The organism is Myxococcus sp. CA056 (genome assembly GCF_013336715.1).
Classification (GTDB): Bacteria; Myxococcota; Myxococcia; order Myxococcales; family Myxococcaceae; genus Myxococcus; species Myxococcus llanfairpwllgwyngyllgogerychwyrndrobwllllantysiliogogogochensis.
In genome coordinates, this window is the sequence record NZ_JABUMT010000014.1 from 171,422 (window position 1) to 229,092 (window position 57,671).

37 protein-coding genes (2 of these 37 running past the window's edge) are annotated in these 57,671 nt (G+C 67.1%); 20 read left to right on the forward strand and 17 right to left on the reverse strand.

Annotated features, from left to right (window positions below; translation table 11 throughout):
- The 4 genes from HUA76_RS36670 to HUA76_RS36685 form a co-directional block, all read right to left on the reverse strand.
- Positions 1 to 884, reverse strand: the 5' portion of a protein-coding gene (locus HUA76_RS36670) for a hypothetical protein (RefSeq protein ID WP_174463485.1). It extends 121 nt beyond the left edge of the window; only the first 884 of its 1,005 coding nucleotides appear in the window; the start codon lies at positions 882 to 884; its stop codon lies off the left edge, out of view.
- A gap of 46 nt (positions 885 to 930) precedes the next feature.
- Positions 931 to 3,363, reverse strand: coding sequence for an aminotransferase class V-fold PLP-dependent enzyme (locus HUA76_RS36675; protein WP_174455788.1), 2,433 nt, complete (start codon positions 3,361 to 3,363; stop codon positions 931 to 933).
- Between the two features lie 364 nt (positions 3,364 to 3,727).
- On the reverse strand, positions 3,728 to 6,160 hold the full coding sequence (locus HUA76_RS36680) for an aminotransferase class V-fold PLP-dependent enzyme (RefSeq protein ID WP_174455787.1): 2,433 nt from the start codon (positions 6,158 to 6,160) through the stop codon (positions 3,728 to 3,730).
- A gap of 491 nt (positions 6,161 to 6,651) precedes the next feature.
- Positions 6,652 to 7,617: a hypothetical protein gene (locus HUA76_RS36685; RefSeq protein WP_174455785.1), complete on the reverse strand. Its 966-nt coding sequence runs from the start codon at positions 7,615 to 7,617 to the stop codon at positions 6,652 to 6,654.
- Positions 7,618 to 8,026: 409 nt separating this feature from the next.
- Here HUA76_RS36685 and HUA76_RS36690 point away from each other — a divergent pair, with 409 nt between their 5' ends.
- From HUA76_RS36690 to HUA76_RS36720, 7 genes are all read left to right on the forward strand, one after another.
- Positions 8,027 to 8,674 (forward strand): hypothetical protein, encoded by a 648-nt coding sequence (locus HUA76_RS36690; RefSeq protein ID WP_174463486.1) that lies wholly within the window; start codon positions 8,027 to 8,029, stop codon positions 8,672 to 8,674.
- Between the two features lie 20 nt (positions 8,675 to 8,694).
- The gene (locus HUA76_RS36695) at positions 8,695 to 11,097 is read left to right on the forward strand and encodes a hypothetical protein (protein ID WP_174463487.1); all 2,403 of its coding nucleotides are present in this window, start codon (positions 8,695 to 8,697) and stop codon (positions 11,095 to 11,097) included.
- 88 nt (positions 11,098 to 11,185) lie between these two features.
- Positions 11,186 to 13,165 (forward strand): hypothetical protein, encoded by a 1,980-nt coding sequence (locus tag HUA76_RS36700; protein WP_174463488.1) that lies wholly within the window; start codon positions 11,186 to 11,188, stop codon positions 13,163 to 13,165.
- Between the two features lie 143 nt (positions 13,166 to 13,308).
- Positions 13,309 to 13,923 carry a hypothetical protein gene (locus tag HUA76_RS36705; protein ID WP_174455782.1) on the forward strand — a complete coding sequence of 205 codons (615 nt, stop codon included), beginning with the start codon at positions 13,309 to 13,311 and terminating at the stop codon, positions 13,921 to 13,923.
- A gap of 252 nt (positions 13,924 to 14,175) precedes the next feature.
- The gene (locus HUA76_RS36710) at positions 14,176 to 16,434 is read left to right on the forward strand and encodes a hypothetical protein (protein WP_174463489.1); all 2,259 of its coding nucleotides are present in this window, start codon (positions 14,176 to 14,178) and stop codon (positions 16,432 to 16,434) included.
- Between the two features lie 389 nt (positions 16,435 to 16,823).
- Positions 16,824 to 17,714, forward strand: coding sequence for an EamA family transporter (locus HUA76_RS36715; RefSeq protein ID WP_174455780.1), 891 nt, complete (start codon positions 16,824 to 16,826; stop codon positions 17,712 to 17,714).
- 95 nt (positions 17,715 to 17,809) lie between these two features.
- Positions 17,810 to 20,089, forward strand: a complete 2,280-nt coding sequence (locus tag HUA76_RS36720) for a carboxypeptidase-like regulatory domain-containing protein (protein WP_174463490.1) — start codon at positions 17,810 to 17,812, stop codon at positions 20,087 to 20,089.
- A gap of 61 nt (positions 20,090 to 20,150) precedes the next feature.
- On the opposite strand, the gene HUA76_RS36725 is transcribed toward HUA76_RS36720, so the two are convergent.
- The 3 genes from HUA76_RS36725 to HUA76_RS36735 form a co-directional block, all read right to left on the reverse strand.
- A complete protein-coding gene (locus HUA76_RS36725) occupies positions 20,151 to 21,044 on the reverse strand; it encodes a hypothetical protein (RefSeq protein ID WP_174463491.1) in 894 nt (297 codons plus the stop codon).
- Positions 21,045 to 21,096: 52 nt separating this feature from the next.
- The gene (locus HUA76_RS36730; RefSeq protein WP_174455777.1) at positions 21,097 to 22,590 is read right to left on the reverse strand and encodes a matrixin family metalloprotease; all 1,494 of its coding nucleotides are present in this window, start codon (positions 22,588 to 22,590) and stop codon (positions 21,097 to 21,099) included.
- A 281-nt stretch (positions 22,591 to 22,871) separates the two neighbouring features.
- The gene (locus HUA76_RS36735) at positions 22,872 to 23,348 is read right to left on the reverse strand and encodes a hypothetical protein (protein WP_174455776.1); all 477 of its coding nucleotides are present in this window, start codon (positions 23,346 to 23,348) and stop codon (positions 22,872 to 22,874) included.
- Positions 23,349 to 23,657: 309 nt separating this feature from the next.
- On the opposite strand from HUA76_RS36735, the gene HUA76_RS36740 reads away from it, so the two are divergent.
- Complete coding sequence (locus tag HUA76_RS36740; protein ID WP_254614717.1) at positions 23,658 to 24,770, forward strand: sensor histidine kinase; 1,113 nt, start codon at positions 23,658 to 23,660, stop codon at positions 24,768 to 24,770.
- Positions 24,767 to 25,576 (forward strand): LytTR family DNA-binding domain-containing protein, encoded by an 810-nt coding sequence (locus HUA76_RS36745; RefSeq protein WP_254614718.1) that lies wholly within the window; start codon positions 24,767 to 24,769, stop codon positions 25,574 to 25,576. Before HUA76_RS36740 ends, HUA76_RS36745 begins: the two co-directional genes overlap by 4 nt.
- 50 nt (positions 25,577 to 25,626) lie before the next feature.
- Here HUA76_RS36745 and HUA76_RS36750 read toward each other — a convergent pair whose 3' ends face one another.
- Complete coding sequence (locus HUA76_RS36750; RefSeq protein ID WP_141649114.1) at positions 25,627 to 26,013, reverse strand: hypothetical protein; 387 nt, start codon at positions 26,011 to 26,013, stop codon at positions 25,627 to 25,629.
- A gap of 457 nt (positions 26,014 to 26,470) precedes the next feature.
- On the opposite strand from HUA76_RS36750, the gene HUA76_RS36755 reads away from it, so the two are divergent.
- A complete protein-coding gene (locus HUA76_RS36755) occupies positions 26,471 to 27,316 on the forward strand; it encodes an MbnP family copper-binding protein (RefSeq protein WP_174463492.1) in 846 nt (281 codons plus the stop codon).
- A gap of 97 nt (positions 27,317 to 27,413) precedes the next feature.
- Positions 27,414 to 29,366: an alginate lyase family protein gene (locus HUA76_RS36760; protein ID WP_174463493.1), complete on the forward strand. Its 1,953-nt coding sequence runs from the start codon at positions 27,414 to 27,416 to the stop codon at positions 29,364 to 29,366.
- Positions 29,367 to 29,453: 87 nt separating this feature from the next.
- On the opposite strand, the gene HUA76_RS36765 is transcribed toward HUA76_RS36760, so the two are convergent.
- From HUA76_RS36765 to HUA76_RS36785, 5 genes are all read right to left on the reverse strand, one after another.
- Positions 29,454 to 31,202 carry a chondroitinase-B domain-containing protein gene (locus HUA76_RS36765; protein WP_256434504.1) on the reverse strand — a complete coding sequence of 583 codons (1,749 nt, stop codon included), beginning with the start codon at positions 31,200 to 31,202 and terminating at the stop codon, positions 29,454 to 29,456.
- A gap of 267 nt (positions 31,203 to 31,469) precedes the next feature.
- Complete coding sequence (locus HUA76_RS36770; protein ID WP_174463494.1) at positions 31,470 to 31,937, reverse strand: type VI immunity family protein; 468 nt, start codon at positions 31,935 to 31,937, stop codon at positions 31,470 to 31,472.
- Entirely contained in the window at positions 31,885 to 32,190 is a 306-nt protein-coding gene (locus HUA76_RS36775) for a hypothetical protein (protein ID WP_174463495.1), read from the reverse strand. Before HUA76_RS36775 ends, HUA76_RS36770 begins: the two co-directional genes overlap by 53 nt.
- A gap of 158 nt (positions 32,191 to 32,348) precedes the next feature.
- Complete coding sequence (locus HUA76_RS36780) at positions 32,349 to 33,707, reverse strand: right-handed parallel beta-helix repeat-containing protein (protein ID WP_174479049.1); 1,359 nt, start codon at positions 33,705 to 33,707, stop codon at positions 32,349 to 32,351.
- Between the two features lie 266 nt (positions 33,708 to 33,973).
- Entirely contained in the window at positions 33,974 to 37,153 is a 3,180-nt protein-coding gene (locus tag HUA76_RS36785; RefSeq protein ID WP_174463496.1) for a S8 family peptidase, read from the reverse strand.
- Positions 37,154 to 37,442: 289 nt separating this feature from the next.
- On the opposite strand from HUA76_RS36785, the gene HUA76_RS36790 reads away from it, so the two are divergent.
- Both HUA76_RS36790 and HUA76_RS36795 read left to right on the forward strand, forming a co-directional pair.
- Positions 37,443 to 38,465 carry a hypothetical protein gene (locus HUA76_RS36790; protein WP_174455766.1) on the forward strand — a complete coding sequence of 341 codons (1,023 nt, stop codon included), beginning with the start codon at positions 37,443 to 37,445 and terminating at the stop codon, positions 38,463 to 38,465.
- 108 nt (positions 38,466 to 38,573) lie between these two features.
- On the forward strand, positions 38,574 to 39,455 hold the full coding sequence (locus tag HUA76_RS36795) for an SMI1/KNR4 family protein (protein ID WP_174463497.1): 882 nt from the start codon (positions 38,574 to 38,576) through the stop codon (positions 39,453 to 39,455).
- Between the two features lie 176 nt (positions 39,456 to 39,631).
- On the opposite strand, the gene HUA76_RS36800 is transcribed toward HUA76_RS36795, so the two are convergent.
- Entirely contained in the window at positions 39,632 to 41,647 is a 2,016-nt protein-coding gene (locus HUA76_RS36800) for a PQQ-dependent sugar dehydrogenase (RefSeq protein WP_371823568.1), read from the reverse strand.
- Positions 41,648 to 42,109: 462 nt separating this feature from the next.
- Between HUA76_RS36800 and HUA76_RS36805 the strand changes: the two genes are divergently transcribed.
- Positions 42,110 to 43,753, forward strand: a complete 1,644-nt coding sequence (locus HUA76_RS36805) for a hypothetical protein (RefSeq protein WP_254614720.1) — start codon at positions 42,110 to 42,112, stop codon at positions 43,751 to 43,753.
- Positions 43,754 to 44,025: 272 nt separating this feature from the next.
- The gene (locus HUA76_RS36810) at positions 44,026 to 45,501 is read left to right on the forward strand and encodes a hypothetical protein (protein ID WP_174463499.1); all 1,476 of its coding nucleotides are present in this window, start codon (positions 44,026 to 44,028) and stop codon (positions 45,499 to 45,501) included.
- Positions 45,502 to 46,216: 715 nt separating this feature from the next.
- Here the strand turns inward: HUA76_RS36810 and HUA76_RS36815 are convergent.
- Positions 46,217 to 48,082 (reverse strand): Hint domain-containing protein, encoded by a 1,866-nt coding sequence (locus tag HUA76_RS36815; RefSeq protein WP_246137791.1) that lies wholly within the window; start codon positions 48,080 to 48,082, stop codon positions 46,217 to 46,219.
- 916 nt (positions 48,083 to 48,998) lie between these two features.
- Between HUA76_RS36815 and HUA76_RS36820 the strand changes: the two genes are divergently transcribed.
- Positions 48,999 to 50,315 (forward strand): hypothetical protein, encoded by a 1,317-nt coding sequence (locus tag HUA76_RS36820; protein ID WP_174463500.1) that lies wholly within the window; start codon positions 48,999 to 49,001, stop codon positions 50,313 to 50,315.
- Positions 50,316 to 50,419: 104 nt separating this feature from the next.
- Here HUA76_RS36820 and HUA76_RS36825 read toward each other — a convergent pair whose 3' ends face one another.
- On the reverse strand, positions 50,420 to 50,896 hold the full coding sequence (locus tag HUA76_RS36825) for a GNAT family N-acetyltransferase (protein WP_141641246.1): 477 nt from the start codon (positions 50,894 to 50,896) through the stop codon (positions 50,420 to 50,422).
- 178 nt (positions 50,897 to 51,074) lie between these two features.
- Positions 51,075 to 54,863, reverse strand: coding sequence for an Ig-like domain-containing protein (locus tag HUA76_RS36830; RefSeq protein WP_174463501.1), 3,789 nt, complete (start codon positions 54,861 to 54,863; stop codon positions 51,075 to 51,077).
- Positions 54,864 to 55,395: 532 nt separating this feature from the next.
- On the opposite strand from HUA76_RS36830, the gene HUA76_RS36835 reads away from it, so the two are divergent.
- The 4 genes in view from HUA76_RS36835 to HUA76_RS36850 are tightly spaced (at most 33 nt apart) and all read left to right on the forward strand, a layout consistent with a single transcriptional unit that may run on beyond the window.
- Positions 55,396 to 56,634 carry an MxcI gene (locus tag HUA76_RS36835; protein ID WP_174463502.1) on the forward strand — a complete coding sequence of 413 codons (1,239 nt, stop codon included), beginning with the start codon at positions 55,396 to 55,398 and terminating at the stop codon, positions 56,632 to 56,634.
- Between the two features lie 33 nt (positions 56,635 to 56,667).
- Positions 56,668 to 56,997 carry a hypothetical protein gene (locus HUA76_RS36840; RefSeq protein ID WP_174463503.1) on the forward strand — a complete coding sequence of 110 codons (330 nt, stop codon included), beginning with the start codon at positions 56,668 to 56,670 and terminating at the stop codon, positions 56,995 to 56,997.
- A complete protein-coding gene (locus HUA76_RS36845; RefSeq protein WP_371823569.1) occupies positions 56,994 to 57,269 on the forward strand; it encodes a hypothetical protein in 276 nt (91 codons plus the stop codon). The genes HUA76_RS36840 and HUA76_RS36845 overlap by 4 nt, the downstream gene beginning before the upstream one ends.
- Positions 57,266 to 57,671, forward strand: partial view of a PepSY domain-containing protein gene (locus HUA76_RS36850; RefSeq protein ID WP_174455760.1) — the beginning only. It continues 1,145 nt past the right edge of the window; the window shows 406 of its 1,551 coding nt (coding positions 1-406); its start codon is at positions 57,266 to 57,268; the stop codon falls past the right edge of the window. The genes HUA76_RS36845 and HUA76_RS36850 overlap by 4 nt, the downstream gene beginning before the upstream one ends.

Here is a 57,671-nt window from a genome sequence, read left to right on the forward strand (position 1 = left end):
CCGTCCTCCACCAGCTGGCTCGCGTCCTTTTCCTGCTCCGGGACGACCACGAGGAAGTTTCCGCAGAGCCGCTCGGCGTTGTTCTGCCCGGGGGGAGTGATGGCTTGAGGTTCGCGCTGGCCCGGCGCCCAGACGAAGTACGCATCCGCGGTTGGGTCGAGTCCCGTGAGCAGCGCGAAGGGCATGTTCGCCGGAAGCTCCGCGAACAACTGCTGGAGGAGCGCCTCGGCGCCCGGAACGAGGCGCAGGACGATGTCGCTCCCCATCTGGAGGACCCGTGCCTCCTTGAGGCGGGCACTCGCGATGTTCGACAACATGCTCGCCTGGAGCATCTCCGCATGCGGCAGCTCGGGCCGCTCGGGGTCGAACCAGGTGGGGCAGGGGAAGTGTGAGCACATCCGGCCCAGCGAGGACATCACCCGCGTCGCCCCGAAGCGCTCGACCAGCACCAACTCCCCCTCCGTGACGGGAACGGCGGCGAGTGCGTTTGCCGGAACGGACACCTCCGGCAGGGGCTCCGCCGGGACGTAGAGCAGATGCCGGCCAGGGAAGAGACTCCTCTGTCCGAACTGGGTGTGACCGCCCGTGTCCACGGTGCGCCCCTGCTCGGCGAACTGGTTGATCGTGGCGAAGAACGAGAACAGCTTGGATGAAAAGGCCTCATCCGCCATCCCCGCAGGCAGCGTGAACACCAGCTCCTTCTGCCCCTTGGCGGCGAGTCCGTCCGACACGTACGACACGCAGTCCACGGGCCCCTTCGACGTCGGGCGGGCGTGCCGGGTGACAGACACCGTGAGCCCGGGTGCCACCTCGACCCGCTGTGCCAGGGCCGGCGAACGACTGGCTCCCGACACGCGCCCCATCAACTCATTCCACCAAGCCATGCCCTGCCTCGTCGAACCCTCGTGACAGGCCGGAGCGTACCTCTGTTCACGAAGCGGCGGCCAGATAGTCCTGCAGCCTCGAGGTCTCGGTGTTCATCAAGGACTTCGCGAACAGATAGAAGCGATAGGCGTCGCGGAAGTTCGAGCCGAGGCCGAACGAGACGCGAACCGCTCCGCAGAGCCCCTTGTTGAGAATCTCATCGTCGAAAGTCCTGCAATCGAAGATCTTCTTCGTCTTGTCGAGTTCGCAGTGCTCCGCGCCAGCGGTGGTGTAGGTGGCATGCTGTACCGCGCCCAGATTGCAGAAACAGCCATTGCGAAGCGTGATGCCGAAGGACTCGGCGGCTCTCTTGACCTGCGAATGCGGGAAGACCGAGTTGTAGCAGTCGAACAGGTTCAACATGACCGTCGCGCCCTTGTCTTCCGAGGCGGGGCCATAGATCCGGCAGAGCGGACCCTTGGCTTTGATCTCGTGCTGCAACGGCTGCAGCTGCGTTTCGAGCCATCGAGCCAGCGCCTTCGCGCGACCGCCGATGTTGTGGACTCCGAGCCTGGAGATGAATTCGAAGCCATAGGCGATGGCGTGGAAGGATGCATAGTTGGGCGTGCCGATTTCGAACTGCCTCCCCTGGTCGTGGTGCAACAGCCGGTCCGTGGGAGACCACGGCCCGGAGTAGTAACACACCGCGCCCCCGGCGAAGGATGGCGGGGTCAGCTTGCGCAGGGAGTCTCTCTTCGCGATGAGACAGCCGGACCCGGTTGGATAGCCAAATATCTTGTAGAGGGATACGGGGACGAAGTCCGGTTGATAGGTCTCGAAATCGAACGCCGACAGGGGGACGAACGCCGCCGCGTCGCACAGGACCATCGCTCCGCGCTCTTGCGCGAACTTGATCCATTTCAGGTCATGCTTCACACCTGTCGCGTTGGACTGCGCGGGGAACGCGAAAAGGTGGGCGTGGTTCCTGTCGAGCTTCTCGAGCGAGCGCCGCAGTGAGCTCTCGACGAGCAGCAGCTCCTTGTTCAGGGGGATGTACCTGACAGCGGCGCCCCTGGCCTTGGCGAACTCCCGGATGCCGTGGATGGAGGTGTGGTTGTCCTTGGCGAGCAGGAACTCCGAGCCGCTCTCGAAGGGGAACGACTCCGCGACCAGCCGGATGGCCCCGCTGGCGTTCGGGGTGAAGATGATCTCGTACTCCTCCGGCGAGCAGCGGAAGAACCGGTAGATCTCCGAGCGGGCCTTCTCGTACGCCGCTTCGGTGGCCTTCGAGCCGGTGTGCGGATTGCCGAGAATCGTATTCCTCAGGACCTGATGGTCACGATCAATGAGGCTCTCTGGGGCGATGGCACCGCCCACATGATCCAGATAGGTCTCCGATTGTGCATCCAGGCGTGAGAATTCCTCGCGCCTCAGGGCCTCCACCTCGTCGTCGGGATACTCCGGATGCGCGGCCAGGAAGGCCGACTTCATGGTCTGGTATTCCCGCAGGGCGTGCGCGTCGGCGCGGGAGAGCAGCCGTTTCTCTCGACTCTCGACGAGCTCCGGCGCCATCGCACGGAACGAGTTCAGTCCATTGAAGTCAGGCAGGGCGCTGACGGCAACGGTCTGCTTGCTGGCCTCGTCGACCGCGCCGCGCAGGAGCCAGGCCTTGACCTCGTAGTTCTGGGTCGGGACACGCGTGCGAAGCTCCCTGAGAATCGTATCGAGATACGCCTCCCGGGTAGGGGTGTCGCACTGGTTGAACTCCTCCAGCAAGATGCAGGTATTGAAGATGAACTCTCTTGTGTCCTCCTCGCCCAGGAAGAACGACAAGGGACATGACGTCGCGACCTCGGCGACGCCTCTGGCGAGCCCCTCCAGGGAGAACGCGCTCGTGATCGCCGTATGGTCGGTCAGGCTGAGCGCCCTGTCCAGGACGGCCGACGGAGTTCCAAAGAGCTTCTGCGACTGTTCCCGGGTCAGTCCAAACAGCTCATTGTAGTGGAAGACCGTGCCGTAGATCTTCCCTCCCGGACGAAGGACTCGCTTGAACTCTCGCGCGACCTTGGTCTTGTCGGGTGGGAACATCAGGCCAAAACCACAGACGATGATGTCGAAGCTGTCGTTGCTGAAGGGCAGGTCCGCCATGTCGACGTCGGCATGGAAATCGACGTCCCGCTTGAGCTCGTCGCCCACCACCGTCTTGCACACGTCGATGGCAATCTTGGAGAGGTCCGTTGCAACCAATTTCAGATTGAGCGGCCTGGCCAGATCTTCGTAGAGATGCGTGGTGATTCGGCCCGTCCCACAGGCGACCTCGAGGATGTTCGTGATGGGGGCTTCCGGTCGGATGTCCTTGCGGATTTCCCGTACGAGGAGTTCGCCATAGGGTTTGAAGAGCTTGGGCCCCAACACGCGCTCATAGAACTCCATGAACGTGCTCAGGGTCCACTTGCGCTCAGACACCGTCTTGCAAGACTGCTTCGCAGTGCTGTTCATGTGCGGGCTTTCTGTGAGTGGGGGTCTGTGTCGGGGCCGTTTGTGACTCTTTGCGATGAATGCCTGGGCCGATGCGCGCCCCGATGCCAGGGTGACTCGTGCGCTTGCCTGGGATGGTTACACGCCAGGGTTGTTGATCATTTCAGAAATGGCAAGCGAATCCGCGAATGTCAGGCGGTGCGGGCCGGGTGCGGGCTGTTTGTGCTGCCATTGCGGGCTGCTTGCCTTTGCGCTGCGGGCTGGACGCCCATGAGGCGCGCTGACAGGCCGGTTGCTGCTCGAGGTCGGCCGCTCCCAGGGCGTGGCGGCGTATGGCCACCCCTGGCGGGCCCGTTCGACGGTTGCTATGGGGATGCTCTTCTGCTCACGAAGCGGCGGCCAGATGGTCTTCCAGCCGCGAGGTCTCGGTGTTCATCAAGGACTTCGCGAACAGATAGAAACGATAGGCGTCGCGGAAGTTCGAGCCGAGGCCGAACGAAACGCGAACGGCTCCGCAGAGCCCCTTGGTGAGGACCTCCTCATCAAAGGTCTTGCAGTCGAGGATCTTCCGCTTCTTGTCGAGTTCGCAGTGTTCCGAGCCCGCGGTCGAGTAGGTGGCGTGCTGTACCGCGCCCAGGTTGCAGAAACAGCCATTGCGCAGGGTGATGCCAAAGGACTCGGCGGCTCTCTTGACCTGGGCGTGCGGGAAGACCGCGTTGTAGCAGTCGAACACGTTCATCATGACCGTCGCGCCCTTGTCTTCCGGCGCGGGGCCATAGACTCGACAGAGGGGGCCCTTGGCCTTGATTTCATGCCGCAGTGACTGCAACTGCGTTTCGAGCCATCGAGCCAGCGCGTTCGCTCGACCGCCGATGTGGTCGACTCCGAGTCTGGAGATGAATTCGAAGCCATAGGCGATGGCATGGAAGGATGCGTAGTTGGGCGTACCGATTTCGAACTGCCTCCCCTGGTCATGGTGCAACATCCTGTCCGTGGTAGACCACGGCCCGGAGTAGTAACACACCGCTCCACCGGCGAAGGACGGCGGGGTCAGCTTGCGCAAGGAGTCTCTCTTCGCGATGAGACAGCCTGCCCCGGTCGGATAGCCAAATATCTTGTAGAGGGAGACCGGGACGAAGTCCGGTTGATAGGTCTCGAAATCGAACGCCGACAGGGGGACGAACGCCGCCGCGTCACACAGGACCATCGCTCCGCGCTCTTGAGCGCGCTTGATCCATTTCAGGTCATGCTTCGCGCCCGTGGCGTTGGACTGCGCGGGGAACGCGAAAAGGTGGGCGTGGTTCCTGTCGAGCTTCTCGAGCATGCGCTCCAGCGAACTCTCGAGGAGCAGCAGCTCCTTGTTCAGGGGGACGTACTTGACAGACGCGCCCTTGGACCTGGCGAATTCCCGGATGCCGTGGATGGAGGTGTGGTTGTCCTTGGCGAGCAGGAGCTCCGAGCCGCTCTCGAAGGGGAACGACTCCGCGACCAGCCTGATGGCGCCGCTGGCGTTCGGAGTGAAGATGATCTCGTACTCCTCCGGCGAGCAGCGGAAGAACCGATAGATCTCCGAACGGGCCTTCTCGTGGGCCTCCTCGGTGGCCTTCGAGCCGGTGTGGGGATTGCCGAGGATTGTATTCTTCAGGACCTGGTAGTCATGCTCGATGAGGCTCTCTGGAGCGATGCCACCGCCCACATGATCCAGATAGGTCACCCGTTGTGCATCCAGGCGAGAGAACTCCTCGCGTCTCAGGGCTTCCACTTCGTCGTCGGGATACTCCGGATGCTCGGCGAGGAAGGCTGACTTCATTGCCTGGTATCGGCGCAGGGCAGGTGCATCGGAAAGCGGAAGCAACCGATCATCTCGACTCTCGACGAGTTCCGGCGCCATCGTACGGAACGCGCTGAGTTCACCGAAGTCGGGCAGGGCGCTGACAGCAACGGTCTGCTTGCTGGCCTCGTCAACCGCACCGCGCAGGAGCCAGGCATTGACCGCATAGTTCTGGCTGGGAACATGCGCACGAAGCTCTCCGAGAATCGTATCGAGATACGCCTCCCGGGTGAGGGTGTCGCACTGGTTGAACTCCTCCAGCAAGACGCAGGTATTGAAGAGGAATTCTCTCGTGTCCTGCTCGTCCAGATGGAAGGTCAGGGGACACGACGTCACGACCTCCGCGACGCCCCTGGCGAGCCCCTCCATGGAGAACGCGCTCGTGATCGCCGAATGATCGCTCAGGCTGAGCGCTCCATCCAGGATGGCCGAGGGAGCGCCAAAGAGCTTCTGCGTCTGCTCCAGCGTCAGGCCAAACAGCTCATTGTAATGGAAGACCGTGCCGTAGATCTTCCCTCCCGGACGAAGGACTCGCTTGAACTCTCGCGCGACCTTGCTCTTGTCGGGTGGGAACATCAGGCCAAAGCCACAGACGATGATGTCGAAGCTGTCGTTGCTGAAAGGCAGGTCCGCCATGTCGACGTCGGCATGGAACTCGACGTCCCGATTGAGGTCGTCGCCCACCACCGTCTTGCACACCTCGATGGCGATCTTGGAGAGGTCCGTTGCAACCAGTTTCAGGTTCAGCGGCCTGGCCAGCTCTTCGTAGAGATGCGTCGTGATTCGGCCCGTCCCACAAGCGACCTCGAGGATGCTCGTGACGGGAGCTTCCGGCCGGATGTCCTTGCGGATTTCACGGACGAGGAGCTCGCCGTAGGGCTTGAAGAGCTTGGGCCCCAAGACGCGTTCATAGAACTCCATGAAAGTGCTCAGGGTCCATTTGCGGTCCGACACCGTCTTGCAGGACTGCTTCGCCGTGCTGTTCATTCGAGAGCCTTCAGTGGGCAGGGGTGTGCGCGCTGAGACTCTATCTCATGACTTTTTCGCGGTAACCGGCAGTCTCTCGGAGCCAGTATCCGGTCTGTGTCGGCCGTGGAGGCGTGAGGGTGATAACGGGGACTTGGAGACCGTCAGGGCAGAGGTGACGCAGCAAGACCCGTCAGATTGGCAGACTGCGTCAGCGGACTGCGTCAGCGGACCGGGCGCAAGACGCCGTGGCGACGATGCGCCTTACTCCGCTTCCGTGAACACGTACTCATGCTGCGCATCGCGGAGCACCAGCGACTTCTTGCTGTCCTTGTTCGCGACGACGAACTCATAGCCGTCCTCACCCGGCGAGCTGCTTACGAGCGTGACCGTGCCGTCATCACCGCGCCGCGAAGCGACCTCGCTCTTCCAGTCGCCAAAGTCGAACAGGTGGCCGCGCCCCTGCGTACCACCTGGATGTCGCCCAACTCCACGCTGCGATAGCGCGCGGGTCAGGGGGCCTGGATGAAGCCGGCAGGTGGCCCCATGAACGCGTTGCCAACACGGATGTTGTCAATCAAGACGTAGCTGTTCGCGGTGATGGCATTGTTGGGGCGGTCACCGAAATAGGCCAGGATGCGGCTGTAGTCGAGTGGCTGCGCAACGACATTCAGGTTGCCGCAGTTCCAGCCCTCGGTGGTGACCCCACCATCGCAGAAGCCGATGCGGTGTTGGAGGCGCCCGTCTCGAGACCAGATGTAGAGCGTGTTGAGCCCTCCGATGACGACCTCGAACTCCACATAGAGCCATTGCTCCAGGAACTGCTCCATCTGGAAGGAGTGCCTGGTCGTCGGAGTGGAGGGGGCCCAATGTGAACTGAATTCGTCGGCGCAGATTCCGGCGGCGTTGTTGCACGCGCGAAAGCCGCGGTAGGCGTACTGGCCGGACGCCGTTTCGAGGGCCCCCTCGGTCACCATCGGGCGGATGTTCCTGCCGCCGTTGGAGACGTCGTCGTAGACCAGAACGTGCTTGTGGCCCGCGCCGCGCATCGTCGCCGGCCAATCGAGACCGTAATAAACCATGTAGCCGACGTTCGCGCGCAGGCCGTTCTGGTGGTTGAGCAGGATTCCGGTATCACCTTGGGCCACATAGCCTGGCCGCACGTCGAAGCGGGCACAGCCCCCGCTGTAACAGTTCACGGTCGCGTGGGTGCGCCTGAGAATCTGCGCGCGGGGATTGAGACTCTCCTCGAAGATGAGGTCCGTGTAGTTGTCGACGTCGAACTTCTCGACGAAGCCAAACGGCATCTCGGTGTTCGGTGTGCGCTGGGGCGCCGCGGCCAGGTCCCAGTTCGTCAGGGGAGGCACCACGCCTTGCCCGCCGGCCATGGCTGGTGTCAGCGAAGCCGCCATGACCACAGACAGGGCGGTCATCGCGAGGGCGGGCTTGATGACGAGTCGATGGAAAGGAGAGTCCATGGGTTGCTCCTGGTCCAACGGAGGTTCCCGGCCCTGTCTTAGGGTCGGGTTTAATCGTGTAACTCAAGATTAAACTGCGTGGCCATGAGGTGTCAAAGACGGGGCGCGGGCGTGGAAGGGGGCCCTTGTGGGTCCATCGAACCGCTGAGCCAGGCCTGACGTCTGCCTGGACGTGCTCGTGGGGACTGTAGGCGCCGGGTCGTGGATGACAGTGCGTCCCGGGTGCGGCCCCACCGAGGGTGGGAATTGACATCCATGTCTTGAGTCGAGAGCTTGTCTGGTTGAAAAATTGAAAGACTTTTATTGAGTGATAAGAGCATCGCCGCTGGAACTCGCGTCGCGAGCCTCCCGGTGAAGTGTCTGCCTGTCCGTCGCGGGCAGGGTCCCCTCTCTTCACATCTCCCTCTCTATGCACACTCAAGCATCCTTCCGGGTGCTGTCTCCACTCTGGAGACAGACCCTGGTCGTCGTGTCTGTCGTTCTCTCCCTGGTGGGCTGCCAGCGTGAAGACAGCCTTCCAGCTCCCTCCGCCGAGGATGGCTCGGCGCGCTTCGCCATCTCAGTGCAACAAGCCGTGACAGCGGAGGACGTCCAGCGTGTCGAGGTCATCCTGGATGCCGCCGACATCCCCGCGACGAGCGTCCAGTTGGTGGAGGACACCACGGTGTGGACGGGGCTGATGAGTGTCATTCGCGCCGGCTCCGAGCGGCGCTTCCGGGCCTCCGCCTATGACGCCCAGGACAAGCTCATCTTCCGGGGCGAGGCCACGGGGGTCACCATCACCGCCAACCAGACGGTGCAGGTGAACATCCTGCTCCAGCAGGTGGACCCGTCGCCCGAGTTCTCCAACGCGGGCCCCATCATCACCTCACTCGTCGTGTCGCGCTCCTCGGTGGAGGTGGGCGGCTTCGTCGACCTCCTGGCGACGGCGCGGGATCCCAACCCTGGTGACGTCCTCTCGTACGCGCGTGGACCGCCACTGCGGGCACCTTCGACAACGCGGCCAGCCGGCGGGCCCGGTGGACGGCGCCCGCGACGGAAGGGATTGTCACGCTGACGCTCACCGTCTCCGACCAGTTGGGTGCATCCACCTCTGTCAGCTTCGTCATCCAGGTGGATGGGACGGGCGTGGGCACCGCGGAGGTCATCGTCCGATTCAACGCCTGGCCAGAGGTGGTCTCACTGACGGGCGCCCCCACGCAGGTCGTCCCCGGGCAGGCCATCGTCGTCAGCGCCCAGGGAACGGACAATGACGATTCCGCCACGTCGCTCGCGTATTCGTGGAGCGCGTCGTGCGAGGGCACCTGGACCGATGCCGGCTCACGCAATGCTCGCTTCACGCCCACGTCGGTGCCGGCGAATGCCACGTGCGACAACTGCCAGTTGACGGTGCGGGTGTCGGATGGCAGGGGCGGCGAGGGCTTCGGTCGGCTCGGAGTCTGCGTCGGCCCGCCAGTGGCCCCCAATGTCGCGCCCCGGATTACCAGCGCCTTCCAGACCTCGCGCAACGCGTCGGCCGGCAGCGTGCTTCGCTTCAGCGTTCGTGCCGTGGACCCCGAGGGCTCCGCGCTGACCTTCGCCTGGGAGACGAACACGGGCGCGCTCGGTGCTCCGACCAGCGGCGGTGACGCCAGTGAGGTCCTCTGGACGGCGCCCGCCTGCGTGGACGCGCAGGTGGCTTCGGTGGTGACGGTGCGCGTCGCCGACGCGGAGGGGTTGGAGACGCTCCAGTCCTTCCCGTTGACGTGGCGCGGGCTCGCGTGCCCCACGGCCATGGTGTTCCGCACCCAGCCCACCGACGTCCTGGCGACCGCGCCCATCTCCCCCGACATCCAGGTCGAGCTGCTCGACAGCCTGGGTCGCAACGTCCCGGTGTCGTCCGGTGTGGTGACGCTGTCCATCGGTGACAACCCGGGCGGAGGCGTCCTTTCGGGCACCGCGTCGGCCACGCTGGTGGCGGGCGTCGCGACCTTCACGGGGCTCTCCATCGACGCGTCGGACGTGGGCTACACGCTGGTGGCCTCCTCGGCGGGACTTCCGTCGGTGAGCAGCGTGGCCTTCACGGTGCATCCCCTCGTCATCCAGGGCAGCCGGCTGGATGACCACCTCACCACGGGCAATGTCCTGGTGCAGCGGAGCCTCGACCTGAGCGCGACGACCATCTCCGCCCTCGTGGAACGGCAGGATGGTGGCTTCGCCACGTACCCGGGGACGGGCACGGCGGCGGGGACGTTCTCCATCTCCGGCGTGCCGCGCGGCGCGTACTACCTGCGCATCGGCTCGGACTACATCGTGACGTCGTCGCGCTCACTGGACCTGGGCACGTCGGTCCAGGGGCGCCCGGACGCGGTGGTGCCAGCCAACACGACGTACCTCGCCGTCGACCTCCAGGGGCTCGCGACCTGGCAGGCCGAGGACTACCTGGAGGTCTTCTCCGCGAGCGTGGGGCTGTGGGGGCAGGGCGTGCAGTTGCTCCATCAGGCCGGCACCGCGCCCACCGCTGGCGCCGTCCGCTGGACGCAGACGCTGCGCTACCGAGGCATCCCGGGCTCGCGGCTGCTGGAGTCGGCGCGGGGTGACAGCCTGACGTTCCACCAGCTCTCCACCAAGACTCCGGGCGGCACCGAGGCGGGCGAGACGCTCACCTACAGCGCGGCCACCCGGGCCTTCACCACCACGGCCACCGTCGCGAACGCCACCACCACCTCCGTGGCGGGGACGATGGCGGCGCTGCCCCAGGACCAGGGCCTCCTCGTCGACTGGCGTGCCACCACCTTCGAGGGCTTGCGGACGGCGGTCCATCCCGCGGCCCAGGTGGACTCGCACGCGCTCTACGTGTCCGCCTTCCCGGATGGGACGCGTGGCACCTACGCGGCCGCGCCGGACCTGATGACGTTCTACCCGCCGGTGGGGGGAGGGGACCGGGCGCTGTCCTTTTCCTACGGCAATCCCTTCCCGGGCTTCGCGCAGGCGGGGCAGGTGAGCACGGAGTTCACCGTGGCCTTCGCACTGCCGCTGCCGGGCGGAGGCACGGCGGAGCCGATGTACTTCCGTCCTTCCGTGACGTACGCGGACGCGCTGCCGGCCTTCGGCTCCGCGCCGCTGACTCCGCGCCTGAGTCCCGTGCGGACGCCGACCCTCAACGGGCAGGATGCGTTCGGCACCCTGTCCGGCGTGGGGCTCACGCCCCGGCTCGCGTGGAGCGCGCCCTCGGTGGGCGACGCCACGCACTACCGGGTCCGCATCTTCGAAATCTACGTGGACAGCGAGGGCAGCACCGTCCAGGGCCCCCAGGCAGGCCGGCTCTACACGAGCGCGACGCAGCTCACGGTGCCTCCGGGCGTCCTGGAGGCAGGGAAGCGGTACTTCGCCCTCGTCGAGGCGCGCTCGAGCGGCAACCTGGACTTCCAGAACCGTCCCTTCCGCTCCGCGTGGCCCGAGGCCAGCGCGATGCTCGTGACGGGTGTCTTCGCGCCCTGAGCCTGTCCCGCGTTCCCCCGCGAGGCCGGATGTCGGCGCCTCGCGGGTGGACCGCATCCTTTCTTCCTCCTTTCCCTTGCGAGCCCCCATGCGTCCTCAGTCCTCAGGCAGCGTGTTGCTCAGAACCGCCGTGGTGTGTGTGTTCTCCTTCTTCCTGGCGCGGTGCGCCTCCGACCCGCCGGACGAGGCCTGCGATGCGGGCTGTCAGGCGGGCGAGGTCTGTCAGGATGGCAGTTGCATCGACGAAGCCTGTCAGGGCGTCTCCTGTCCCGAGGGACAGGCTTGCGCGGATGGTGCGTGTGTCGACGTCGTGCCGACCGGAACGGTGGAGGCCCTCGCGGGGCCGAAGCGTGACAACGGCGAGATGTGCATCTCCGGCATGGATTGTCTCAGTGGCCTGTGTGCCGACGGCGTCTGCTGCAACAAGGCCTGCGGTGGCGCGTGTGATGCCTGCGACCTGCCGGGGTTGGAGGGTGTGTGCACCGTGCGCTCCGCTGGTGCGGCGTGTGACGACGGCAACGCCTGTACCCTCGCGGAGACGTGCAACGGACAGAGCGCCAGTGGTTGCGTGGGAACCGCGCTGACCTGCAACAGCCCGCCGAGCCCGTGCCATGTTTCCGCGGGCACCTGCTCGGGGGGGACGTGCTCCTACTCGCTCCGGCCGGTGGGCGCGGCGTGTCCGGAGGACGGCAACCCGTGTACGGCGGATGCGTGTGATGCCGTGGGCGCGTGTCTGCACCCTCCTGTGGCGGCGGGCACGTCCTGCGGCGCGGGGAGCGTGTGCGGCGGAGCGGCGCAGTGTGTGGCCGGCTGCTGGATTGATGGCGCGCTCCATGCGCCCGGTGCCACGAACCCCTCGGGAGCCTGCCAGGTGTGCGAGCCAGGCCTGTCCTCGACGGAGTGGAGCTTCAAGTCGGCGGGGACGCTGTGCCGGGGCGCGGCGGGCGTCTGCGACGCGGCGGAGACCTGCACGGGCAGCAGTGCGCAGTGCCCGGGCGACAACGCGGTGGCCAACGGCACCACCTGTGGCACCGCGCAGAGCGGTGGCTGGAGCACGTGCGGCGGCTTCTCCGGGGAGTGTGGCGAGTCCGGCTCGCGCTCGCGCGACGTGACGACCTACGCCTGCTCCAGCGGGCAGTGCCAGGCTTCGACGGCGACCCAGAGCGAGGGCTGTGCGCGGACCACGAGCGGGAACTCCTGTGGCCCTGGCAGCGGCACCGGGAACTGGGGCGCTTGTGGAGGCTTCTCCGGTACCTGCGGGGAGAGTGGGAGCCAGTCCCGGAGCGTGACGAACTACGCGTGCTCGAGCGGGAGCTGCCAGGGCTCCTCGTCCACCGAGTCCCGGGGCTGCTCCCGTGACACGGATGGCCTCTCGTGCGGTTCGGGAGGCGCGAGCGGCTGGAGCAGCTGCTCCTTCAGCAGCACCTGCGCCCAATCAGGGACACAGCAGCGCACCGTCTCCAGCCATGTGTGCTCGGGCGGGGCATGCGGCAGTGACTCCTACGTGGAGTCGCGGTCCTGCGGCCGCGTCACCGAGGGGAGCTGGTGTGGCCCCGAGTACAGCAGCTACGTCTGGAGCGACTGCGCGGGCTTCAGCGACGTGTGTGACAGCGGAGGGACGCAGTCGATGCAGTTCATGCGCGAGAAGTGCCAGTCCGAGCAGTGCTCGCCCACGTACTACTCCAACAGCCGGGCCTGCAGCCGGAGCACCAATGGCACGTCCTGCGGAGGCTCGAGTGTCGGCGGTTGGAGCGAGTGCGCGGGGTTCGACAACGACTGCGATCCGACTGGCACGCAGTCGCGCTCCGTCTCGAGCGCCGTCTGCTCCAATGACTCCTGCCAGTCGGCGAACACCACCGAGACGCAGTCCTGCTGGCGGAACACCCCCGCGTTCCATCACCTCTGCAATGGGGTGTGCATCAACATCTACAACGACAACATGAACTGCGGCGGTTGTGGCGTGCAGTGCGACGTGCCCACCTACCAGTGCGCGGGGCTCTCCTGCGAGCGGGTGTGCGGCGACGTGTGGTGTCTCAGCTCCCAGCCGCTCCCCCCGAAGCCGATGTGAACGATGGGCGTGGGCACCCTTCGCATGGAGGGAGGGGTGCCCCGTTCCAAGGACAGGTGGGGCGCGTTCACCATTGCTCTCCGCGACGCGGTCTACGACGCTGGCCACCGAGCGGCCCGAGCGGGGCCCGCACGGAGGCCTCGATGACACGCGGTGGTTGGGTGGCGCTGATGTTGTGCTGCGGTGCGGTCTCGGTGGAGGCCGCCGAGCCGGAGGTCGCCGACTGTGACTTCCGGTGGGAGTGCCAGGTCGGAGCGCACGTGTTCTCGGTGGCCTTCGACTCCGCCTCGGGCGAGTGCACCGAGGACGACATGACGGCCGTCGTGGAGACCTCGGGAGGGAAGACCGGGCTGCCGCTGGAGAAGGCCTGGTACGGCTCCATCGCGAACGTCGCGGATGGGAAGTCCGTCTGCCGGCTGGCTGGAGCGAAAGGGTCCGTCGGCGGTGGCGTCTCCGCCTTCGCGGTGGATGACCGCCGCGCGCTGGTGTTCTTCACCCGCGACGACCGTCCCGGGTACGAATGGGTGGGCGTGGCGCTCATCGACGCGGCGACGGGGAAGGTGCTCGACGTGAAGCAGCGACTCGGTCAGTCGAAGGAGCGCGTTGTCGCCATCCTGAAGACGCCGCGTGGCTTCAAGCTCCAGTTGATTCGGGAGCACCTGAAGGGCGTGCAGTGCGACTGCTCCGCCGCCTTCGCGGACGACTGGATGGCCGTCGACGTGGTCAACGGCCGGATCCACGCGCGCTGGAAGCGATGAGGCACGGGCCCGCGGCGGGGTGAGGGCGTCCTCGCGGCCAGGGGGCAAGTCGGTCGCAAGGGCTTCGGAGAACGAGCGCGGCGGACATGCGAGCCGGATGCAGGCCCGGCTCCCCGAGCCACCCAGGCCGCGCTCGAAGTGGTTCAGCCGGTTCGCAACGACCAGTCCTCGCGGCTTCCTCCGTAGTGAGAGTGGGTGACGCTCACTTGATTCGTCCGCCCTTGCTGCGTCCCTCCTGAGGAAGTGGTTCCCATGTCTCGAAACAGACGTCTCGGCGGCAGCGTGCTGCTGGCCGCCGCATTGTTCTCCACCCCGGGCCTCGCTGATGATGAGGTGACGAACGTGCTCGCCTTGGACCGGTATCCGGTCCCCGCGGTCCGGGAGAGCAAATACCGCAATCGCATCGCCACGGAGCTGGGAGGTGGCGGCTGGCAGACCTTCGTGGGGGACCTGCACAATCACCCCCGCGGCCATGACGCCATGGATGGCGGGTCGCTCAGCTTCACGCCCCAGATCATCCGAAGCGAGGTGCTGCTGTCCGCCTTCCGCCACGGCTATGACTTCTTCGGCACCAGCAACCACACCACGTCGTGGAAGTCCTACGACGACGATGACCCCATCTCCCAGCTGAGCCCCGTGCTGGATGCGAACGGGCAATCCGAGCTGCTCGTCCTCAGGGGCAGGGAGTCTCATGTGGGCCCGGATGATGGGACGGGCTCAAGCCATGACCACCACTTCAACAGCTTCAACCGCAATCTGCATGTCAACTCCTCCAACATCGGGAACATGCACGACGAGATCGTCGACAACTACTCGGCGGACCCGCTGTTGAGCACCCACATCCAGCTGAACCATCCGAACGACGACGTGTATTTCACGCTCCCCACGGCGCCGGACCGACGCCAGAAGGTGAGAGATGCCGTCGAACTCGCCGAGTACAACGGGCTCCCCAAGTATTTCGAGCTGCTGCGGCGCGGCTTCCGCGTCGCCCCCGTCTCCAATACCGACGCGCACTCCACCACCCGCGAGCAGTTGGGGGGCGCTTTCATGGAACAGCACCCGAACGGCACCTGGGTGCGCCGCTACATCGACGAGCCCGGCGTGCCCCGCGAGAAGACCCATGGCCACGACACGGCCCAGGGCCGCGCCGGTGTCGTCCTGCCTCCCGGCACGCCGTTCAACTACGACAACTTCCTCATCGCGCTGCGCAACCGCTCGGTGTTCCGCACGGCCCTGCCGCCTGCCTCCGGCTTCTTCATGGTCAACGGCCGTCCCATGGGCTCCGAGTTCGCGCTCAGCCCCACCGAGCGGCGGCTCGACTTCACCGTGTGGGGGACGACCAAGGATGGCACCGGTGGCGGCAACAACTGGACGACGCTCCAGGTCTGGAGCCCCTTCCAGCCCAACGCACCCATCAAGGAAATCCCGTACACCGACATAGGACTCATCGACCTGAAGGAGGTCTTCTCGCTGACGCCCTACGAGTCCATCTACGTCGTCACGCTCAGGCAGCAATGGGAGAACGCCGAAGTCGTGATGGCGCCCATCTGGGTCACCAACCCCGTCAGCAAGCCCGTCCTCTCCTTGCCGGATTCAGTGGTCACCCGGTCATCCCAGTACCCGTACTTCACCGTCAGCGGCGGAGGTGACACCCTGCTCCTCCAGCGCTCGACGCCCCAGGCTCCCCAGACCTGGCAGACGGTCGGGACCATCACCAGCAATCACATCTATTATCCCATCGACCACCACATCCAGCCGCGCGTCTCCCACTGGCGCGTGGTGGACGCCTACCAGCAGACCGTGGTCTCCAATACGACGACGCTGACCGTCACGGATTTGATTGATGTGACCGCCTCCTCGGGGACCTCCCTGACCCTGGATGGCGATGACATCCACGTCCACTGGTCCCACCCGGCGCCGCAGCTCGTCGACTACTACCTGTCGCAGGACAGCGGCCTGACGTGGACCAAGGTTGGAGAGGAGAGCGCTGCCTTCACGGATCGGCACTGGACCTTCGACACGGCGGGACTGGGCGGCTCGACGCTGATGCTGAAGGTCGTGAACCGGCTCGACGTGAGTTACCAGGGCTTCTCCGGCCCCGTCACCGTCTCCAATCAGATTCGAGTGGGCGCTGGCAACGCCACCGTCAATCCCATGGCGGCCTACACCGTCGCGGACAGGAACAAGAGTTCGTGCTGGTGGAGCAGCAATGGGAACTCGCAGTCGGTGTACGTCTACATGGAGCGCGAGTACCTCATCAAGCGGATGGAGATCGACTTCGGGCAGTGGAACCCCACGGGCTGGGCGATGGCTGTCGGCCTGAACGGGAGCACCTGGAGCACGAGTGACAGTGGGTCCATGTCCTATGGCCCCAATCAGACGGTCGTCGCGGACTACAGCCAGCGTCCCGGCGGAGGGCTGATTTCGAAACACGTGCGGCTCTACGTGTCCGGCACGTTCCCTGGAGTGAGCAGCTACTCCCAGGTGTGTGAGATCCGCCTCTACCACTAGCAGGCGGGCAGGGGAGGGCGCGCGACGGGAGCGTGCCCTCCTGTGCCGCCGAGGCTCGCGGGGCCGGGCAATTCCCACCCGCGACAGTCCGGGCGCGGTAGGATGGGGTTCGCCGTGGTCGGGCGTAAGGAGCGATACCGTGCCCAAGGGTCAAGAGAAGGCGAAGAAGGACAACAAGCCGAAGCTGTCGACGAAGGAGAAGCAGAAGAAGAAGAAGGAGAAGGCCGACAAGAAGAAGTAACCCGGACGGCTTTCCAGAATCGCGCGCGCGCCTGGCTGCACCCGCTGCAAGCGGACGGGTGGCGCGCGATTCTGGAGCACCGGCGGCTTCGACTCCGCCGGAGGTGAGCGATGACCTGCCCTGGTGCGCTTGTGCGACAGTGCGCGGCATGTCTCGACTCCGTGGGCTGACCAGCCCCCGCACCAGCGCCGTGCTCCTGTTGCTGGTCGCGATGAGCTGCATCCAGGTGGGGGCCTCGCTCGCCAAGCGGTTGATTCCCGTCGTCGGCGCACAAGGGACGACGGCGCTCCGGCTCGTGTTCGCCAGCCTGATTCTGCTGGCCATCTGGCGTCCCTGGCGCAAGCGCCTCACCCGCGCGGAGCTGCGCTCCGTCCTCGTGTATGGCGCCTCGCTCGGGGTGATGAACCTGACCTTCTACCTGGCGCTGGAGCGGATCCCCCTGGGCATCGCCGTCGCCATCGAGTTCACCGGGCCCCTCGCGGTGGCGCTCCTGTCGACTCGGAAGGCCGTCGATTTCATCTGGGCGCTGTTGGCCGTGGCGGGCGTGGTGATGATCCTGCCACTGGCGGGGACCGGGAAGGCGCTCGACTGGGTGGGGGTCGGCTGGGCGCTGGTGGCGGGCACGTGCTGGGCGCTCTACATCGTGTTCGGCCAGAAGGCGGGCGCCTCCGTGCACGGCGGGACGGCCGCGTCACTGGGCATGCTCACCGCGGCCCTGCTCGTCGTTCCCTTTGGCGTGGCGCAGGCGGGCACCTCGTTGCTGGACGTGTCGCTGCTGCCCGCGGTGCTGGGCATCGCCGTGCTGTCGAGCGCGCTGCCCTATTCACTGGAGATGATGGCGCTCAAGGAGCTGCCCACGCGGACCTTTGGCATCCTGATGAGTCTGGAGCCCGCGCTCGGGGCGCTCGCGGGGCTGCTGTTCCTGGACGAGCGGCTCTCGTGGGTGCAGGCCCTGGCCGTCGGCTTCATCGTCCTGGCGTCGGTGGGCAGTGCCCTCTCGTCGAAGCGGACCCCGTCGACGCCGGAAGCGGTGGCCTGAAGGTCAGTGCCTGGGGGCGGGGTGGATGGGCAGACACCGCGCCCGTGCACGAGAGGGCGTTGGATGCTGCTAGCGTGACGTCGACGGGAGGCCTCATGAAAAGCACGTCCGTGGTGGCAATCGCCCTGGGTGTCGTCGTGCTGGGATTCGCCGTGACGCGGTTCTCCCTCGGCACCCCTGAGACCCCGATGGCCGCGCCCACGGTTGACGAGGCTTCCGCCCAGCAGTCGCTGGGTGGGGCGCCCGACGCCGGGCGGACCGGGGCCCAGGCGGGGGAGGTGCCTGCCGAGGGCACGACGCCGGACTCCCAGCGCGCGCCAGCCGTCCTCATGGAGGGACTGGTCACCGACGTGGACGGGCATCCCCTGGCGGAGGCCACCGTGGCGGCCATGACGCCGCCTCGGCTGAGCAAGGACAAGGCGCGTCCTTCCGGTGAGGTGCAAGCCAAGGGGGAGGTCCAAAGGTTCGGAGACTACGAGTCCACGAGGTTCGAAACGCGGACCGACGCGGCGGGGCGCTTCGTGCTCGAGCTGCCCGAAGCGGGCCCCTATATCCTCGTCGCCTACGGGGAGGACTTCGTCGTCACGCGCCTGGAGCGTGTGGAGGCTCCGGTCCAGGACCTTCGACTGGTGCTGCACGCCGGTGGGCACGTGGAGGGCACCGTGGTGAGCGCCCGGGGTGAGCCGCTCCCGGAGGTGGCGCTCACCCTGTTCGCCGAGGGAAAGAAGGACCGAACCACCGAGTGCGTGAGCGACGAAGAAGGACGCTTCGTCATGCGCATCGTGGAGCCGGGTCGCTACACGCTTCGGGCGGTCTTCAACACGGGGGCGCCTCATCGCGCCTCGCGCGTCGTCGAGGTGCGCCCCGGGGAACAGTCGACGGTGGTCTTCCGGATGGACACCGGAAAGTCGGTATCCGGTGTCGTCGTGGACGAGGCGGGCAGGCCCCTGGCTGGCGCTCAGGTGAAGGCCCACTCGCAGCGGGAGAACCATGCCCAGCTGTATGAGCAGGAGCACGGCATCCGACTGGAGGACGCATCCTCGCTCACGGACGAGGCGGGCCGCTTCACCGTCCATCACCTGCTGCGAGGCGACAGCAACCTGACCGTCGAGAAGCCGGGCTACGTGTTGCGCGTGGCGAAGCGCGGGGAGGATGACGCCTTCGACCCGCTCCCCGAGCACCAGGTCGCCGCGGGCTCGACGAACGTGAGGCTGGTGCTGCGCTATCTGGGGAGCATCCGCGGAAAGCTCCGGCGCTCGGACGGCACGCCCATTGACCGCTTCACCGTCAACGAAGAGTCCTTTCAGAGCGAGGACGGCGCCTTCCGGCGCCCCATCCAGCAACCCGGTGTGGCGTGGCTGACGCTCGAGGCCCCGGGGCACACGCGCATCATCCGCGAGGTCCGGGTGGAGCGCGGCCAGGACGTGGACCTGGGCACGCTGGTCCTCGAAGCAGGGCGGTGGGTGCGCGGGCGGGTGGTGGACGCGACGACCTCCGCCCCCGTCGAAAACGCCCAGGTGGTCGTCCGGCGCTCACCGTCCTCCCAGGTCGATGAGTCCTCGTCGGCGCAGGCTCCCGAGCTGGCGAGCGCGAAAACGGACCCCTCGGGCGCCTTCGAGTTCGGGCCGATGGAGGCGGGTCCCCTGGCCATGGAAGTCTCCCACTCCGGCTACCTGCCGCTTCAACAGTCGGTGGGTTCGGGCGAGGAGACGCTGGAGGTGGTGCTCTCGCCGGGCGCGCGGTTGGAGGGCACCGTGAAGGACCGCGAGGGACAGCCCGCGAAGGTGACACTGCGGTTGAGCGCCCTGGGGGGCCAGAAGCTCCATCGCTCCGGCATCGTGGACGTCAGCGAAGGGTCCTTCTCCATGGGAGGACTGGAGCCCGGGGAGTACGCCATCTCCCTCAGTTCCAGGTACGACTTCATGGGGAACCCCTGGTCGGAGACCCAGTCGGGCCGGTACATCCCGCGCCGGGTGACGCTGGCCCCCAACGAGCGGAGAGTGCTCCAACTTCAGGAGCGAGAAGGCCACTCCACGCTGCGGCTGCGTGTGCCCCGTGTCACGGGCACTCCCCCCGAGGATGTCGCCCTCCACCAGGCGGTGCTCGTCCCGGGGACGTTGTCGCCGATCCGCAGCTACGGTCGCGTGGAACGAATCAAGCTCGAGCTGGGGGTGCTCGGCCCGGCGGGAGTGACCTCCCCGGAGGTCGTGTACGACGCGCTCCCCTCGGGCCGCTACACGTTCCTGCTCGTGGGGCGCAACGTCAAGGGTGGCCCCTACCTGCTGCACGCCGAGGAGCTGGTGGTCCCCGAGGTGGGTGTCCTGACGAAGGACCTCCAGCCCGTCTGGAAGCCCATCGAACACATCATCCTGTGAGCACCGCGACCCGGCCATCGCCACGGGCAGGCCGGGTCGCGGACGCGTTGGACGTGCGACGTCAGAACGTCTTGTCGAGCAGGGCCGCGCAGTCGGACGGCCGGGCGCCATCCTTGATGTGGAGCGCCACGGGCCCCGAGGCCGGTCCGGGTTCCCAGGCCAGCCTCACGAAGCAGCGCTCACCCACGTTCACGACGTGGACCCGTGTCGCCACCGCGCCTTCAGGGAGCGCGTCGAACACCACCGTGCCCGCCTCGTCGGGAGCGGGCGTGGTCAGCGTGGCGGGCCGGTCCGCGCGTCCGTAGAGCCGGCCCGGCACCGCGCCCTGGGGAACGGAGTCCAGTGAGGTGCGCTCCGTGCGAGGAACCGAGAGCTGGGTGGACGCGACGAAGCGCTTGAGCGTGTCGAGCAGCGCGGAGGGAGTCGCTCCCGGGAGCACCTCGTGCTGGACCGAGGCTGCGTCCAGGTCGACATGTCCATGGTCGCCCCGGAGGAGGACGAAGGCCCCCGCGACGTCGGGTGAGCGCCGCAGGAAGAACAACTGCCGGTGTCCATCCAGCGTGCCCAGGTGGGCGCGCCCCGCCGACGCGTCCATGCCCGCCGCTGGAACCGCCACGACCACGCGAGTCGCGGAGCCCGGGAGCCGCTCCGCGTTCCGATACAGCTCCGCGTCCACCTCCACCTCCAGCTTCTGGAAGTAGCGAGGCCTCTTGCTGCCCTGGACCTTGCGGTGCGTGTCCACCTGTCGGGTGACGCGGCCCGTGACGATGAGGTCGGACTGGGCCACGTAGCCTTCGGGCCCCAGCGTGTACCGCGCGTAATCGTCGTGGACATGTCCCCGGCCCGCCGGGCCCAGCGCGGGGGTTGGTATCAGCGCCCTCCCCACACCCACGGCTCCCAGGCCCACGACCGCACCGACGACAACCATCATTCCCTGCTTGAAGAAGGACTTCATGACAATGTGTCTCCAGGAGTCTGGTGTTGCGGGGTCTCGCGAAGGTCCAGGCTCAAGGAGCCGCCGTCACCAGCTTCGCGCTGGAGATGCTGCCGCCAACGAACGTCTTGCGCTCGATGGGGAAGTTGGAGTCCGTGCACGTGCCGCTGGCGCAGTCCCGGATGTACATGTACGCGTCGCGGGTGTTGTTGGTGGAGGCGTGGATGATTTCCAGGCGGTTGCCATTCACGATCTGCACGTCCGAGGCGACGTTGAGCGTCCAGCCCGCCGTGACGTGCGTCCCCAGGTACATGAAGGTGCCGGCCGCGGTGATGTAGCCCTCGGCGATGCGCAGTTGGTGCTCGCCGTTCGAGGCTGGGAAGGTGAGGAAGCAGCGGTTGGCACCGGCGGGCGCCCAGTAGCCGCAATCAATCCCGACCGACGTGTCGGTCCATTCGCCGTTGATCTGGGTGGGGGTGGTCCAGGTGCCGGCGCTGGTCGACGTGGAGACCCGGAGCTTTCCTGTCCCCATCTCGATGAAGGCCATCACCAGCCGACCTGACGCCGCGTCATACGCGAGGCTCGGGCGCCGATGGGACGTCATCGTCGTGAGCTGGGGGCTTCCTCCCCAGAAACATCCGGCCAGGCTGCCGTAGACGCCCCGGTAGACGTAGATGGCTCCGGTGTCATTGGACGAGCGGAACGCCGCCGCGAAGCCCCCGCCTGGATTCTCGGAGACGGCCACGCCGTCGAAGGCATAGTCCGTCGAAGTGCAGGTCGGTCCCACGGTGCCACTGGGGTCGATACCGACGTACGAGATGCGGCTGGTGTAGTCCTGGTTCGAGTCGTTCTCGAAGGTCACGAGCGACCACCCGTCTGTCTGCGTCGCCACGCCTACGCTTCCGGAGGTCGTTCCCACCTGCGTCCAGCCGCCGCCCGTCCGGGCGCGGACCCTGACGGGATAGTCCGCGATGTATTGGGCGTGCTGTCCGCCCAGCTTGTCGTCCTCGCGAGGGAAGCGCTTCGGATAGGCCCCGAAGGCGTAGTTCCCCTGGTGCATGACGGCTTCAGGCGAACTCGTGGAGGGATGGGTCAACCCGAGGCAGTGCCCGAACTCATGCGTGAAGATGGACTGGAGGTCGAAGGTCTGGGTCCCGTTGTCCGAGTACGCGCTCGCGACGCCGGTGTTCATGTAGATGTCGATGGAGCAGTTGTCGGAGAGGAAGATGTAGGACGACCGTCCGAGACAGCTGTTCCCCGAGCAATCGCCGTCGCAGCACGTCTTGGCTTCAATCTCGAGGTCCGAGGCGTTGGGCGTCGTGTCGTGGAATTCGATGTTCGTGTTGAACCGGACCCCTGAGTTCTGCCAGGACTGAAGGGCAGAACGCGCGATGGTCATGATGCTGGCATTGTTCAGTCCGAAGTGGGTCTGGAATGGGCCGGTGATGACATCGATGACGTAGGGGTTGTCTCCCCATCTGACCGCGGTGTTGAGCGAATACGCCCCCACCGTGGCGGCAGGCAGGAAGCCCATCAAGAAGGTCGCGAGCAAGCCAGGTCGTTTCATCGTTCCTCGATGCAAGTGCACTGCAAGAGGAATACGTCGCGGCGACACGGGGCTGGTCGTCCAGCACATGCTCCGAGCTGTCACCGGGAGGCGCGGCCTGGAATTTCCCGAAGGCCGCCCGCGAAAAAACGTCCCGGGTTCCAGACCAGGAAAAAGCTCCAGCGGCTGGACTGGCTGGATGTCACGTTCCCTGGGGCCCCACGCGGACGTCGCGTGGGGCCCCACTCTTTTCCCCGCCATGGGTCGTCAGGCGCGAAAGACGGGCCCGACGCGCGCCGACCTCAGGGCGTGCAGATCTCCCCCGTCACGCGGGTGACAATCCTGTTGCCGTTGTCGAGCAGGAGACCGCTCACGAAGAGGTAGCCCGTCGCGCCGGCGAACTTCCCTGTTCCCTCGAGGATTTCGTGATGCGCCGTCACGTAGCCGGCGTTCGTGACGCCCGTCTCACGGGCGACGAGGGTCCCCTTCTCGAGCGTGTAGTGGAAGAAGCCGGCGTAGCTGAGCCACCCCGGAGCGGTGGTCAGCGCGAGACGCGCCTCCTGCGCCTTGAAGTGGGTGACGCCGCGCAGGCCGTGGTTCCCGTCCACTTCTCCGAGGAAGCATCGCGTCGCTCCGTTGAGGCACCCTTCCGTGGCCGGGTGTTCGATCAAATCCGCATGCACCTTGTGGCAGTGCTCCGCCCAGACGGCGGGCGCGAATGCGACGACGCTCACCGCGACCATCGACGAAACCACCTTCACGACTCCTGCGTAGCTCATGGGGACTCTCTCCAGTCGTTGAATGCTCACTGCTGCCTCGGCACGCCCCGGATGAGGGTGCGCCCCGGAAGATGCCTTCCGTGCGCGACAGGCACCTCGGCTTTGCTGTGAGCTGGCGGAAAGGTGAGGTGAAGCGGCCTGACGTGGGGCCGAGCCGGAGGCCACGCCTGCCGCGCGTGGGCGACATGTCCTGTCACGGCCTTCGTGTGCGAGGACCGATGCTCACCGCCGTGTGAGGCATCTTCCAGGGGAGGAATGCAGATGCACTAGGGTTGCGCCGCCTGCTTCAGTTCGCGTGTCGGGGCTCCCATGACGATGTCATTCCCTGCTGTCGCGGTTTCCCGCTGGCGTGCGATGGCGCTGACGGGTGGTGTGTGGACGCTCGTGGGCTGTGTGGCGGTGGCAGGGGGCGTTGGTGGCGCCCTCTCCACGGGCCGGCCCTTGCCGAGCACCTTCTTCTTTCTCAGCAACATCCTGGGAATGTGGCTGTGGGCGCTCTACACGCCGCTCATCTTCCGTTTGTGCGAGCGCTACCCGCTCGACGGTCCGCGATGGCGCCGAGGCGTGGGCGTGCATGTGGCGCTGTTCCTGGTCCTGTGGGGGCTCGAGTTCGTCGTCGGCTGGGTGTTGGAGAGGTTCGTCGAGCACCCGCAGCGCCCGTTGTTGCAGTACTTCTTCGGCGCGCTGGCCTACTGCTTCTTCTGTTACCTGGGCGTGCTCGCCGTGGGCCACGCGTTGCGCTTCCATCGGCTCTACCTGGAGCGCACGGTGCGGGCCTCCGAGCTGGAATCGCAGCTCCTGCGCTCCCAGTTGTTGGCCTTGCAGATGCAATTGCGCCCCCACTTCCTCTTCAATGCGCTGCACACCGTGTCCGGGCTCGTGCGGAACGACGACAAGGCAGGGGCGCTCCGGGTGGTCGCGAGTCTGGCGGACCTGCTGCGGGCGGTGTTGCGGAGCGATGCGAATCAGCAGGTTCCCCTTCAACAGGAGGTCGACCTGGTCGAGCGCTACCTCGGAATTGAACAGGTGCGCTTCCAGGACCGGCTTCGCACCGACTTCCATGTGGACCCGGAGGTGCTCGGGGCGCTCGTTCCTCAGTTGTTGCTCCAGCCGCTCGTGGAGAACGCCGTGCGCCATGGCACGTGCGCACGAGAGGGTGAGGGGAGGGTGTCGGTCCACATCCGCCGTGAGGCGGAGATGTTGTGCCTCTCGGTACGGGACTCTGGGGCGGGAGATGCTCCCGAGGGTGCGAGGCAGGACCGCCCGTCCGCCGAGTCCGGAGGCGTGGGCCTTGCCAATACCCGCGCGCGCCTGCGCCATCTGTACGGAGCGCGGCACAGGTTGTTGCTCAGTCGAACCCCGGATGGCGGAACGCTGGCCGAGGTGGCCATCCCCTTCCTGGTGCAGGAGGCGGCTCGATGAGCGCGCTCATGCAGCGCGAGCGCCTCCGCACGCTCGTGGTGGATGATGAGCCCCTGGCCCGCCAGAGCCTCCGCTCGCTGCTCGCGGGCGACGCGGGCATGGAGGTGGTGGGAGAGTGCGCGACGGGCCGCGAGGCAATCAAGGTGCTCCGGCAGGGGCCCGTGGATGTGCTCTTCCTGGACATCCAGATGCCAGGTGCGGACGGGTTCGAGGTGTTGCGGGCTGTGGGGCCGGGCGCCGCGGGGGCCGTGGTGTTCGTCACGGCCTTCGACACCTATGCGCTCCAGGCCTTCGACGTCGGGGCGGTCCACTACCTGCTCAAGCCCTTCGACGACGCGCGGTTCGCCAGTGTCCTCGCCCGTGCGAAGGAGCGCGTTCGGGGACTCCGGGTGCAGGGCATGGCGCGCCAGCTCGGTGAGCTGTACTCGGCCGAGGAGCCTGTTCCCGCCGCGCGTCCTGTCGCATCACCGACCTATCTCGAGCGACTCGCGGTGAAGGAGGCGGGGAGGGTGCTGCTGGTTCCCGTCGAGCAGATCGACTGGGTCGAGGCGGAAGACTGTTATGTCCAGGTGCACGTGGGCAGTCGTTCGCACCTGCTGCGTCAGTCGCTGCGTGAGCTGGAAGCGCAACTCGACCCGCGCCGCTTCCTGCGCATCCATCGCTCGACGCTCGTCAATCTGGAGCGGGTCCGGGAGCTTCAGCCGCTCTTCCATGGCGAGTACTGGGTGCAACTGCATGATGGTCGCCGCCTCAAGCTGAGCCGCAGCTTTCGGGACCGGCTCGACCAGGTGCTCTCGGGACGGTGACGAGAGCGGTTCGTCCACTTGCTGGCGCCGCGCCACACGTCGTCACGTGCTCACCGCGCCTCAAGTCGCCCATGCGCACCGCGCTGGAACAGCCAGGCGGACCCGAGGAACATCGCGATGAAGCCGGCGTTGAGCGTCAGGAGTTCGACAGGAGGGCTCCATGGCATCCCCCAGCCGGCGAGCACAGCGACTCCGGCGATGACCGCCTGCGTGAAGGCCATCGCGACCAGCGTGCGGGCCATGCCGGCCGCGCGCAGGCGCACGACGAAGGCGCCAGCAAGGCCGACGAGCAGCACCCCTCCGTAGACCAGGTTGGTGCGGTCGCCGTCCGCTCCGATGATGCCGACGCCGAGGCTCAACCAGATCAGGATGAGCGAGGCGAAGAGCGCGAGGCCAAGGGCGGCCCTATAGGCGGTGCTGGGGGGCGCGGTTCGCATGGACGTGTCTCCGTTGTCGATGACCGAAAGGGTCAGCCCCAAGGTGGCACGCTCCCGCGAGGCCCACCGCCTCGTCAGGCCGAGCGGTCGAAATCCAGCCGCCAGGGGTCGCGGGGCGGCCCGCCGTGCCGCTGGGGCCTGGCGCTCGCGTCCGCACAAGCCCCCCGAGGGTGATGCGCGCGAATACCCAGCGGGGGCAGCACGCCCGCCCCACCTGGGAAGGCGCGTCGCCAGGGGAGCGCCTTGACACGGCCACGTCCCCGCCAGGAGGGCAATTGCGCTGTCGCGCCAGTCGCCTCTTTCCGGTCGCACGCCGGTGGGCGCACGCCGTGCAATCGACCGCTCCCGCCGTGGTTCATCCACGCAAGGGGGGAAGATGCATCCGGGGGGGAGACAGGAGCGAGGGAGCGGGGAGGCGGGACGGCTTGCGCCGCGCGTCGGCACCATCGCGCGGGCCGTGTTGGGGGGCGGAGGGAGCCTCCGGCTGCTCGTGCTCGCGGCGCCCGTGCTCCTGCTTGCCTGCATGGGGGAGCGTCAGGTCTCGGTCCAGTTCACCGCCCAGGTGCGCGGCGAGCCCCTGCGCTGCGATGCGAGCTACGAGAAGGTCGGTGCCTCGGGGACCAGCCTCCAGTTGCTGGACTTCAAGGCGTACGTCCATGACGTCGCGTTGGTGCGCAAGAACGGGGACCGTTTCCCCCTGGTGTTGGCGCAGGATGGGCGCTGGCAGCGCAAGACGATCGCCCTGCTCGACTTCGAGGACGGCACCGGCACCTGCAACACGGGCAGCCCGGAGCTCCGCACCGAGGTGGTCGGCGTCGTGCCTGACTTCGACGACTACACCGGCGTGGAGTTCACGCTGGGGGTTCCTCGCGAGCTCAACCACAGGAATGTGGAGTGGGCCGACCCACCGCTGAACGACCCCAGCATGTGGTGGAGCTGGACGTACGGCTACAGGTACCTCCGGCTCGACGTGCGCTCGGGTGGCAATAGGGCCTATGTCTTCCACGTCCGCGCCGACGGCTGCACCGGGACGCCGGACATCGGCGTCGACTGCAGCGCGGAGAATCAGAGCACCATCCTCCTCACGGGCTTCGTGCCAGGGCGCAGCCGGGTCGTCTTCGACGTGGCCGCGCTCTTCGCGCACACGGACTTCGAGAGCTCCGGGGACGGGCTGACGGACCCTGTCCCAGGGTGCTTCTCCAGCGCCGGGGACCCGGAGTGTGCCGCGCTGCTCCCGCAGGTCGGGCTCGGCCGCGGACCCAGGGTGCTCGGCGGCACGGACGCCTTCATCCGTGTGGAATAGGTCCGGCGAGGCTCGCCTGGACCGGACTGTTCGCCGACTTGCAACGGAGTGATGAGACATGGCGCGACGATTGGGATGGAGAGCCGTGGAAGGTGCCTTGCTCCTCGTACTGCTCACGCACTGCGGGACTGAGAAGGAGCCGTCGCACGAGCTCGACTCGGCGCAGGTGCTGAACATCGCCTGCGGGCGCGAGGATGCGAACCCGGTGCAGCAGAAGGGCTGCGAGGGCAGCGCGTGCGTGGTGCAGGGCCATGTCTTCGGTAAAGAGGTGGCCTACTTGTGGTTGGACGAGGGGGAGCTGGAGGTCGCGGACCTCCTCCTCAAGGACACCTGGTCCGTTCCCCGGTTCGAGCCGGTCCGCCTGCCCCAGCCGCTGACCTGGACGGAGGACCCCTACGGCGAGAAGTTCTGGCGCTATGTCTTCTACGGGTTGCGGCCCACCGCCCATCTCTTGTGGGCCTTCCGGGAGACGGGAGACGGGCGCTACCGCGACAAGCTCATGGACATCTTCAGGAGCTTCGCCGCGAACAAGAAGAACTCCGTCTTCAGCGAGGACAAGCACGGCACGGCCTACCGGGCCATGGTGCTCGTCAACTCGTACTGGAAGCTCAAGCACGCGGATGCCCTCTCCTGGCAGGACTCGACGCTGCTCGAATGGCTCATCATCGAGGATGCGCGCTTCCTGGAGGACCCGAAGCATTTCGAGGCGGGCTTCAACCACGGGTTCGCCGAAGCGGCGGCGTTGCTGCTCATCGCGGAGAACTTCCCGCACTTCAAGGATGCGCCGCGCTGGCGTGAGCTGGCGCTGGAGCGCTACGACGATCTGCTCACGGATATCATCGGCTCGGACGGCTTCATCATCGAGAACTCCGCCTACTACCAGTTCTACGTCTTCACCCAGGTGTATCAGCTCTCGCAGTGGGCCCAGACGTACGGCCTGGAGATGTCTCCTCTCGTCAGGGAAGTGCTGGAGCGGATGGCCCGCTTCGCCTCCTACGTGGTGCAGCCCGACGGGCGCATCCCCATGCTCGGGGCGAGCCAGCGTCTGCTGGTGCGCAAGCACCAACCGGTATTGCTCGCGCGAATGGGCGCGGCCTTCCCCGAACTGGGCCACATGCTGACGGCGGGCATGTGTGGCACCGCGCCCACCGAGCGCCTCGCCTTCTTCGCGAGCTCCGGCGTGGCAGTGCTCCGCTCCTCGTTCGACACCGCCCTGGACTACCAGGCACAGACGCACCTGGTGTTCGACACGGGGCCCTACCGCACGGACCACAGTCACCTGGACGCCCTCAACGTGGTCCTCTACTCGGCCGGACGGACGCTGCTGACGGACTCCGGGATGTTCACCGAGGAGCCGGGAGAGGAGGAGGCCTACTTCCGCAGCACCCGCGCCCACAACACCGTGACGGTGGATGGATTGGACCAGCGCGACGGGCACGCCAGCCCCAGCCTCACCGCACAGGGGGGACAGTGGCTCTACCAGTCAGGCTTCCACGCGCTGTACGAAGGGGTGCGTCACTGGCGCGCGGTCATGCTGCTGGAGAAGGACGTCGTCCTGGTGGTGGACCGGCTCCTGTCGGAGGACTCGCACCGCTTCGAGCAGCGCTGGCAGTTCCAGCCGGACCTCACCGTCGCCACGCAGGGCGTCTCCGCCTTCGTCACCGACCCGAAGGGCAAGCGCGTCCTCCAGGTCACCCAGGCCCTGCCAGACGGCCTGTCCGTCTCCACCGTGCGCGGGGCCACCAGGCCGTATGACGGCTGGTACTCGGAGGACTACGAGGTTCGCAAGGCGTCGACGGTGCTCATCTATCCGCGCGAAGGCACGCAGGCGCACTACGCGACCCTCTTCACCAGTGGTCTGAACGCCCTGTCGCCAGCCTATGTCTCAGCCGTGCCGCTGCAGGAGGGGGTCGACGTACACGCCTGTGCGGCGGGCCGCGGCTATCGCATCCGGGTGCAGCGGCCCGCCGAATCGGACGAGGCCGTCACGGTCACCGCCGCACCCGAGTCCTGTGCGCGGGAGAATGCAGGCTCCCCCGGCTCGCCCTGAGCCGTTCGTCCAGGGGTCCACGACAAATGCAGGGGCTCCCGCTGTCTGGCGAGCCCCTGCTTCGTTTTGGACCCTCTGGCGCTCTGCTCAGGGAGCCAGAGGTCCGACGTCCGCGGAGGTGAGTGGACGTCGTGGGCCCGCTCCGCTCACGGTCTGGTCCGCGCCCACGTCCAGCGCGCCGGTGCGCGCCTGTCCATCCATGTCCGTGGTGGGGGGCTGGGTGCCAGTGGAGGGACGCGCCGCGCCAATCACCGGGCTCGCGGCGGTGGGACGCAGCAGGCCATCCGCCGCGCGCACCAGCTTGGGGTCCGCCCGGACGTAGCCCGCGGACGGGATGTCGCCGGGCGAGGCCGCGCCCCAGAGCATGTTGCCGACGGCCGTGAATCCATCCGGAGCCCGCTCGAAGTCCACCAACGCGCCCTGCTCACCGACGAGGAGGTTGTTCTCGACGCGCAGATCCCTGGCCGGAATGGGCCGGCGCGAGTCGGAGGCGCCGATGACCAGGTGGGTCGGCCCGTTGCCCACCAGGGTGTTGAAGGCCACGGTCACCCGGTTGGCGACGCTGCAGTCCGTGCCCAGGCCCGTGTCCTCCTCGGTGCAGCCGCTGCTGAGGACGATGGTGCCCTGGGCGCCCGTGCCGGTGCTGCCTTCAATGTAGTTGTTGGTGATGAGGTGGTCGTGGCCGTAGATGCGCAGACCCCCCGCGTTGTTCAGGATGAAGTTGCCATCCACCACGTTCTTGTTGCCGTGGCGCAGCACCAGCGAGCCCTTGTTGTTGCGCAGGGTGTTGCCGCGGAAGACGTTCTCCGAGCTCTTGTTGGAGATGACCTCGGGGTCACCGTTGCACTCCTCGAAGAGGTTGGCCTCCACGACGGTGTGCGCGCTGATGGGGCCGCGCTTGCTGTCGCCGATTCGCAGGCACTCGCCTCCCTCGGCGTCGAGGGTCAGCTTCTGGAAGAAGTTGTGATCGATGCGGTCGTTCTGCGACATGCCCGTGCTTCCATTCGGCGCATCGCCATAGACGGCGAGGAAGACGTTGGAGCTCTTCTTGTCGTGGAAGTGGTTGTGGTCGATGCGGTTGTTGCCGCTGCCCGCTCCTTCCAGCCGCATCCAGGTGCTGATGGACGTCGTGTCCTTGATGGCGAACTCATTCCGCGTGAAGCGGACATGGGTCGAGCCGACGATTCTCAGCGCGACGTCTCCCTCTTCCACAGCATGCGTCAGCTTGAAGCCCCGAAGGATGACGTGGGAGGCGCCTTCCACGAGGAAGCTCGACGCGCCGCCGATGCTCGCCCCACCCACGGTCTTCGCGGTGATGACGATGGGATCTTTCTCCGTGCCCTGGACCGACACCTCGATGGGGTCCGCGTTGGTGTAGGCGCCGTCGGCGAGTTCGATGCGGTCCCCCGGGAGGGCGGACGCAATCATGCTCCGCAGCTCGTTGAGGTTGCGTGCGCTGAGCGTCCGCTTGGGGGTGGGCAGGACATCGACCTGCTCGGGCGGAGTGGTTACGGGAGGCTCGGGGTCCGTCGGGTCGGGGATGACAGGCCCGGGGTCGGTCGTGGGAGGGGTGCCGGCGTCAGGCTCGCCGGTGCCAGGGGTAGGGTCAGGATCGCCGGTGCCGGGTGTGGGGTCTGGCTCGCCGGTGCCAGGCGTGGGGTCGGGGTCTCCGGTGCCAGGCGTGGGGTCAGGGGTGCCGTCGCCGGGTACGGAGGGGCTGGTGTCCGGAGAGGGGTCATCCGGAGGGGTTTCCTTTTCCGTTCCTTTACTGCCGCAGCCTGCCGACAGCAGCAGTGAGAAAGTCGTGACAGCGAATGCCAGTCGAAGTTTCCGCAAACGGTGTTGCCTCCAGCAGGCCCAGCGAGGGGCACACCGCCACGCTCGGGAGCAGGCTCCCAGGCGTGGCAGGAGCCACCCTGAACGGCGGACCCTGCGTCTGTTTGAGTGGAAGGCCCCAGCCCTCGCGCCGGCGGGCGAGGACGAGCCTTGCGACAGTCCCCAACGCGCTCAAACGTTCTGAATTCCAACCCCGCACCGTCGACCAACGGGGCGAGTGGACAAGCCTTCCAGAGCCTGCTCGGGGTGCGGCTTCCTGGCGGGGGCTCAGGTGCCCAGTCGCCGGTACCACGCCTCGGTCCGGGGGATGGCGCCGCCCCCGAGCCGCAGCGCCATGGACTGGTCCGCCGCGATGGCGATCCACGGCGCGAGCAGCCGATAGACCTCACGGTACAGCGGCAACATCTCCCCGTGGTCGACATCGCCTGTCATGGGGGCGGGCCCTGTCTTGACCAGGGTGCCATGCCGGGCTTCGAGCAGCTCGACTTCGGCGGGAAGCTGACTCCGCAGGGCCTTGAGCCCACCGAGTTGCTCCAGCGTCCCTGTGTCGAGCAGCGTCAGCCAATTCACGCCCTGGATGCCATTGCCGCCCACGGCCTTGGCGTCGAACGGGATGCGAACGATGTCGATGCCCGGGTGACGCATCGACATTTTCCAGGCGTGTGTCTCGCTGGCCTCCTTGTCATCGCGGGAGCACTCGAAGGCGAAGCGCGAGGTAGTTCTTGCGAGGCGCATCGGGGGCCAGCCAGGTGCCGAGCAGTCCGAGGACCCGCTTCGTGACCGGCTTGTGGGCCTTCATCGTCTCCGTGGCGTGGAAGGTCAGCCGCTCGGGTGGGCACCGGGTCTGGAACAGGTCCCAGGCCGACAGCAGCCCGACGGAGCCGTCGTAGAACGAGCGGCTGGTATACAGGTTGATGCCGAAGACCCAGGAGGTCAGCCGGATGCCGTCCTGGATGAGCTCGAGTTCGGAGGGTGGGGGTGCATGCATGGAGTCGGGGCCCTTGACCTGCTGCGCCTCGAAGTCCGCGGCGAAGGCGCCCGAACATCCTAGAGGCTGTCCCGAAATCGAGCGAGCAGGCCTGAGGGCCGAAGCCGGCCCGCCGGCCGCTGGTGTGGTGGCGGCCGGAACCTCATGTGCGTCGCCTCTCAGGGGACTCGTATTGAGTTCTGCTCCAGGCCCGCGGGCGCCAGCTTGCTGCGCCACTCAGGGAACTCCCCGAGGTTGACGAGTCCCGTGGCCGTGAATTTGCCACGGGGCCCCTCGTAACGATTTCGGTCCATCCTCATCTGGGCGCGGTATTGCGCGCGGCCCAGCCGCACGAAGAGCGGCATGTCGCGGAGGATGTTGTCGAACACCAGCATGCCCGGGGCCCCGAGGGGTTCATCCGCGGCCAGCCGCAGTCCGGCGTCCGCCGTCCGCTGCACGAGGTTCGCGCGGATCTGCACCCGGTTGACCTGCACGACGCGGATGCCCTGTCCGTTCCCCCTGTTCGCGAAGTTGAAGATGTCGCTGATGGTGTTGTTCCGAATCAGCACGTCCACGGGCTGGTCCCCTGCCGTGGTGCCTCCTAGCGAGATTCCTCGGCCCGCATCGGAAATGGTGTTGGACACGAGTTGAACGTTCGTGGCGTCCGCGTGGACCACCACCGCTTCGGCCGCGGAGGTGCTCGCCTGCCAGGGGTAGCGCGACAGGTTGGGGAAGTCGAAGATGGAGTTGGTGCGCACAAAGACGGAGTCGCAACCCTTGATGTCGACGCCGTTCTCCCCGGCATCATGCAGTTGGTTGTGCTCGATATAGAGATACGCGGGTCTGTTGCCATCCATCTGACACTGCACCGAGTCGCCCGCGGTCTGATGAATATTGTTCTCCAGGACGAAGATTTCCCGCGAGGCGTTCTTGACCACGACCCCATGGGAGTCCGCCCCCGACTTCGAGAAGTCATAAATCTCGTTGTTGCCGATGAGGACATTGTTGGCACTGCTGATGACGACGCCGCCACCGGCTGTGCCTCGGTGTATCCGTGAGTCAATCAACTGCGAGCAATAGGTGTTGCGTTCGAAGAGCGCGGCGAACGATGCCTTGCCTTGGATGTCTACTTCCAGGGATTGGAAGATCCAGTAGGGCTGGCTCAAGGTCAGCAGGCTGCCCACGACACGTCCGGTCGGGGGGACGATGCGCGTCCTGAAGGACGACGCTCCCCTGACGAGGATGGGCGCGATGGCGGTACCCGCCCGGGTCGTCGACGGGTTGATGACGAGCTGCTCGGGATAGGTTCCCGGGCGCACCTCGATGATGTTCCCCGGCCGGGCGGCCTTCAGCGCCAGGGTGATGGTCCTGTATGGGTTGGAGCTGGAGCCCAACGGCCTGCTGGAGTTCCATGGCCCCGTGTTCGAGACGAACAGCGTTCTGTCCCGTGCGTCCGCCGCCGTCGGACACCGTTCCAGGAAGATCTCCTTCCCGTCAGGGGGTTCCACCAGCTCGGCCGCGACCTCCCCGAGGTGCATTTCGTCCTCGGATGGGTCCGTCGTCTCGACTCCACAGGCCAGCGTCAGCCCTAGCAGGAGTGAACTGAATGTGGGAATGAACCCACTCCCTCTTCGCTGCTTCCTCATGAAGGCCCTCCGCGACGACTGACAGCGGAGCACAACCTTCCCATCGAGGAGTCGGTCCACAAGCATCCTGCCCCCAAGGTGGACGCGAACGCCGCGCGGGCCCCAGGACTCCTGGGCGGGTTGGGCTCGAAGGTCTACCCGGCCCAGGGAGCGCAGCTCTACATCCTCTCGCTGAGTGGCGGTGGCAGGACGCTCGTCAGCCCCCTGCAGCGCGACAACCTGGACCAGAGCCCTTCTGTCCAGCGGGCGGTGGTCTCTGGGGGCTCCCTCTTCTTCTCCCGTGTTCGCCCCGGGCGCCGGGATGGGCCGCGGCGCTGTAGCCACGGCAGGAGCGCGAGCAGCACGAGACCCCCAGGGAAGGCGCCCCCCGTGGTGGAGCACCCGCCCTCATCCGGGGGCGCGGGGGGCGGTTCCGGCCGATACGCGGGGACCAGGACGACGGGGATGGTCGCGGACAGCCCTTCGTCATCGGTCACGGTGACGCTGAAGCCGAGCTGCTTCTCCCCTCGAGCCCACGACTCCGAGGCCGTCCAGGAGAGCCGTCCGGTGTCGCTCAGCTGGACCCACCTGGGGGCGTTCGCGCTCAGGGTGAACCGGAGCGTGTCACCCGCCACGTCATGGGCGGGGACCTGGTACTCCATTCGCTGCCGGGTCGTCACGACCTGCTCGGGGATGGGAAGGACAAGAGGGGCTGTGTTCTCGACGGGAACCTCGAAGGTCCGGTCGAAGTGGGTTGTCGCCGTCTCCGCGCGCACGATGCCCCGCTGCGAGGACTGGCCGGTGACGTTGTCCGCATACACATGACGGATGAAGGGGCTCTCGCTCTCCGCATCGAAGCTCCCGTCCGCGTCGAAGTCCCAGCGGTAGCGAAGGATGGGCTCGCAGGCCTGAACGGCGCGGGCGGTCAGCCTCGCGTCGACGGGCTCCACGCGCCCCGCGCTCTCCCACTCCACCTCCTGGATGAAGGGAGGGCCGCAGACCGCGACAGCGCCCCACGTCTGGATGGGAGAGGTCTTCCCTTTCGCGTCCATGACTCGCACGGCGAAGCGGTGGGGCCCCCCATGGGATGCGGAGAACACCCGCGTGAGTCGCCCGATGGCCTTGGGCCACTCCCCTCCCACGGTGCTCAGGACGAGGTCCGCCGCGTATGGAGTGAAGCGCTCTCCGTCATGGAACAAGTCCCATTGCACGACCCAGGGACCGATGGTGCCGTTCGCCCGGAACCAGACGGTCAGCTCGAACGGATGAGAAGTCTCGGGCACCAGGATGTTCGCGTCGACCCGCACGTCGGAGGGATAGGGCTTCTGGTAGTCCGTCAAGAACTGCAGGGTGGGCGAGACGACCCCAAGGGAGTCGATGAGCTTCACGGCCGCAACCGTCGCCTCGGGGGCCTGTGGAACGCGCCGGACGGACGAGTTCGTCTCCTCGCCGGGGTGGGAGGTCCCTGGCGCCGCCGTCGAGATATCGACGTCGAAGCGGCCTTTGTAGTCGACATCCCACTGGACCTCCCAGGGCCCTGGGGAGCCACGTCCGCTGAAGTCGATGGAGAACAAGGCCACCTCTCCCAGGGCGGGATTCCAGGATGCGCGCCCCTTGTGGATGGAGGGGAGGGCAGGGAACCTGGGATGAACCGTCACCGCATCCTCTCCCGGGAAGGTGAAGGTGACGGCGCCCGTCTCCGGGGGGGACCAGTGCGCGGTGGCGATGCCATCACCGGCCACCAGGTCGGCGCCCAGGCCGTCGTCGAGGAGGTCGATGCTGCCAGGGGGGCTGCTCATGAGCACCGTCACGCGACCCGCGGCCTCGCCACAGCGGATGTTCAGCGCGGAGAGGGTGACGCGATCACCAGGCTCTCCCCAACTCGTGCCGCTGATGAACACCTCGCCCTGGGGCGCCAGTCGCCTTGCCACTGTCTGGTTCTCACAGCTCATCGAGCCCACTCCATCCGTACCGATGGCGCGGATGCGGCGGCCCGTCACGCTGACGTCCCGCAGGGCGGGCACCTGCTGCCCTCCGCTGAGCACCAGGTTGCGCAAGGTCCGCCAGTCGCGCGCGGGCACCTGCGCGGACAGGAGCGCCACGAGGCCGGCGACGTGGGGAGCCGCCATGGAGGTCCCGCTGTAGGCGGCATACCCGCCTCCCGGCACCGTGCTCAGGATGGCTTCTCCGGGAGCGAAGACGTCCACGCGCTGGGAGCCGAAGTTGGAGAACCAGGCACGCCGGTCCGACGCGTCCGAGGCACCAACCCGGATGAGGTGCGGCAGCGAGTACTCCGCTGGATATTGGGAGCCCCAGTTCTCGTCGAGGCTCATGGCTGTATTGCCCACGGCGGTCACGAAGAGGATTCCCGCGGGCAGGTTGCGCGCGATGGCTCGTTCGAGCTCTTGCGAGGGGAGGCGCCCTCCCCAGGAGCTGTTCGTGGCGACCACGTTCACCGGGTGCCGTGCTCGCGTCTTCAGCTCCGCGACGTAGTCGAGGCAGCGGATGGCGGCCGCGCCCGACAGGTTTCCATTCGCGTCCGTAATCCTGCAGGCGATGAGCTTCGTGCGGGGGCTCACACCCGTGACGCCGCGTCCGTTGCCACCGCGCGCGGCGATGATTCCAGCCACGTGTGTGCCATGGCCATCGTCGTCCCTGGGCGGCCTGGCCCCCGCCGCGTCCGTCGCGTCCGTCGCGTCGATGCCGTGGATGTCGTCGATGTAGCCGTTGTTGTCGTCGTCGATGCCGTTGCCGGCGGTCTCCCCGGGGTTGACCCACAGGTTGTCGACCAGGTCCGGGTGCGTGAGGTCCACGCCCGTGTCGATGACGGCGACGACACCCGACTCACGCCCTTCGATGAGTTCCCACGCCTCCGGCGCATTGATATCCGCGTCCACGACGCCGAGCGTCTGCCCGACGTTGTGCAACCCCCACTGTTCGCGGAACCGTGTGTCGTCCGGCTGCGCGTTTTTCTCGAGGCGGTAGTTGGGCTCGGCGAACTCGACGCGAGGGTCCGCGCGATACTGTTCCAGGGCGCGCTCGACGCTCAATCCCACGGGAAGCCGGACGTGCTGAAGCCCGGGAGCCCCGCGGTACGCGTGGAGGACGCTCGCGCCCTTCACCACGTCAGCGCCGCTCGTGGCAAGGGCCTGAACGCCGCCACGGAACCGGACGAGGAGCTCTCCGTCGAAGTAGGGGCTCTCCTCCGTCGTGGGGCGGGACTCCGGCGACGGGGGCGGCGGCTCGGAGGGAGGGGACTCGCAACCGACCATCAAGACCGCCGCGAGCAGGTATGCCGCCGAGGGATGTCGAACGGGCAGCGTGGCACGCGAAGGCGTGTGCGGAGCAGAGCTGCGCATGGGGTTCTCCAAGGACGGGCCGAGGCCTGACTGACCCGGGTTCTCCCGTAGACCCCGCACCCGCCCCGATTGCGCAACATGGGTTGTTGTCGCGTGTCGCGTGGCACTCATGGATGAGTCTGGCGAGCGGTGTTCAACGCGCATCCATTCTCGCGGCAAAATTGCGCGCCGCCGTGCGTGGGGAGTGGGTGGTGGATGTGTGGCTTGCGGTGATTCGGGAGGGGCATGTTAGCGGTGGGCCCTTCACGGGGGCCGCCGTGGCGCGGTCCCACACCCCGAGGTCGACATCATGAAGACACTGCTCTCGAAGACGGTGCGGCTGGCGGCGCTGGGCGGACTGGCGTTGGTCGGCGCTCCGGCCGTGGCGCAGACCGTGCCGTTCTCTCCCTTCGTTCCCTTCGAGCTGCGGGTGAACTTCCAGCCCGCCAACGTGGCGGTGCCCGCGGGCTTCGTCGCGGACTCGGGGCAGGTGTTCGGGAGCCGGGGCAATGGCCACACGTACGGGTGGAGCGCGGACAACACGGCCAACACGCGAGATCGCGATGACGCGAACACGCCGTCCCAGGCCTACGACACCGTCATCCGCACGCAGAACGGCGGCAACTTCACGTGGGAGCTGGCGGTCCCCAACGGCTACTACCAGGTCCGCCTGGTGGCGGGGGACCCGAGCTTCTTCGACAGCGACTACATCTTCAGCGTCGAATACTACGGCCACGTGCTGAAGGGCACGCCCACCACGGACAAGCGCTTCGTGGAGGCGGTGACCACGGTCGACGTGAATGACGGCCGGCTGACTATTCGCAATGACAGCGCCGCGGTGAACAACAAGCTGGCCTTCGTGGAGGTGACGCGGAAGTTCGGAGTGGACATCAACTTCCAGCCGGCCTCGGCCTCGCCCGTGGAGATCTACGCGATGCTCACCGACTACGGCCAGGTGTACGGGGGCCGGGCGTACGGCTTCAGCTATGGGTGGAACGTGGACAACACGGCCAACATGGTGGACGCGGGCTACGACATCGACATCCTGGCGCAGCGTCACGCGCGCATGCAGCAGGGGGGCGACCGGGTCTGGGAGATCGCCGTGCCGAACGGCGTCTACGCGATTGACCTCCTGGCGGGAGACCCGAGCACCAAGAACGGCTCATACCGCATCCAGGTGGAGGACTCGGTGCTGCTGAGCGGTGTGCCGACGGGTTACGGCTTCACCAACGGCTCTGGCGTGGTCGCGGTGTCCGACGGCCGGCTCACCGTGCGCAGCGCGCCGGGAGCCGCCAACAACAAGCTCAACTTCATCCGCATCCACCAGAAGTAGCCGCGCGCGCCCCTGCGTCAGCGCTGTTGGGGCGGAGTCGATGCGCGCCTGGAATCCATTTCCGGGCGCCGTGGCATCCCTTGAACGATGGGGTAGGGTGCGCGCCCCATGAGCAAATACTTCGCCAGGCTGAAGCCGCCCAAGGGGCTGACTGTTCCTCCGTTGCTCGCGCGTTTCGCCAGGTGGGTCGCGACGCAGAAGTATGGAAACTTCGGCTCGTTCGAACTCATGACCTCGGAGGTGCCTGGCGAACTGAGCGACGCGTGGTGCTTCCTGTCGCTGCCAGAGGGCTCGTTGCTCGCGCTCGTCTCGACCGTGACGCCGCGGCCGGTCGTGCTGTTCGACTCGGAGTCGGACGTGCTGAAGGTCGTCGCTCCCAGCCTCGAGGCGTTCCTGCTGGCGCTCGGCGCGGGCAAGACGCGCTTGGATGACCTGGATGAGGGCGATGAGCGCGAGGCGCTGCGTGAGTGGCTCGCGAAGGAGAAGGTCAAGGCGCCGAAGCCCGCGAAGTTCAACGTGAAGGCGTACCAGCGTGACGCCGCGCCCGCTCCGGTGGAGAGCGAGGGCGTGAAGAAGCTGGCCCCCCTTCCGCGAGGGCTGGTGGCCCTGCTCGGGAGGCCCGTGACTGACCCGAAGCTCTCGGCGGAGCTCAAGAAGCTGAAGCTGCCGACCAGGCCCCTGAAGGCCGGAGGCGCGCTCAAGGACAAGAAGCGTGGCATCACGGTCCACATCGGCCGCAATGGCGTGATTTCCGAAGTGCACCTCGGCGAGAAGTATGACGGCCCGCTCGCCTTCAAGCTGCCTCAGGGTGTGAACGACTTCACCGCGAAGAAGTTCCTCGGCAAGCCGACGGGCGTGCTCAAGAAGAAGGACGGCGGCAGCGTCTGGGAAAAGGTGCTCGATGCCGGACGCGGCATCTACTTCTCGCGGAGCCGAGGCCACTTCGACTGGTGGTCGGAGCACAGGTTCTTCATCAAAAAGAAGAAGTAGGCGAAAGCGAAGTCGGCACGCAGGCGCCCATTCAAGGGCGCCTCGTCGTCGAGTCGCTCGGGGTGTTGATACAAGCCGCCCGCTCTGCCTGGAACTGCGTGCGCGGAGCCCGCCTCTCGGAGCGAGGCGAGGCCTGCCCCCGGCGCCGCCAGGGCCCCGGGGGCATTGAACGCTCCCTACTGCCCGAGGACGACGCGGAAGATCTTCTCGTTGCTGTTGTCGGGGATGCTGTCCTTGTCGCCCTGGTTGGTCGTGGTCATCCAGAGGTTGCCGTCGGGCGTCGGCTCGACGGTGCGCAGCCGGCCGTAGGTGCCGACGAAGAACTGCTGCACGTTGGTCAGCTCGGTGCCGCTGATGACCTCTCGGTAGAGGCGTGAGCCGCGGGCGCAGGCCACGTAGAGGACGTCGCGGACCACCGCGATGCCAGAGCACGAGCCTTCCGCCGTGGAGTAGGTCCGCTTCGGGGCGATGTACCCGGCCGTCGCGCAGCCCGAGCCTCCCTGGGACACCGTCCCTTCGCAGTTCGGCCAGCCGTAGTTCCCACCCCGTTGGATGAGGTTCGTCTCATCCATCACCGAGTTGCCGAACTCCTGCTCCCACAGTCGCCCCTGGGAGTCGAAGGCCAGCCCCTGCGGGTTGCGGTGGCCGTAGCTCCACACGTAGTTCCCAAAGGGGTTGTCGGACGGGCGCGTGCCGTCGGCATTGAGCCGCAGCACCTTGCCGGCCAGGTTGTTGAGGTCCTGTGCATAGGCGCCGTTCTGGGCATCCCCCGTCGACGCGTAGAGCTTCCCGTCCGGGCCAAAGCGCAGGCGCCCACCGTTGTGGAACTTGTTGCGGCCGATACCCGAGAGCAGCACCTGGAGCGAGGAGGTGTTGAGGGCGCCGTTCTCATACTTGAGGCGCACGATGCGGTTGTCGGTGGGGGAGGTGTGCATCACGTACAGCCAGCTGTCGGTGGCGAAGGTGGGGGAGAGGGCCAACCCCATCAGCCCGCCCTCGCCGTCGGTGCTCTGCACGTTGGGGACGACTCCCACCGACGTCTTCTGGCCCGTCGCCGGGTCCAGGCGGACGATGTTCTGCGCGTCCCTGCGGCCGTAGAGCACCGAGCCATCCGGCAGGTTCACCAGTCCCCACGGGATGTCCGTGTCGGTGGCGACCTGGGAGACGGAGCAGACGTCGTTCGTGCAGGCCTGGCCGGTGGTGACCGTCACGGCCGAGCTCTGGGCGGACGCATTGGCCTGGGCGTCACGGGCGAGCACGGCGTAGGCGTAGGTCGTGTTCGGGGAGAGTCCGCTGTCGACGAAGGTCGTCCCGGGCGGCGAGCCGGACACCGTTCCAATCTTCACGCCCCCTCGGAACACGTCGTACGCGCTCACGCCCACGTTGTCGGTCGACGCCGTCCAGCTCACCGTCACGCTGGTACCCAGGGCGGTGGCGGTGACGCCTGTCGGAATGCTGGGGGCCTGGGTATCCACCTGGCATTGCGGCGGGGTGATGGTGAGCGTGGCGCTGCCCTGAGAGACGTTGCCGGCCGCATCCCGCGCATTCACATACAGGCCCCACGTCGCCCCGGGGACCACCGTCAGGCCGGTGGACACCACGGCGCCGGAGACTGCCTTCATGTGCTGACCGTCGTGGTAGACGTCATAGAAGGCGACGCCCTCGTTGTCCGTGGACGGCGACCACGTGAGCGTGGCCGAGTTGCACGTCACGTTGGACAGGGTGAGTCCCGTGGGCACGGTGGGAGGCTGGGTGTCGACAGGCAGCGACCACTGCTGGTTCGTCTGGCCGTTGCAATTCCAGACCACCACCGGGGAGCTGTTGGCGGTGGCCTGACCGGAGACATCGAGGCACAACGAGGTCGCCGTATGGACCACCGCGCCGCTGGTGTTTCGGACCCATCGCTGGTTGGCGGCCCCGGTGCAGGCGCTGATGACGGCTCGGCCCCCCGCGCTGGCGGTCGCGGGCTGGACGCACCAGGCGCCGTCGAACACGCGCAACTCGCCCTCGGGCGTGAACAGGAACCGCTGGTTCGCTTGTGCGTGGCAGTCGTAGATGTTGAGGCCTTGCCCCGACGTCTGGCTGTTCTGGGACACATCGAGGCAGCGGCCGGACTGCACGCCGATGAGCCGGGTGCCCGAGGTGACCGCGGCGCTTTGCGTTGAGAGTTCGGGGTCGTTCTCCGTCTTCACTCCACAGGCAATAGCAGTGGCGAAGAGGAGGGCGAGTACGGCGCGGTGAGCTGCGAGGGGAAGGCGACGAACATGCATTGACACGCTCCTGGGTGTGCCGCCTCCTTCCCGGTATTCCGGGTTGAGCTCAAGCAATCTTCTTGTGACTGCATCCTCGGATGTTGAACTCTCGGCAGCAGCGGCTCGCAATACCTCGCGCTCTGTCGCACCTCTCATCCGCTTCCCGCAATCCGCTCGCACCTTTTCGTCAGGGCGCGAAATTAATTTTCCACTGTCTGTCGATTTTTACATGAATGTCGAGTAAGACCATTTAAGGCGCGAGCGACGCCCGCCGCGAAACCCGCAGGCAAGACAGCGCCGATGGGACAGCCGACGGGCTGGCTCATCTGTCGAATTGTAGCAGCCATTCCACTGCAAATGATGCGCAGCGCCATGCGGCCATGGGCCGCGAGAGGGAGAAGTATGCAGAAGCTGTCCATGACAGGCGTCCTGCTGTTCGGAGTTCTGGTATCGGCATGCAATGCAGGAGAGTGGGAGGAGCCCGCCCACGAACAGCCCGGTGGCACCGGCACCGAGGCGTCCGTCGGGTCCACCCGACAGGCCATCACCTCGCCTGAACTCATGGTGTCGCTCGCGTGTGTCGAGACGTATGTCAACGCGGGGACCTGCGACTGGGACCACTGGAGTGAGCTGTGGGAGACGTGCGCGACCTACGATCACCCGGCGCTCGAGGATGGCTACTTCCTGGAGGAGGTGCAGTCTGGGAACTGCACGGCGGCCAACTGGCCCACGATGCGCGAGTACCTCAGCACCCCTCGCTCGATGGAAGTCCGCCTGCGCGAAAGCTGCCACAGTGATTCCCAGGTGATTCAGGGGGCCGAAGCCAATGGCTGCTATACGCTGGAGCCAGCCGCTGGCGCCTCCTACGTCAACGTGGCGTCCGGCAAGGCCGTGACGCTCCATGCCGGCACGGGCTGCACCGGGGACTCGGTCACCGTTCAATCCGACGCGAGCCTCTGTGATACCTCGTTCGAGTCGGGCGCGAGCGCGGACGGCAACGTGCAGTCGTTCCGGATCGCGGACGCCGAGGTGCCGTCATCGGATTACAACTACACCTGCGCCGTCGGGGAGTCGGAGTGCGTCAGGAACTACAATCCCAGATTGGGCGTCGTGAACAGTACGCACAGGGTCAATGTCGTTCGCGTCGCGCTCGCGGGCAAGACCACGCCTTCGATGAGTTCCATCATGGCCAACGTCCACAATATGTACGACTTCTTCGTGGTCGCGTCTCGCAATCAGGTGCACCGGAATATCATCGGCACGCAGACCGTGCAGGTGACGAGCAGCAACTGCGGGAAGGCGAAGGAACAGGCCGTCGCCCAGATCAGCGCGACCGCGTTCATGACCGTGTATGTGCTGCCCACCGGGCTCTGCTCCATCTCGCACGCCACCGGGGGCAACATCTACCTCAATGACAACCTGTTCCGGACCTACGTCCACGAGACCGGGCACATCCTCGGCCTCGCGCACGGCAACGCGCGAGATCCTTCTACCAACAAGCCCATCGAGTACCGCGACGCGAGCACGTTCATGGGCAGATTCCCGTCGGATAACTACAACCTCCCGCAGCTCCACTGGCTGGGATGGACGAAGAAGGCGGAGCTCACCCAGGTCAATGCGGTCCTCGAGCGCGATCGCTTCACCGAGGTCATCCTCCGGCCCGTGGACGTAAACGCCAACAAGCCCGACAGCCCCATCGACCACAAGCTGGGCGCGGTCTGGGAGACTCCCGACGGCAAGAATCGGCTGTTCATCGTCGTACCGAAGGCGCGCCTCAACAGCGCGAACGATATCGAGGGCGGCACGGTGATTGTGTATCGTGCTCCCACGTGCAAGCTGAGGGCGGACTGCCCGACTGTCATGGTCATGGGGACGTTGACGCTGGCGCGCTTCATCGCCACGAACACCAATGTGCACGCGGTGTTTGAAAGTCCCCTCAAGCTCTCCGTGGTCGGCTCCAAGAGCAAGAACGTCCAGGTGGCTGGAAAGACCGTCAAGGAGTACGAGTGGGTCAAGCTGCGCATCGCGCTTCCCCCGCTTCCGTAACGCTCGCGCTCCCCGCCGCACGTTCACGGAGCGGCCGGTGCGCCTGCTGTCCGCGCAGGCGCACCGGCCACGCCGGCTGGCCACCGAGCGGTGCTCCGTTGCCATCACAGCGGGAGCAGAAGCCGGGGCCAGGCTGCTCAAGCCCCTGGCCACGCCCACCAGTCTCGATCCCCTCCTGCGGCTGATTCGCCGCGCCCCGTTGCTTCCTGCCAGCCCCGCTCGAGTCCTGGGCCTCGACGACCGGGCGCTGCGCAAAGGGCTATGCTGGCGAAGTGAGCCACATCCTGAACGAGCTCCTGGCTCGCGCGACGGAGTCCTTCGAGCGGCACGAGGAGGAGGAGGCGCTCCAGAGGTTGTTGGAGGCCTGGTCGGAGGCCCGCGCGGAGCCCATCATCGCGCTCGCGCAGCAGCTCTCGGACCGCCTCGTGGTCGGCCTCACTCCGCTCGACGTCGACGCCTCTTGGTGGCAGAAGCGGGATCCGAGGCATCTGATGGACCTACCGAGGGAGCTGATGCCGCTCCTGGCGCATGCGCGGCAGGGTCATGGGCAAGAGACCGCGCGGCAGATCCCGAAGTTTCGAGAGCGGGCCGCGGACCCCCGGCTCATTCAACCGCTGCTCGCCATCGCGCTCATGCCGGTGGCCAGGCACTCCCAGGTCCTGGACGAGCTGTGCGGCCTGTTCATGCACGTGGGGCCGCCCTACGACGTGAACGTCCTTCATGCGCTGAGAGTGAGACTCCCCGCCGAGCTGTTCTTCGTGGCGGAGAAGCTCGACATCGTCATCCGTCTGGGGACTGGCTGGGTCCCTCCCATTCTCGACGAGGAGACCCAGGCGCGGTGTGAGGCGTTGAGGGAGGCCATCGACGCGCGCACGGCCGTGGAGCAACGGATCTCCTCCACCCGGGATGTGCTGCTCGCTCGCATCCATGCCGTGCCGGAGGATGACTCCTCGCGGAGAGTGCTGGCCGACCAACTGCTCGAACTGGGCGACCCGTTGGGTGAATTCATCGTGCTCCAATACGCCGAGGTGCCCGACGAGGACCGCATCACTCAGTTGCTGGTGGCGAACAGGGAGAAGTGGGAGGCCCCGCTGGGGGCCGTCATCGAGCGAGGGTATGCACGCTTCGCACGAGGCTTTCCGGTGGCGGTCCGGATGATGGAATCCAACGTCATGGAGGGAGCGCCCGCGCCAGGACCGGCCTGGGGCACGGTGGAGGAAATCGACTGGAACGGCATTGCCGACTGGACTGGCCCCGCCGTGCATTGGAGCCGGTGGCTTGCCCATCCGCACCTGCGCGGCGTGACGCGGTTGAGGAACGTTTCGGAGGCTCTGGCGCGTGAGCTGGGCGCCCACCCGTTGCCGGTGCGGCGCCTGGAGGTGACGGGCGCACGCGGGCCTGGGCTGTTCGAGGCACTGGCCGCCCTGCCGCACTTGTCCTGGCTGGAGTTCCCCAGGGCTGAGCCGGGCACGGTGGTCCTCTGTGCCGATTCTTCCCTGGCTCCCAGGCTGCAACGCTTCGATGCCGCCCTGGCTGGAGCCTGGAAACTCTCGGTGGACCTCGGCGTGGAAGTGCCTGTCCAGGCGACGCTGGTGAGTGAGCGGCACGTCGAATCGCTCGTGACAATCCTTCGCGCGGCGGTGCGGTTCAGTGACCGGGGCCTTCACCTGAGCTGCCAGCGAAAGCTCGATGCCGAAGCCATGGAACGGTTGAGGCGCGCCGCTTCCCTCTACGCGCGTGTCGACTGAGGGGAACTCGGGCCTCCTCGCGGACTGCCTCCCGGCGCTCGAGATGGCCTTGCCCGTGCGTCGCTGCCAGGGATGGTCAAACCCGGAGGGACGGGCTTTCATGGGCCGGTGCCGGTCCTGTTCTGGCACATTCCGAAAGGACACCCCTGTGAAGCGACTGGCTTGGATTGTCGGTGTCGTCGCTGGTGGGTTGTTGGCGGCGTGTGGCGGCGTGGGGGAGCAGGAGGTGATGATGGTTCCCCCGGACTCGGACGTGGGGACGGTGGAGGCCGCACTGTGTGAGGGATGGGAGGCGGGTGGACGCCGCTGTTGCTTCATCTGCACTCCGGGGTTCCCTTGGATGTGTATGGGCGAAGGGGTCCCCTACGAACAGTGCCGGAATGTCGCGAACAGCTATTGTGGGAGTCCCGCCATCAATGTCTGCTGGAGCCGCTGAGCGATCTCCAAGCCTGGGTCTCGAAGCCCAGGCCCTCGGCGGCTTCACGCTCGCATGGATGGTCTCTGGCGGCGCGCGACTCGACTCACTGAAGACTCGCCAGGATTTTGCCCCCCATCTCCTGGAGTCGCGTCTACGCGGAGAGAAGCGGACTGAAGGAGCGTCGCTGAATCGAGGGGCCGCCGATTCCCCGGCGACCCCTCGTTCACCTCGAGCCCCGTGCGCCACGGCGGACACCGTGGCACGGGTCACCTCAGGGTGTTCCGGGGCTCGCGGCCATCAGCGGGCCACCGTCGGCTTGATGCCGTTGCGGAAGTCCTGGTGCCACGCCTTGGGCAGCCGCTGGAGGATGGAGACCTGCTCGCGCTTGGGCAGCGTGAGCGCGTCCTGCATGCGCAGGTCGCCAACGAGGAAGCCGCCCGCGTAGAGAGTGCGGCCGTTCTTCTTCACCGCCAGCAGTTCCGTGTCCGTGCCCAGCGCCAGGTTGTAGACGCGCTGGCCTTCCGGGGACACCTGGGTGATGGAGGTCAGCGTGGCCGTGCCCTTCTCGGTGCGGACCTGGTCCTTCACCCGCAGGTCCCTGGCGGCGACGACCTCGCCCGTGGACATGATGACCGGGTGCATCTCCGTGAGCGTCGCGTCGTGGCCCGCGCTGTCGCGCAGGCGCAGCATCGGCTTGACCTCGTTGCCGCGGGAGATGTCCGTGACGGTCAGTGCCGTGCCCTGCTCGTTGGCGAGGACCTTGTCACCCATCTTCACCTCTTCCACCGGCACCACGCGGCCATCGGCCAGCTTCACTTGCGTGCCAGAGGCCATGCAGCTGTTGCGGAAGAAGATGTTGCCCGGCACGCCCGAGCCACCCCTCGGGTAGACGACGAAAATCGGCAGCTCCACGCCGTTGCAGCGCACCTTGCCGGTGATGGTGATGGAGAAGCGGGTGAACTCGTTGACGATCTGGTCCGTTCCACAGCTGGCGGCACTGGGCCCATTGCCCGTGGTGTTGAACAGCCAGTTCATGTTCGTCAGCACGTTGAGTGGCGTCTGGTTCGCGCCGAGCGGCAGCGACGCGATGAACTCCGCCTGGTTCGCGTAGACGCAGCTACGAGCGGTATCCTGGGTGATGAGCTGGATACGTGCCCGGTCGACCTTGGACAGCACGCACTGGAAGTTGTTCTCCGCACCGGCGTTCAGCACGCCACGGATGGGCACATACAGGTTCTGGTAGTTGTAGGGCGCGTTGAACAGCCAGTAGTCCGCGGGGTTCAGGATGCCCGGCGAACCGGAATAGCTGGCCGCGACGCCCGCGGGCGCGGGGGGATAAGGCAGCAAGGAGCCGTTCTGATAGCCTGCCACCGCGTAGTCGCAGTCATTCCCACCGCGAAGCTGGCAGGCATAGATTTCCGCGTTCGCGGTGTTGGGGATCACCTTGCGCGGGTGTGTGAAGGACATGCTCGGCGGCAGATTCACCGCGGCTCCGCGCTCGACGAGGTAGGACGTCTGGTCGATGGTCGCACCCAGCGCCATCAGCAGCGACTCCATGCGCAGCACGCGCCCCTTGCCGGTGGCCACGGTGGCCGGAGCCCGGACGTCGTCGAAGGCCCTTCCGTCACCGTACTCCTCGCCGGAGGCGGAGGAGAGCAGCACGGAGTTGGTCTCCGCCACGTTCGTGTCGTAGTTGAAGAGGTCGGCGTACACGTAGTCCGCGCCGTCCTTGCACGCCACCTCCACCACGGGGAAGAAGGTGGTGTAGCCATTGGCCGAGATGGGGTCCTGGCTGTACTTGAGGAAGTGGTTGCACCACGCGCCCTCCTCCAGGTTCGCCGGCTGCGGCCCGGCCGCCTGCCGCGTCAGCGCACGCTCGCGCATGAAGCCAAGCCGACGGAACAGCTCCGGCGCGTTGCGCTCACTCTTCCCGGCCGACGTCAGCCGGCCTACGAGGAAGTTCCAGTCCCCATCATTCGCCAGGTCCAGGTCGACGCGATACACGCCGGAATCCTTGACGGCCTCATCATAGCGCTCCACCAGTTGCTGGGCGTTGGCGCGGTCCTCCTTCGGGGGAGTCAGGGTGTTGCTCCACCCCGTGGTCAGCAGCATCACTCCTGCCAACGGCAGCATCCGTGCGACCTTCATTCCTGCCTTGTGCATTGATTCCTCCGGTTTGACGGCACGACGACAGACACAGCCCGGCCGGGCAGGCCACGGGCACGTGACCGGCGCGTCTTCCTGGATTCAGGGTGGAGGCGGTGCTGCTGACTCGCGGCACAGGCAAATTCCCGTGCCGCTCGAGTCCCCCCGCATCCATAATCCATACAACTCTTCGACAGAGCTGAAAGAATAGACTTGCTAGAATTTATGGCATAATGATTTGTCAGTCCTTTCAATGGCAATAGCGCCTGGATGCGTAGTCCATGAAGTTTGCCTTTCATCCGGAGACCCCATGCTTGCAGCGTCCATTGGCCAACGCTCACGTCAGTCCTCGGTTTCAGGGCGTCTGGTCATGAATTGGCTGGTCGTGGCGCTCGCCACCGCGCCACTGGTGAACTGCTCGGACGGGGAGGACGCGGGGCCGGATGGTGGAAACCCCGATGGTGCGACACCTGATTCGGGCCCTGACGGAGGAGACACCTCGGACGCTGGCGCGGATGGTGGAAATCCCCTGGATGGCGGACCGCTCCCCACCATCATGGGCGCGTGCACGCCGGCCCAGTGGTGCTGGGACAATCCCATACCTTCCGGAGAGTTCCTCCAGGCTGTCTGGGTCGCGGGCCCTTCTGATGTCTGGGTCGCGAGCGGGAATCAGGCCCTGCGATGGAATGGCCAGTCATGGGACCTCCGGGAGACGGGGGTCTCTGGTAGCCCCTTGCTGCTGTCTGGCTCCAGCCGGGAAGATGTCTGGATTGGCGGCGACTCGGCGGATCTGGCCCGGTGGGATGGACAGGGTTGGGGGCGGGTTTCGCTGGGGGAGGCGGGACAGGTGAGCGGGTTGAGCGTGTCCTCTAGGACCGAGGGTTGGCTTACGCAGGCACCGACCACACAGGCCCCGTACGGCCGTGTGTGGCGATTGACAGCCACGGGTTGGCAGCCGGCCGAAGGGCTCGCCAGCCAGACGCTGTCGGCGCCGTGGAGCCGTTCGTCGGGGGATGTGTGGGCGCTGGCGGGAGGTCAGGGGCTGGCGCGTTGGCGGGGACAGGGTTGGAGCGGTGCGGGGTTGCTGCCCGGCCCCGGAGCGGCGGGTGAGGACTACACGTCGCTGTGGGTGGCGCCAGGCGAGGACACGGGCTTCGCGGTGGCGACCTCGGGCGCGATTGCTCGCTGGGTGGGCTCCGGGTGGGTGTCACTCCAGTCGCCCCGCGCCGTCCGTCTGCACGGCGTGTGGGGGAGTGGACCGGATGACGTGTGGTTCGTAGGTGCGCAGGGCACGCTGCTGCACTGGAATGGTGAGGCGGTGTCGGTGGTCGACACGGGAACTCGAGAGGACATGCTCGCCATCTCCGGCACGGACTCGAACCACGTCTGGGTTTCGGGGGCGCGCGGGAGCCTGATGGTGAAGAACGCCGGGGGCTGGCATCTGCTGACCAGGGACCTTGCGCCCTCGGCGAAGTGGAGTGTCATCACGGGGTCGGCGTCCGACCATGTCTGGGTCTTCGGAAGGACGGGCACCACGGGCGCTGCGCTCTTGTGGAATGGGCAGACGTGGCGCTCGATGGAGGCGCCGCCCGAGCCGATTGTCGCCGCGTGGGCCGCGAGCACCGAGGAGGTCTGGGCGGTGGGCACCCAGGCGCATCGCTGGAACGGGAAGGCGTGGGAGAATTTCCCGCTGCCCGACGGTCTGGTCGCCCGCGCCATCCACGGCGCGAGCAACACGGAGATATGGATTGTCGGCGCGGCGGGACGGCGCGCGGTGTGGCGGGGCCGGCTCTGGCTGGATGCTGGCAAGAGTGAGGTGGAACTGCACGACGTCTGGATGTTGACGCCGGAGTATGCGTGGGCCGTGGGCGCGGAGGGCACGTTCGAGAACTACAACGGCGCGGACTGGGTCTCCGTCGCGGTGGTGCCCGCACATACGCTGCGAGGCGTGTGGGGCGCGGACCCGGACAGCGTGTGGGCCGTGGGCGACCAGGGACTCATCGTGCACTACGATGGCACCGTGCTCCTCGCGGATACCACCAGCGCGCAGGGCGCGGCGCTCAAGGATGTCTGGGGCGCGGCCAACAACGACGTGTGGGCCGTGGGTGACAACGGAGTGCTCCTGCACTTCGACGGGACGCGCTGGCAGCGGCAGGCGAGCGGTACCACCCAGCGGCTGGTGGGCGCATGGAGCACCCGTACGGAGGCGTGGACCGTCGGAGAGCAAGGCGCGGTGCTGCGCCGGCGCTGAGGCTTCGCGTTCGAGCGGCCGGGCGCGGTCCATCACCGTTGGACCGCGCCCGGAGCGCTGGACTGTGTCGTTTGTTCCGGAGCGACGCCAATGATTCACACACCTCAGGAGGGCGTATCCACCAGCTCCCTCCCGAGGAACAGCGCTCCCGGGAGCGGGTTGTACACATAGGGCGCGATGGGGCGGAACCCCATGGACGTGTACAGCCCCACGGCCGCGGCCATGTGGGGCAGGGTGTCCAGGCAGATGCGTCGGTAGCCCGTGGCGCGCGCCTCGTCGCAGATGGCGTCGGCCAGCCGCCGCCCCAACTGCTCGCCCCGCGCGTCGGGCCGGATATACAGCCGCTTCATCTCGCACGTCTCGGCGTCGAGCGGCCGCAATGCCACGCACCCCAAAGCCCGGTCCTCTCGCCGCGCGAGCAGCACCTGCCCGCGCGGTGGTGCGTACTTACCCGGCAGTCCCGCCAGCTCGGACTCGAAGTCCTGGAAGCCCAGGTCGAAGCCCAGGCCCTCGGCGTATTCACGCCACAGCGTCTGGACGAGCGACACATCCGCGGGAAATCGGGCCGGTTCGATGACCATCACCCGGCACATCCTAATGTCCGGCCGGGGATGGCCGCCGCCCCATCTCCTCGCTCGGGTTTGTCGCGCGAGTCAGGGAAGTGGCGCCAGCTCCGGTACCAGGGCACGCGGCGCGCACTGGGACCATTGGGCGAGGACGCGCGCAGCTTCGGCGCATCCTCGTGGAGGTTGGAAGAATCTAGAGGCCCGTGCTGGCGTGGAGCGCGTGCACACCCTGCTGCGCGGGCTGGAGCCAGGTGGCTCGGTAGGTGCCCGCCGCGAAGTCCCAGCTCACGCTGCCGTCGATGACGGGCTGGGACGGCTCGTGGGGCGCGGCGCCCTGCTGGAAGGCGCTCGTGCCCGGCGCGTAGGACAGCGCCAGGTTCACCGGCGTCCCGAAGACAGGTCCTGTCGCCAGTCCACAGCCCTTCGTGTCGCACCGCAAGGAGCCCGTGGCGTGAGGGCGGCTGACCTGGGTCGCCTCCTTCACCCACTCCGACCCGCTCCACTTCCACCAGCTCATGCCCGTGTGGAGCCGCAGTCCCTGGGGCGATGCGGCCAAGAGTCCCTTGCCGTCCGCGGGAGAGGAGAGGGTGCGCTGCGCGGACCAGGCGGTGCCGTTGTGGACGAGGTACCGGAACTCGTTCTCGAAGCCGGTCAGCAGCATGACGGTGCTCGCGTCGGCGGCGAAGTCAGGCGCCGTGTTCGACGCGGTCGCATCGGCCCGTGTCTGCCAGGCGCCCCCTGCGTGGACGCTCGCGCTCAACGAACTCCCGCCACGCTGGACCGATATGGCGTAGGAGGTGCCCGCCACCACGAGTCGCAGGCGGGTCGCGCTCCCACCGGACACCGCGCGCGGGATGGCGGTCACCGGCGCGGACCAGGTCTGTCCATCCACGCTCTGGGCGGAGCGAATCTCGAGGTCACCCCACACGGCCATGAAGCCGCTGGGGCCATGGGCCAGGGCGAGGTCCGCGTTGGCGTAGGTGGCCGCCACGCTGTCCAACTTGAGGGGCGTCCCTGGTACGCCGGCCTCGTGCGTCACCCTCCATGCCTCCACATTGCCGGCGGTTCCAGGCTGGAGGTACGCGACGACGGCCAGGTTGTCGTCCACGGCCACGCGAGGCCTGGAGCCACCTCGCGCCACGCGCACGGGCTCGTGCCAGGCCGTCCCGTCGAACTCGGCGAGGAGGATGCTCCACGCCCCCGCCTCGAACTGCTCCCACGCGGCGGCGCCATGGCCGTCGGCGGCGAAGTGGACCGACGGGTTGCGCACGCTGCCCACGAGTTCCGGAGTCACCAGTGCGTGACTCTCCTCCCACTGCCCGCTGCCCAGATAGGCGCGCAGGGCCACCAGACCCGGAGCCGCGAAGACGGCACCCACGCGGGCGCCTTGCATGGCGAGCCTCGCGCCGGCCTTCTCCATGTCGCGCAGTCGGACGCTCGGCCGCCAACCCTGGGACGTGAGCGCGGTGCCCCAGATTTCATACGCGGAATTGTCGACGTTGTTCCTCTCGGTGAGGACCAGCAGGTCGTCACCGGCGGCGCGGACGTCGCGCACGCGGTTCGCACCGGTCGTCACCACTCCCTTCGCGGCGGACGCCCAGGAGCCACCTGTCTGCGCCGCGGCGTGAAGCTGCGTGGCGGTGCTGCTCCACAACGCGACGGAGTTGCCATGGTGCCGGACGAGCGCCCAGAGCTCCCGGACTGGGGTGCTCTCCAGCAACACCGCGGGCTGCCAGGTCCCGTTCACGCGGTCGGCCCCGAAGAGCCCCGACGAGGCACCGAAGACGGCCGTGATTGTATTGCCATCCGAGGCGATGCGCACACTGCTCGCCTGCGTGGAGGAGATGAGTTCGGGGGCCGTCCACTGGTGGGTGTCGGCGTTGAAGAGCGCGAACTCCGTGCCTCGGCTGGACACCCACGCCCGGCCGAAGCGCGTCCCCACGCGGATGTAGTGTGCATCCACGTTGGAGATGACGGAGGACTCCGACCACTGCGCGCCGTCGAAGACGACCGAGACCTCGGGGCTCGTGCCCCACCCGGAGCTCACCAGGATGGCGTCTCCATTCTGGAGGAGGGAGAGGATGGGGGAGCCGAGGTTCGGGCTCGTGTGGACCTCGGTCCACTGGGTGCCATTGAGGACCCTGAAGGTCTTCCCGTTGAGGACGTAGAGGTTGTTGCCCAAGCCGAACAGGTCACCGCTGACGTTGGGTGTCACGGAGGTGAACGACGTCCCGTCGAAGAGCATGACGCGTTTGCCCAGGGCCCACGCGTCCGACCAACTGATGATGAAGCGATTGCCCCACGAGGACACCTCCGGCGGCAGCGTGTTCGCGCCTGCCTCGCCAAGGACGGTGGAGTCCGCGAAGCCCGCGCCGGTATCAAAAGCCGCACGGACCTGGATGATCGTGCCGGTGTCCACGCTCCACACGGCCAGTGTTCCCAGCGGGCCGGTGGCGAACGCTGGCAGGGCGGGCTGTCCAGGGAGGTCCGCGCTCACCTTCGTCCTCGAAGCCACCGTGCGGAGGGCGTACGTGAAGGGCGAAGCGAGGCTGGCGCCCTGCGGCGTGCGCACGTCCTTCACTGTCACCGTGTAGTCCGTGGCCGGCGCGAAGGGCGGCACGGGTCGGAACACCACCGTATTCGTGGAGGCCTCGTAGTTGACGAGCCCGGTGACACCCGCGACGCCAAAGTTCGCCGCGTTGACGGTGGCCGGGTCCAGGGGGCGGTCGAAGCTCACGCGGAGCGGGCCTCCGAGTGAGACGAAGCGCATGTTCGGAGCAGGCAATGCGCCACGGACCGTCGGAGGCGCGGGCGGCAGCTCCGTGATGAAGTCGAAGCCGTTGAACACCCCCAGTGAGTTTCCGGCGAGGTCCTCCACGGCGCGAGCCCGACCCCGGTAGCGGGTCTGGTACTTCAAGGGCGCGCTCGGAGAGAAGGCGGCCTGGAGTCTCGCGTCGTCATACCGCACGGTGCCCGCGATACGCCGCACTGCCTGGGTCCCCGCTTCGTTCAGCTCCTCCAGGTAGACGGAATCCGTCGTCACGGACTCGGGCCGAAGCGGCTCATCGAAGCTCACGGTGAAAGGGGCGTACCGCACCGCGACACCCACGGTCTGCGAGACGGGCAAGGTGCCCAGCACGCGCGGGGGCGAGGTGTCCCTCGACGCTGTCACCGCGAATGAGAACGAGTACGCCGCGACGCGCGCGTTGCCCGCGAGGTCCTTCGCCTGGGTGGACAGCGCGCCCGTGACACGGGCTCCGGGAGCAGGAGCGGGGCTCGTGCGGAAGTACACCGATTGCGTCCGAGGCTCGTAGGAGATGACACCGGAGAGCAGGGCGGCGGGATTGGCTCCCAGCACCTGTTCGAACCGGAGCGACTCGGCCGTGAGCGACCGGGGGTCCATCGGCTCGCGGAAGGTGATGACGTACACGGGACGCGTCGGCGCCACGCCCGCGGCGTTGTCCAAAGGCAGCGTCGTCAGTACGGTCGGTGGCGTCGTGTCCCTCTCTTTCCCCACGGAGAAGACGAAGACGTGGGGCGCGGGCAGGGACCTACCCGTCACGGTGCGCAGCCCGGTGGAGACCGCGACTGTCACCAGCGAGTCGGCGGTGAACGGCCGCGCCGGGACGAAGCTCAGGGTGCGGGTGGCGGCGTCATGACTCACGGCGCCCTCCAGCGCCACGCCGTTCTCCGACAGCGTGAGACTGGTGGCGCTCACCGAAGTGGCCTCGAGCACTTCCGTGAAGGCCACGATGACGCGCGCGTTCAGGGGCACGGCTTCCATGTCCGCCGAGGGGAGCGTGTAGTCGATGAAGCCCACGCCGTCCGAGGTCTGGGTGCCGCCATCGTCGGGCCCTCCATCGGAGCCACCCGCGTCGGGCTCTCCGTCCATGGAGATGGGAGGGTCCTCGTCGCCGGGCTCGGCGTTCTTGCAGCCGGGGGTGAATGCCCAGAGGCCAAGGACGGCGAGGGCGCATCTCATCCAAGTGGTATCGAAGGTCATTGGGGTGCGGGCATGGCGCGGCGAGAGGCGAACAGGTCGCCCCTCATTCGCAATCAAGCTGCATCAGTAAGAACGTAGGGAATGCGTGAGGTCGCACGAACTCCCGTTCAATTGCGACCGCTCGATGCCTCGGGGGCCCCATGTCGCGGGCAACCCGCGGAGTCCAAACCCTGTTTGCTGAAGCCACCTTCGGGCACACCGGACCAGGGTTGAAGTGCCCCCTCCACCCTCGGCTCCGCTCCCGCCGGGTGATGCCATGCGTGCGGCCCCCTCCACTCCCAGTCCTCCGCGGCCACCGATATCGAGGAATACCCGCGACAAGCCGAGTGGGTCCTCGTGTCTGTTCTGTCCTCCTCCCTGACGTTGCTTGACACCTGGCTTGCGAGAGGGCTACTCCAGCGCGCCTGTATTGATTTTGATACTGAGTCTCAAATTCACATCAGGAATTGACCGGATCTCACGGTGCTGACGGACAGCGCTGGGAGGCCGGTCCAGGTTCGAGGAGAGAGCGATGCACCGCGGAGCACTGAGGATTGGCAAGGGCGGTTTCTCGAAGGGGCTCGTGGCGTGTGCCGCCCTGTTCCTGTCCGCGTGCGGCGACGATGAGCCCACCCTCCCTGGGGGGCCGGGTGGAGGCGAGGAGGGCGCGCTGTACCTGGTGCACTCCGCCGTGGAGACGAACGGCAGCCGGATGAACTACTTCACGCTGGTCGACTCCCTGGACGAGCCCAAGACGCTGGACTACTCGAAGTCGCTGGAGCTGCCGGGCCGTCCCCGGCTCTACGCGGCCAAGGGCGTGGGCTTCTTCGCCATTGGCGCCGGAGAGTCTCCCACCATCACCCGTTACGAGGTGAAGGACGGCGCGCTGACGCCGGGTGCCAGCATCTCGTTCCAGAACCTCGGCGTGAAGCGGATGGGCGCCCAGGCCGTGCACTTCGTGAGCGCCACGAAGGCGTATTACAAGGACGACGCCCAGGGGCAGATCATCGTCTGGAACCCCGCGGAGATGGCGGTCGAGAAGACGCTGGCGCTGCCGGCGGAGTTCACCAAGGCGGGCTACGTCACGGGGCTGAGCCAGTGGGCGACCCGCGAGGGCGAGGCGTTCTTCGCGGTGGGCTGGTCGACGTCGACGTACGACACCGTGCTTCCGGGCTCGGTGCTCGTTCGCATCGACACGGCGACGGACGCGCTGAGCTGGTCCTCCGACGAGCGCTGCCGCGACCTCACCAAGACGGGCCGGCAGGGTGACACGCTCTACTTCTTCAGCGGCGTCATCAACGGCCTGGGCTACGCGGTCAAGGGGGCCCAGGACGCGGGCCAGCAGGACTGCTTCCTGCGCATCCCGGCAGGGCAGCAGACCTTCGACACGGGCTTCGTCGGCAGCGTGGCCTCCGCGCTCGGCGAGAACAAGGTGGGCACCATCATCGCCCTCACGGAGAACGGCACCGCGTGGCTCCAGGTGGCGGACACCACCATCACCCCGTCGGCGCCGGGCACCACCTACAGCGAGTGGTACAGCAAGGGGTGGAGCTGGTGGCAGGTGCCGTTGGCGACGCTGAGTGCCCCCTCGCGCGTGGACGCCGCGCCCGGGGCCTACAGCGGCTTCACGCTCACGTCAGGCTCCAGCTTCTTCGTCAGCCAGAGCGCGGCTACCTACTCCACCTCCACGCTGATGGACCTGTCCTCGGGCACCCCCAAGCCCAGCATCTCGTTCCCCGGCTTCGTCCTGGACGTCGCTCGCATCCGCTGAGCGCTCGCCCTCGATTCCCGCGAGGTCTCCTGGATGGATGTCCTGGTTCCCACGCTGCTCTGGCTCGGAGTGGTGGGTCTCTACGGCGCGTGGTGGTGTCGCCACGCGGGCCGGTGGCCGGACTCCTCGCGCGTGCCCTCCGGCTTGAAGGGCGGGGGGCTGGTGCTCGTCCTCGCGGGTTTCGCCATGTCCCTGTCGACGGCTCCCACTCCGGGGGCCGCCCTGGGCTCGGCGATGGCGTACGTCATGGCGGGGGGCACTTCGCTGGCCGTCCTTTCGCCGCTGGTGCGCCGTCCCATCCGGGCCATGGTGCTGCTGGCCCCGGTGGGCCTGTTGCTGGGTGTGCTGGAGCGCGCGTCGTGAGCGCCAGGACGCGGCGCCAGCGGGGCGTGAGCTGGCTGCTGGCGGCCGTGCTGGGGGCTCCGCTCGCCGCGCTGCTGGTCTCGGTCGCCTTGCCCGCGGTGGTGCCCGCCTCGTCGGACGTGCGCTACCTGGTGGCCTGTATCGTCGTGATTCCCCTGATGGCCGCCGCGCCGTGCATGGCGCTCCTGGCTCGCTCCGCGGCGCGTGCATGGGCCGGCGTCCTGGTGGCGAGCGGGGCGGCGCTGCTCGTCCTCTGGAGAAGTCTCCCATGAAGCTTGGGTCTGGGACGTACCGCGTCCTCTGGGAGGCGCATGCATGGGCGGGCGCGGTGGCTTCCGTCCTCCTGGTGGGCATGTTCCTGCTCGGCGTCGTGTCGCTGTTCCGCCACGAGCTGATGCCCTGGCAGGAGCCGCGCTTGAGGACGCCCGTGGCCGCGGACGAGGCGCGGGCGCTGGAGACGCTCCAGCAATGGCTGGACGCGCGGGTGGGAAAGGACGGGCCCTCCCAACTGGACGTGGACCTGCCCGCTCCGTATTCCCCCTGGCTCCGGCTCGAGTGGAAGGAGCGGGGTGGCGAGAAGACCGCCGTCTGGGTGAACCCGCTCTCCGGCGAGCAGGCCCCGGAGCGCAGCGACCTGGGCTACTTCCTGTTCCTGGTGCACTTCCTCTACCCGC

Coding starts and splice junctions, on each gene's coding strand:
- HUA76_RS36795 (WP_174463497.1), top strand. CDS start 38,574: ATGAGCAAATACTTCGCCAGGCTGAAGCCGCCCAAGGGGCTGACTGTT.
- HUA76_RS36715 (WP_174455780.1), top strand. CDS start 16,824: ATGTCTCGACTCCGTGGGCTGACCAGCCCCCGCACCAGCGCCGTGCTC.
- HUA76_RS36750 (WP_141649114.1), bottom strand. CDS start 26,013: ATGCGAACCGCGCCCCCCAGCACCGCCTATAGGGCCGCCCTTGGCCTC.
- HUA76_RS36825 (WP_141641246.1), bottom strand. CDS start 50,896: ATGGTCATCGAACCGGCCCGATTTCCCGCGGATGTGTCGCTCGTCCAG.
- HUA76_RS36745 (WP_254614718.1), top strand. CDS start 24,767: ATGAGCGCGCTCATGCAGCGCGAGCGCCTCCGCACGCTCGTGGTGGAT.
- HUA76_RS36740 (WP_254614717.1), top strand. CDS start 23,658: ATGACGATGTCATTCCCTGCTGTCGCGGTTTCCCGCTGGCGTGCGATG.
- HUA76_RS36675 (WP_174455788.1), bottom strand. CDS start 3,363: ATGAACAGCACTGCGAAGCAGTCTTGCAAGACGGTGTCTGAGCGCAAG.
- HUA76_RS36685 (WP_174455785.1), bottom strand. CDS start 7,617: ATGGACTCTCCTTTCCATCGACTCGTCATCAAGCCCGCCCTCGCGATG.
- HUA76_RS36830 (WP_174463501.1), bottom strand. CDS start 54,863: ATGAGATGCGCCCTCGCCGTCCTTGGCCTCTGGGCATTCACCCCCGGC.
- HUA76_RS36770 (WP_174463494.1), bottom strand. CDS start 31,937: ATGCGCCTCGCAAGAACTACCTCGCGCTTCGCCTTCGAGTGCTCCCGC.
- HUA76_RS36710 (WP_174463489.1), top strand. CDS start 14,176: ATGTCTCGAAACAGACGTCTCGGCGGCAGCGTGCTGCTGGCCGCCGCA.
- HUA76_RS36700 (WP_174463488.1), top strand. CDS start 11,186: ATGCGTCCTCAGTCCTCAGGCAGCGTGTTGCTCAGAACCGCCGTGGTG.
- HUA76_RS36730 (WP_174455777.1), bottom strand. CDS start 22,590: ATGAAACGACCTGGCTTGCTCGCGACCTTCTTGATGGGCTTCCTGCCT.
- HUA76_RS36815 (WP_246137791.1), bottom strand. CDS start 48,082: ATGCACAAGGCAGGAATGAAGGTCGCACGGATGCTGCCGTTGGCAGGA.
- HUA76_RS36680 (WP_174455787.1), bottom strand. CDS start 6,160: ATGAACAGCACGGCGAAGCAGTCCTGCAAGACGGTGTCGGACCGCAAA.
- HUA76_RS36775 (WP_174463495.1), bottom strand. CDS start 32,190: ATGCATGCACCCCCACCCTCCGAACTCGAGCTCATCCAGGACGGCATC.
- HUA76_RS36690 (WP_174463486.1), top strand. CDS start 8,027: ATGCACACTCAAGCATCCTTCCGGGTGCTGTCTCCACTCTGGAGACAG.
- HUA76_RS36805 (WP_254614720.1), top strand. CDS start 42,110: ATGCAGAAGCTGTCCATGACAGGCGTCCTGCTGTTCGGAGTTCTGGTA.
- HUA76_RS36725 (WP_174463491.1), bottom strand. CDS start 21,044: ATGAAGTCCTTCTTCAAGCAGGGAATGATGGTTGTCGTCGGTGCGGTC.
- HUA76_RS36790 (WP_174455766.1), top strand. CDS start 37,443: ATGAAGACACTGCTCTCGAAGACGGTGCGGCTGGCGGCGCTGGGCGGA.
- HUA76_RS36705 (WP_174455782.1), top strand. CDS start 13,309: ATGACACGCGGTGGTTGGGTGGCGCTGATGTTGTGCTGCGGTGCGGTC.
- HUA76_RS36735 (WP_174455776.1), bottom strand. CDS start 23,348: ATGAGCTACGCAGGAGTCGTGAAGGTGGTTTCGTCGATGGTCGCGGTG.
- HUA76_RS36840 (WP_174463503.1), top strand. CDS start 56,668: ATGGATGTCCTGGTTCCCACGCTGCTCTGGCTCGGAGTGGTGGGTCTC.
- HUA76_RS36835 (WP_174463502.1), top strand. CDS start 55,396: ATGCACCGCGGAGCACTGAGGATTGGCAAGGGCGGTTTCTCGAAGGGG.
- HUA76_RS36780 (WP_174479049.1), bottom strand. CDS start 33,707: ATGCACCTCGGGGAGGTCGCGGCCGAGCTGGTGGAACCCCCTGACGGG.
- HUA76_RS36785 (WP_174463496.1), bottom strand. CDS start 37,153: ATGCGCAGCTCTGCTCCGCACACGCCTTCGCGTGCCACGCTGCCCGTT.
- HUA76_RS36720 (WP_174463490.1), top strand. CDS start 17,810: ATGAAAAGCACGTCCGTGGTGGCAATCGCCCTGGGTGTCGTCGTGCTG.